The sequence below is a fragment of the Nocardiopsis chromatogenes YIM 90109 genome, assembly GCF_000341185.1.
Classification (GTDB): Bacteria; Actinomycetota; Actinomycetes; order Streptosporangiales; family Streptosporangiaceae; genus Nocardiopsis_A; species Nocardiopsis_A chromatogenes.
Genome location: NZ_ANBH01000067.1, coordinates 1 through 51012 on the forward strand (window position 1 = coordinate 1; position 51012 = coordinate 51012).

Sequence of the window (51012 nt, forward strand, 5' to 3'; positions counted from 1 at the left end):
CGCGGGCGGCCCTGCCCCACCAGCCCCGCACCCAGGCCGGGACCGCGAGCACGGCGGCCGCGGCGGTCAGCGGGAGCGCCGCCGTCATCGGGGCGAGCAGCAGGGGCGGGTACGGCGGGAAGAGCGCGGTGCCCGGTCCGATGCCTTGCAGGGCCAGAGCGGCGCCGGAGCCCGCGGCCAGGGCGACGGCCAGCGCCGAGGCCAGCCCGGCTGCGAGGCGGGCGCCGACGGCCATGGGCGGGGCGTCGGCGGCGCTGCGCCCCCGCAGCGCGCGCACCCCGGCGGCGACCGGCCACGCCAGCGCCGACAGGGCCAGGACCAGGGCGATCGCGGCCGCCGTCCCCTGGATCAGCGCGTCGCGGTACCAGGGGACCCGCTCGAAGGCGTTCGACGGGATGTGGTCCATGCCCAAGGCCGCGACCCGGCCGTCCTCCTCGATGAAGGCCAGTTCGGCGCCCCTCTCGGCCGCCTCGCCCCCGACCGCGCGGAAGACGCCGTCCCCGGCGGGGCGCCACTCCGCCGCCCCGGCGAGCGGGTCGACCGTGCGCAGGAGGCCTCCGTCCGCACTCACCCGGGTCTGCAGGGCGGCGTAGAGCACCTCGGCGGGTTCGCGGTGCGGGATGCGCGTCATCGAGTAGGTGCCCGTGTACCGCTCCAGGCCTCCGCCGTCCGAGGCCCGCTCGCCGCCCCCGGCCTGCGGCGGTGCGGCCCCGTGGAACCGCTCCAGGTATTCGCGGACGAGATCGTCCCGGAGCGTGAACATCCCTTCGGAGGTCCCGTCGCCGTTGGCGGCCACGAAGATCCCGGCACCGTCCTCGGGGACGACCGCGTACTGGGTGTGCACCCCGGGGCCGTCGCCGCCGTGGCCGACCGCGCGCGGGTCGTCCGTGCGCAGCTCCCAGGCCCCGTAGCCGCTCCCGGTCAGGCGCGGGTCGTTGGCGGCTTGGCGGCCGAGCATCGCCTCCACCGCGCCGTCGGTGAGCACGTCCCCGCCGGAGGGGCGCCCGCGCAGCAGCTCCAGCATGAAGACCGCCATGTCGGCGGGGGTGGAGAAGGCGCCTCCGGCGGGCCCGCCGTTGATGTACTCGTGCTCCAGGCGCTCGCGCCCGCCCTGCCCGGAGCCGTACACGGCCGGCAGGTCCAGGCGCGCCCCGACCGTGTCGGGTCCGCCGAACGCGGTGTGCTCCATGCCGAGCGGGTCGAAAACGGTCCGCTGGACGTGGGCTCCGAACGGCTCGCCGGTCACCTCCTCCACGATCCGTCCGGCCACCGCGTAGCCGTAGTTGGAGTAGGCGGTGTAGCGGCCCGGCCGGTGGATGCGCTCGGGGCGCAGGTCGGCGACGTAGCGGCCCAGCGGGAGGATCTCCTCCTCCGAGGGCGCCCGCAGGCCGTCGAGCTGCTCGGCGAACCCTGCCGTGTGGGTGAGCAGGTGGTGCAGGGTGACCGGTCCGCGGGGGTCCTCCGGGAGCCGCTCGCCCTCGGGCAGGTAGGTGTTGACGTCCGCGTGCAGGTCGACCTCTCCGCGCTCGGCCAGCTCCACGACCGCCGCCGCGGTGAAGGACTTGGCGATCGATGCGGTGGGGAAGGCGGTGCGGCCGGGGTCGACGGGCTCGCCGGTCTCCAGGTCGGCGGCGCCGTAGCCCTCGGCGGCGAGCATGCGCCCGTCGCCGACGACGGAGACGCCGACGCCGGGGACGCCGTACTCGTCCATGAGCGCGGGAACGCGCTCGTCGAGGAAGGCGCGGACCTCCTCGGCGTCGGGGGCGTCCCCGGCGCTCGCGGCGGGTGGGGGCGCTGATGGGGCCGTGGACGCGGCGGCCGGGGCCGCGGTCGTCGGAGTCAGGGTGATCGCCGCGGGAATCGCCAGGGCCAGCGCGGCGGCCGCCGGTGCGGTGCTCGGGAAGGGCATCTGGGCCTCCGGAAGGGGCGAAGCGGAGTCCCGTCGAACGTAAGCGCGCACCTCGGGGCCGGGCAGTGTGCCAGGGGCCCGTTCCGGGGTGGGGCAGGTCCTACCCCGGTCTCCGGGGCCGACGCCGCCGAGCGGATACCGTGGAGGCATGTTCGGGCAGAAGACCACCATGATCGACCCGGAGCGGGCGCTGCCCGGCCGGGACACCCCGATGCCGGTCCCGGAGCGCCACGAGGTGCTGGGGACCCCGCTGGCACCGCCGTACCCCGAGGGCAGCGCGATCGCCGACTTCGGCATGGGCTGCTTCTGGGGCGTGGAGCGCACCTTCTGGAGGCTGGGCGCCGAGCGCGGCATCATCACCACGGCGGTGGGCTACCAGGGCGGGTACACGCCCAACCCCACCTATGAAGAGGTCTGCACGGGGCGCACCGGCCACACCGAGGCGGTGCGCGTGGTCTTCGACCCCCGGAAGATCTCGTACGAGGACCTGCTGAAGGTGTTCTGGGAGGGCCACGACCCGACGCAGGGCATGCGCCAGGGCAATGACGTGGGCACCCAGTACCGGTCGATGATCCTGTACCACGGCGAGTCCCAGCGCGCGGCGGCCGAGTCGAGTCGCGAGGCGTTCCAGCCGGTCCTGACACGCGCCGGGTACGGCCCCATCACGACGGAGATCGTGGAGGCCGGGCCCTTTTTCTTCGCCGAGCCCTTCCACCAGCAGTACCTGAGCGACGCGAAGAACCCCAACGGCTACTGCGGAGTGGGCGGCACGGGTCAACAGGTAGGTGACCCTTCCGGGTGGGGCTCGTGCCCCACTGGGGTCGCGCGCACCGATGGCCAGTAGCTGTGGAGACTGGGCTCATGCGTGCTTATTTCTTGAGTCATCTTCGGGTTTGCTCGTCTTCGGGGGACCGGTGGAAGGCCAGTTTGAAGGTGCGGGGATGATCGAGAGTAGACGAGGAGAGGCAGCGGCAGCTGCTTGAAGGCGAAGATTCAACTCCTCCTGCTGTTCGATGTACTCATCGACATCCTCAGAGATCTCCGGGGAGGAATCGGCGAATTTTAGTCGATATTCGAAGGTGTGCATTCTACGAGGAGGGCGGCTCGGAGACCAGAACTGGATTCCGGTGTCCGAGCCGTGAAGGGCTATTCGCAGACTAGTGTAGCCTTCATCTTCGAGTTGGTCAGTTTTTTTCGTCTTTCTGTTCGGAAATTTGACGTCTTTTTCGTTGTAGTGAGTCGGTTGAAAGTATCCGATCAATGCGGCTTCGCATAGGTCGGTTTGTTCTTGGATTCGCTCTTCGTTTGTCCTTGTTGCGCGAAGCGCGTACCCGGTAGGCCCCATCCGGTCGAAGGCCTCGAAGCTTCCTGGTCCAGAGAGTGTTACGACTGTTGCCGCGTCAGTCACTCTGAGTAGATTTATGAAGATGTCGTAGTCCTGGTGTTCATGGTCGGACATTATGCGTTGGTATGTCTCGTGGCGCATGAGGCGATGCAAGGCGTTCCTGGACCCGTCCTCACCTCGTGATTGTCCGATGTAGAGAACTTCGTGGTGGGTTAGGTCTTCTCTGAATCCGGATGCGAGTAGAGACAGACCCCAGGTGTCCCCGTGGAGTACAGGCTCTCCGGTGACTGGATCTGAAATTGTGTAATATATCCACGGCCTCTCTGAATTCCATGCGAGTTGCACGGGAAAGTGTAGGCGCAGTCGAAATCGGGTGCTACTCTCAGCTTCCTCCAAGGTGACTATTTTTCCTTTTAGGGTGCCGCGACGCGTGAGGCGGGCGTCTTTTATGTATGTCCGAGGGCGGCGCGAAATGATATACAAGTGACAGTCATTTGCCAGTTCCTTCATTTGTTGCATTAGGGGAAACTGGCTTGGGCGGAATGTTGCTGCGAGTTCGCATCCTAGAACTTTTCCGACTGCCATTGGTCCTCGATGTCTGCGGGGTGTGTAGGACTGCAGTGACGCAGTATGCCCGGACCCGACGACAAGATCCGAAGGCAGGAGGTGCGTTGGTGAGGCAGCGGCATGGAAACGTGAACCTTGCCGGAAATGCTCGAATCTTGCGTTGTTGTCGGTTTTTGTCGTGCGGCGATTGCCTATCGCTAGACCGCTGCTCGGGCCTGCTCAAGTGCCTCCCGGTACTCACGCGCCCACTCGGCTCCCCGCTGGTCGGCGGGGAGCCCGTCGAGGCCCGTCCGGAGGTTCTCCGCGGCGTCGGCGTACTCGGCGAGCGCGAGCAGGGCGAGCCCGATCCCCATACGGGAGAACGTCGGCGACAGCCAGTAGGCCGTACCGGGCGGCTCGCTCCCCTCGGCTTGGGTGGTGAGGTCGGCCGCTTCGTCGAGGAGACGGCGCGCGGCGTCCCGCTCGTCGAGCAGCGCGTAGCCGTGCGCGGCTTGAACAGCGTCGCCTACCCGCTGGAGTAGGGCCGCGCCGGGCGTGTTGTACGCGTTGAGGAACCAGCGGACCACGGCGCGCGGACGCCCCTGCTGGCGTGCGAGGTAGCCCTTGAAGTTCGCGGCCTGTGCGGCAAGGGCGCCGTCCCCGACGTCGTCGGCGCGGTCTTCGGCCTCCGTGAGCCACCGGACGGCCTGCGCATCGTTACGCGCCTCCGCGTGCAACCACCCGATGAACTGAACCCACTCCGCAGCGACCGTGTGCAGCGCGTCGGCATGTGGGCCGCGTGCTTCCCTCGCGAGCCGCTTCACCTGTCTCCACTGGGCAGTGACGCCCGGAAGCATTGCGGTCGCTGGCATGACGTCGTCGAGCCGCCGTTGTGCTGCGAGCACGTCGGCCAGAGCGACCACGGTCGCACCGTCGAGCCGGGAGGGACTGTCCAGCGCCCCACTCACCCGCTCGCGGTCGTCGGGGGTGAGCGTCTCGGCGAGCGCTTTGAGCGCCCCCTCTGCCCCTAGCTCCGCGTCGAGCCGCTCGGCGAGCAGTGGGGAGGGGCGCTGCTTACCCGAGAGCACACGCGAGAGGTAGCCAGCGTCATAGTTCACAGCGCGGGACAGGGCACGCAGCGACAAGCCCTGTTCCTTCATCGCGCGGTGGACGAAGTCTCCGAAGTCGGTCATAGGGCAGCGCTCCCGGGGGTGTTGACCGTTGCCGTCTCCAGAGTAGGCAACACGGTCACACTCCCGCCGAGTCGTTGAGCGCACGAGCATAGGCGGACACGAAGACCCCCGCGACGCGGGCAAGGCGTCCGGGGGCGTGGCCACCAGCTACAGGGAGCTGACGACATGGCAGACACTAGCCGGAACGAAGACCGCACCGCGACACTGTGGGGGCGCTCGCCGGAGCACACCGCCGACCACGCCGCAGCGGCTCGGCTGCAAGCCCAGTACCCGCACATGGTGATCTGGTTCGGGGAGACCTCCGGCCACTTCTACGCGATGGACGCATCCGGTCTGCACGAGCGCCCCACGCTCGACGCGCTCGCGATGCTCGCATGGCAGCGCACCAACCGTCCCCGCCCGCGCGGCGCTGTGGTGAGCGCCCGATGAACGCGGTGGAGGAAGCGCACGAGGCCATGCGGGAGCGGCTCAACACCGCCTACAACGGGCGCTGGCGCGTATGGCGGTCGCGCGACGACAAGGGGCGTCCGGCCGCGTGGGTGGCGACCAACATCGGCGTGCCCGGTGCGGCGCCGACGCTGCACGAGACGACCCCCGAGCGGCTTGAAGCCCAGATGAAGAACCCGCCGCGCGGGTTCGCCGGACCGCTGACGGAGGTGCCGCCGGAGCCATAAGGGAGGTGGGAGCCGCGCGGGCGGCCGAGTCGCCGACGGCGGCCGTCCGCGCGGAGAGAGACGGCCCCGGCGCCTGTTGAGGGGCGGCGCCGGGGCCGTTGCCATGGGGTGGGATCGGTCGATTCTGACCAGCGATAAGCCCACAGGCCGGGGTCGCACGGTTCGCCGCGCGGCCCCGGCCCGCTCCGTTTTCCGGGGTCCGGCCCACACGGGGCCGCGTCAGGCGATGGCCTCGCCGTACACGCGCTCGACGTGCATCGTCATCAGGACCCTGCGCTCGGAGACCATAACGGACCGGTACTCCGCCCAGTCCGGGTGCTCGCCCGCCGCCTTGCGGTAGTAGTCGACCAGCGCCTCCACCTCCGGCCCGTGTGGGTCGTCCCCCGGCCCGACCAGGGTCACGGGGCCCTCAGCGGTCGCCCACGCCCACCCGTCGGGCCGTGTCACCTCCAGCGCCGCCCGCGGGTCCCGGCGCAGGTTCACCGTCTTCGCGCGTCCCTCGGTCATCGACACGTACAGGGTCTCGGTCCCCCGGTCGTAGTACGGCATGACGGGCGAGAGCTGCGGAAGCCCGTCGGCCTTGATCGTGCCGAGCACTCCGAGCCTGCTCTCGGAGAGCAGCGCCCGCGGGTCGAATCCGGCCTTCTCCTGGTCCTGGGTGGTCATCGTCGTCGCTCCCTGAGAACGGTCCGTCCGGTCCGGCCGTTGGAGGCCGTACAGGTCACAAGCCGCTGGGCCGCCCCGCAATTCCCCGCGCCGGTAAGGGGAGCGCGGGCATACGAAAGGCCCACGCACACCGGGTGCGTGGGCCCCTCGCCGTTCGTCGGGGCTTCTACTGACCGTAACCCGGGTACTGCTGGCCGTACCCCTGCTGGGGCTGCTGCCCGTAGCCCGGGTACTGCTGGGGCTGCTGCCCGTAGCCCTTAGCCGTACCCCTGCTGCTGCGGCTGCTGCCCGTAACCGGGGTACTGCTGGGGCTGCTGCCCGTAGCCGTAGCCCTGCTGGGGCTGCTGCTGGCCGTAGCCCTGCTGCTGCCCCGTCTGGTACTGGTAGGCGGCGTACGGGTCCTGCGGCTGGCCGCCGGTGTGCTGCTGGTAGGCCTGCTGCTGGCCGGTGTTGTGCTGCTGGGCCGCGTCGGTCGCGGGGGCCTGCTCCTCGGCCGCGGACGCGGCCTCCCCGGCGCCTCCGGCCGACGGGCGGAACACGCACAGGTGCAGCGCCTCGCCCTCCGGCCCGGTGACCGGGGTCATCTGGTCGAGGCGCCAGCCGGCCTCCTCGATCCCTTCAAGGATGCGGGTCAGCCCCGGACGGACCTTGCTGGAGCCCTCGTCGAACCCGGCGACGTCCAGCTGGACGATGAACATCCGGCGGTTCTGCTGCGCCGCAACCTTGGCGTGCTCGACGACGGTGCTGTCTCTGACGACCTGCGTGACGCTCATGGAATGAACCGTACCTATCTGCTCTGCCTGCTCTGCCCTCGCGGCACTGCGGAGCGGTAGGTCCGCGGGGCCGTCCGCGTCCGCCCATGATGCCGCCTATGGGCCCGGTCTGACCAGAAGGCCCAGGCAGGAGCGGTTCGCGGCCAAAGGAGGTGCTAGGTGACCGCCGCGTCCACGGCCTCGTCAACGGGCACGTCGCCGCCGACCAGCTCCAGCACGCGGCCGATGGCGGCCGTCGAGGCGGGCTCGGCCAGCAGCGCCGCCAGCACCTCGGCGACGTCGTCGCGCGGCACCTCGGCCTTGTCCACCGAGGCCGCCAGGTGCACCCGGCCGGTCCCCGGGCCGTCGGTCAGCCGCCCCGGCCGCAGGACCGTCCAGTCCAGCGTCTCCGAGCGCCCGCGCAGGTCGGCGTCGGCCGCGCGCTTGGCCTCCACGTAGGCGGCCCACACCGGGTCCGACCCCGGGGCGGGGCCGTCGTCCACGCCGATCGCCGACACCATCACATAGCGCCGCACCCCGGCCAGCGACGCCGCGTCGGCCAGCAGCACCGCGCCCGCCCGGTCGACGGTGTCCTTGCGCTCCGCGCCGCTGCCCGGCCCGGCGCCGGCCGCGAACACCACCGCGTCGGCGTCCATGACCTTCTCCGACAGCTCGGTCACGGTCGCCTTCTCCAGGTCGATCACGACGGGCTCGGCCCCGGCCGCCCGCACGTCGTCGGCCTGCCCGGGGTCGCGGATCAGGGCCACGGGGGTGTCGCCGCGCGCGGACAGCAGCCGCTCCAGGCGCAGCGCGATCTTGCCGTGGCCACCGGCAATCACAATTCGCATAGGGGCAGGCTACGCCGCCCGGCGGGGGCGGGTGCGGCGGAACGGCCGCCCCGCCGCAGTGCCCTGCGTCACGGGGGGCGGGGCCGCGGCCTGCGCTCCGCCCCCGTGCTCACTGCGCCTGCGCGCCCTTGGGGTCCCCCTCCTCGGCCAGCTCGTCTCTGAGCACCCGTTTGAGCAGCTTCCCGCTGGCGTTGCGCGGCAGGTCCTCCACCAGGTGCACCTGCTTGGGCACCTTGAACCCGGCCAGGTGGCGCCGGGTGAAGGCGATCAGCTCGTCCCCGGCGACCCGCGCCCGCGGCACCACCACCGCGGTCACCGCCTCGCCCCACCGGTCGTCCGGGAGCGCGATCACCGCCGCCTCGGCCACCGACGGGTGCCGGTACAGCACCTCCTCCACCTCGCGGGAGGCCACCAGCACGCCGCCGGTGTTGATCACGTCCTTGAGCCGGTCCACCACGGTGAAGTACCCCTCGGCGTCGCGCCGGGCCAGGTCCCCGGAGTGGAACCAGCCGCCGCGGAACGCCTCGGCGGTCTCCTCCGGCTTCTCCCAGTACCCCGAGCACAGCTGCGGCGAGCGGTACACCACCTCGCCGGTCTCCCCGGGCGCCGCCGGGGCGCCGTCCTCGCGCACCACCCGCGCCTCCACGAACAGCACCGGCCGCCCGCACGAGCCCATCCGCTCCGGGGTGTGCTCCTCCGGCCGCAGCACCGTGGCCAGCGGCCCGATCTCGCTCTGCCCGAAGCAGTTGTAGAACCCGATGCCCGGCCGCCGCGCGCGGATGTCCTCCAGCGCCGAGACCGGCATCGCCGCCGCCCCGTAGTACCCCTTGGCCAGCGACCCCAGGTCGCGCGTGTCGAAGTCGGGGTGGTCGCGCAGCGCCAGCCACACCGTCGGCGGCGCGAAGAAGGAGGTCGCCTGATCCTCCTCGATCCTGCGCAGCACATCGGCGGGGTCGGGCGCCTCGGACACCGTGTTGCACGCCCCCGCCGCCAGCCCCGGCATCAGGAACACGTGCATCTGCGCCGAGTGGTACAGCGGCAGCGCGTGCAGGATCCGGTCGTCCTCGGCGATGTCCAGGGCGTGCAGGCAGCTCGCGTACTCGTGCACCAGCGCCCGGTGCGTCAGCATCGCCCCCTTGGGCGCCGACGTGGTGCCCGAGGTGTACAGCAGCTGCGCCAGGTCGGTGTCGGAGACGTCGGTCACCGGCCCGGTCGGGGCGTGCGGGTCGCGCGCCACCTCCAGCACCGACTCCAGGGCCCCGCGCAGCGCCAGCACGTCCCGCGCCGGCACCGACGGGCGCACCTCCTCCACCCGCCCGGCCAGCCGCGGGTCGGCCAGCACCACGATCGACCCCGACTGCGCCAGCAGGTAGGCCAGCTCCTCCCGGCGCAGCGCCGGGTTGACCGGGACGTGCGCCAGCCCCGCCCGCGCGCACCCCAGGAACGCCAGCACGTAGGCGTCGGAGTTGCCGCCGAACGCCGCCACCCGGTCGCCGCGGGTCAGCCCCAGTCCCAGCAGCCAGGCGGCCACCCGGCTCGCCCCCCGGTCCAGTTCGGCATAGCTCCACTCCCGGCCGCCGAACCTGAGCGCGGTGCGGTCCGGCACGCGCGCCGCCGCGCGCCTGAGGACCCCGTCCACCGTGCTCGCCGTGACCGCGGCTTCCCGCTCCATCGCGCCTCCCGCTGCCCTCGCCCGCGTGACGTATCTCACTACGGTAGGGGTGGCCGGGCGGCGGCGCCAGCTAGGGGGCGCCGGAGCGCGGCCCCCGCCGGGCACCGCGTGCCCGGCGGGGGCCGTTCAGGCCGGGAGGACCTCCCCGGCCCTCACTCCACCGTCCAGGTGTCGCCGCTGGCCAGCAGCGCCCCCAGGTCCCCCTCGCCCTGCGCCGAGCGGGCCTCGGCCACCTGCTCGTTCATCAGGGCGTCGTAGGTGGGCCTGCGGACGTCCCGGAACACCCCGATCGGGACGTGCTCGAACGCCGGCTGGTCCAGCCGGGACAGTGCGAAGGCGTACCCCGGGTCCTCCCGGTGGGCGTCGTGCCGCAGCACCGCGTCCTCGCCCGCCTCCTCGGGGCCGGCCAGGCGCAGGCCGCCGAACCCGTCGGCGACCACCCCGCGCCCGCCCGCGGTGAGCGGCTCGCCGTGCTCCATCCGCAGCAGCCGCAGGTCCCGCTCGGCCGGGTCCTTCAGCGGCTCGAACGCGTCGTCGTTGAAGATCGGGCAGTTCTGGTAGATCTCCACGAACGACGCCCCCTCGTGGGCGGCGGCCGCACGCAGCACCGACGTCAGGTGCTTGCGGTCGGAGTCGACCGTGCGCGCCACGAACGTCGCCTCGGCCCCCAGCGCCAGCGACACCGGGTTGAACGGCGAGTCCAGCGACCCCATCGGCGAGGACTTGGTCACCTTGCCCGCCTCGGAGGTGGGCGAGTACTGGCCCTTGGTCAACCCGTAGATGCGGTTGTTGAACAGCAGCACGTTGACGTTGACGTTGCGCCGCAGCGCGTGGATCAGGTGGTTGCCCCCGATCGACAGCCCGTCCCCGTCCCCGGTGATCACCCACACCGACAGGTCCGGGCGGGACGCGGCCAGGCCGGTCGCGATCGCCGGGGCCCGCCCGTGGATCGAGTGCATCCCGTAGGTGCTCAGGTAGTAGGGGAACCGGGAGGAGCAGCCGATGCCCGAGACGATGACCACGTTCTCCCGCGGCACCCCCAGCTCGGGAAGGAACCCCTGGAAGGCGGCGAGGATCGCGTAGTCGCCGCACCCGGGGCACCAGCGCACCTCCTGGTCGGACTTGAAGTCCTTGGCCTTGGAGGGCTCCTGCGCCGCCGGGACCAGCTTGAGCCCGGGGAAGGCGGGGGCAGCGGCCCCGTCGGCGCCGTTCACTGCGGATCCGTTCTCACTCGGCACGATCGATGACCTCCTGGATGACACCCGCCAGCTCCTCGGCCTTGAACGGCAGGCCCCGCACCTTGTTGTAGCCCGTGACGTCGGCGCCGAAGCGGCCCCGCAGCAGCAGCGAGAGCTGCCCCAGGTTGATCTCGGGGACGAGCACCCGGTCGTAGCGGGCCAGGGCCTCCTCCAGGCCGGGCGGGAAGGGGTTGAGGTGGCGCAGGTGCGCCTGGGCGACGCTGCCGCCCGCGCGCCGCACCCGGCGCACCGCGGCGGCGATCGACCCGTAGGTGCCGCCCCAGCCGAGTACCAGCACCCGGGCCTCGCCCGAGGGGTCGTCCACCTCCAGCGGGTCCAGTCCGCGCGCGATCCCGTCCACCTTGGCCTGGCGCGAGCGCACCATCAGGTCGTGGTTGGCGGGGCTGTAGGAGATGTCGCCGCGGCCGTCGCTCTTCTCGATGCCGCCGATGCGGTGCTCCAGGCCCGGGGTGCCCGGCACCGCCCAGGGGCGCGCCAGCGTCTCCGGGTCGCGCCGGTAGGCCAGGAACTCGCCGCCGTCCCCGTTGGGCTCCTCGGCGAAGTCCACCGACAGGTCAGGCAGCGCGGACACGTCCGGGATCCGCCACGGCTCCGAGCCGTTGGCCAGGTAGCCGTCGGACAGCACGATCACCGGGGTGCGGTAGGCGGTGGCGATGCGCCCCGCCTCCACCGCGATGTCGAAGCAGTCCGCGGGCGAGCGCGGCGCCAGCACCGGAACCGGAGACTCCCCGTTCCGTCCGAACAGCGCCAGCAGCAGGTCGGCCTGCTCGGTCTTGGTGGGCATGCCGGTGCTGGGCCCGGCCCGCTGCACGTCGACCACGATCAGCGGCAGCTCGGTCATCACCGCCAGGCCCAGGGTCTCGCCCTTGAGCACCATGCCCGGCCCCGAGGTGGTGGTCACCCCCAGCGACCCGCCGAAGGCGGCCCCCAGGGCGGCGCCCACCCCGGCGATCTCGTCCTCGGCCTGGAACGTGCGCACGCCGAACCGCTTGTGCCGGGACAGCTCGTGCAGGATGTCGGAGGCGGGGGTGATCGGGTAGGAGCCCAGGAACAGCGGCAGCCCGGTCAGCCGGGAGGCCGCCACCAGGCCGTAGGAGATCGCCAGGTTCCCGGTGATGTTGCGGTAGGTGCCCGGCGGCAGCGAGGCCGGCTTGACCTCGTAGGAGACCGCGAAGTCCTCGGTGGTCTCACCGAAGTTCCACCCGGCCTGGAACGCCGCCAGGTTCGCGGCGAGGATCTCCGGCTTGGCGGCGAACTTGGACTTCAGGAACCCCTGGGTGCCCTCCGTGGGCCGGTTGTACATCCACGACAGCAGGCCCAGGGCGAACATGTTCTTCGCCCGCTGCGCGTCCTTCTTGGTGACGTCGAACTCCTCGACGGCCTTCATGGTCATCGAGGTCAGGGGGACCCGGCTCACCTTGAACTCCGACAGCGACCCGTCCTCCAGGGGGTCGGAGGCGTAGCCGACCTTGGCCAGGCTGCGCTTGGTGAACTCGTCGGTGTTGGCGATGACGGTGGCGCCCCGGGGCAGGTCGTCCACGTTTGCCTTGAGCGCCGCGGGGTTCATCGCCACCAGCACGTCGGGGGCGTCCCCGGGGGTCATGATGTCGTGGTCGGCGAAGTGGAGCTGGAAGCTCGACACCCCGGGAAGGGTGCCGGCGGGGGCCCGGATCTCCGCCGGGAAATTCGGAAGGGTGGAGAGGTCGTTTCCGAACGACGCCGTCTCCTGGGTGAACCGATCGCCGGTCAGCTGCATCCCGTCGCCGGAGTCTCCCGCGAACCGGATGATGACGCGATCGAGACGTTGGACCTTCTTGGTCACTGAGATCGCCGACCTCCTCGACGAGCCCCCGCGGGCCGCGGAGGCTCAGGTTGCCTCGGCCCTCGCCGCCAGACTACTCACCGAGCCGCCCGGCGGGCGGTCGCGTGGTTCCGGCGCAGGGCCCCAACGGTTGCCAATGGGATCAGTGGGGACCTGATGGGCGGTGCCTGGCGTGCACCGCAGGGTGAGGGCCGGGCCCGCACCCCCCTTCCGGGAACGGCCGCGCCGCGCGGCGGCGGCGCCCCCGTGCCGGGGTCAGGGGCGACACAGGGCGCTCTCCACCCGTGCCAGGTCGACGTGGCGCCGACCGGTGAGCAGGGCGCCGGGGAGGCGGTGCGGAGTGATAACGGCCACGTCCGCCACTATAGGCGCCCGCTCCCGGGCGCGCGGTCGGCGGGGTCGGGGCGGATCAGGTCGGCCGGTCCCGGCCGGGAACGGACCGGCGGGGCCCACACGTTCCTATCGGTGGACGGGCCGGGAAGGGCCGCCCGGACCAGCAGGACCCCACCGGACCATCCGACGGACGAAGGAGGGCGGGACCCGCCGTGCACCCCAACCCGATCCGAGCGGCCGCCCTGCTCGCGGCCTTGGCGGCGGTGATCGTGCTGGCCGGGTGGGCGTGCGCCGGTGTCCAGGGCGTGCGGGCCGCCGCGGTGGTGGTGCTCGGGGTGACCGGGCTGGTCTGCTTCTTCGGGGACTCGCTGGCGCTGCGCGCGATGCGGGCGCGGCCGGTGGGCGAGTTCGAGCGGCCCGAGCTGCACCGGGTGGTGCGCGACCTGGCCACCCAGGCGCGCCAGCCGATGCCCCGGCTCTACCTGTCCCCGACGGTGGCGCCGAACGCCTTCGCCGTGGGGCGGGGGCCGCGCTCGGCCGGGATCTGCTGCACCACCGGGCTGCTGAAGCTGCTGGACGAGCGGGAGCTGCGCGCCGTCATCGCGCACGAGCTGGCCCACGTGCGCAACCGGGACACCCTCGTGTCGGCGGTCGCGGTGGGGCTGGCCACCATCATCACCTCGCTGACCGCGCTGGCGCTGCTGCTGCCGCTGGACGACGGCGACGACGAGGGGCCCGGCCTCCTGGAGGGGCTGCTCTTCCTGGTGCTGGGGCCGCTGGCGGCGCTGGTGATCCACGCCGGGGTGGGGCGCAGGCGCGAGTTCCGCGCCGACGATGCGGCGGCCCGGCTCACCGGGGACCCGCTGGCGCTGGCGTCGGCGCTGCGCAGGATCGAGGCGGGGGCCCGCACCCACCCGCTGCCGACCGAACGGCGGCTGCTGGCGGCGGGCCACCAGATGATCGCCAATCCGTTCCCCAAGCGGGGGATGTGCCGCCTGTTCGACGCCCACCCGCCGACGGCCGAACGCATCCGGCGCCTGCGCGCGCTCGACGAGAAGTGGCGCCTGGAGTGAGCGCCGGAGGGGACGGGCCGCCGACCGCCGTACATGTGCGCCGCGGCGGTCGGCGGCCGCGCCCTACCGGTAGTTGACGAACTGGAGCGCCAGGTCGAAGTCCTTCTCCTTGACCAGGGTCATCACGGCCTGCAGGTCGTCCTTCTTCTTGCCGCTGACCCGCAGCTCGTCGCCCTGGATCTGCGCCTTGACGCCCTTGGGGCCCTCGTCGCGGATGAGCTTGGAGATCTTCTTGGCGTCCTCGGAGGTGATGCCCTCCTTGAGGGCGACGGGCAGGCGGTACTCCTTGCCGGAGGCCTTGGGCTTGTCCGGGACGTCCAGGACCTTCAGGGACACCTTGCGCTTGACGAGCTTCTCCTTGAAGACGTCCAGGGCGGCGTTGACGCGCTCCTCGGAGTTGGCCCGGACCTCCACGCCCTGCTCGCCCGACCAGGCCAGGGAGGCGTTGGTGCCCCGGAAGTCGAAGCGCTGGGACAGCTCCTTGACGGCCTGCGTCAGCGCGTTGTCGACCTCCTGCCGGTCGAGCTTGGAGACGATGTCGAAACTGGATTCAGAGGCCACGTGCGCTCACACTCTCGGGGTACGGGTCGTTTCCGGCGGGCGGCCCCGGACCCTGGCGGGCCCGGCCGCCGCGGCACAGAGCCTATCGATTCGCGAGCGCGGCGCTCGTCCGCTATCCTCGATCACGTCGCCGCGCCCCACAGAGGGCGCAGCACTCCCAGGCAGGTTGCCCGAGTGGCCAAAGGGAGCGGTCTGTAAAACCGCCGGCTCAGCCTACGTAGGTTCGAACCCTACACCTGCCACCCACGGAAAACGCCCCTTGACCAGCGTGAGCGCGGTCAGGGGGCGTTTTCGTTCTGTCCGGCCGTGTCCGGCTGAGGATGGCTGCCGACGGCCGTCTGTGGCGAATACGCGGCGAAGTTCCTCGCCCCGCGGCCGCCTACTCCCCGGGGAGTGCTGTGGAGCCGGGCCGGGTGGCTCCTTCTGCCGTTTCCGCCTTGCTCCGGTCGAGTGGCCTCTTCGCGTGCAGCCCGTCAGGGCCTTGGGCTCCTGTAGGTCCGCCGCCTCCATGGGATCACCCGGCCCTCACCCGGGGCGCCGTCGACTGTCGGAGCGGGGGCGGTGCCGTCCGGGGGCCTGTCGGCCGAGCCCCCCGGGGGCGATCGCGGCGGCCACAGGGGTTGACATTCCATTGTGGACGGTGCATTCTGGAGGTGACCGTCCACAATGGACAATCGGGGGACGCCATGGACTCCACCTCACCCGCCGCGCCGCGATCGGACCGTCCGTCCCTGCGGGTCGGCGACAGGGAGCGTGAGCGGACGGCCGCTCTCGTCAGTGATGCGGCGGCCGCCGGGTACGTCGGCATCGAGGAGCTGGACGGGCGCCTCGAAGACGTATGGGCGGCCCGCACGGCGGGCGAGCTCGACGCGGTGGTCGCCGACATCCCGGTGGACCGGCTGGAGGCCGGGCCCGCCGCCCGACCCGCGGAACGGGCGGAGCGCGGCCGACCGAGCGCGACCGGGTTCCGCGTCCACCTGAGCTCCTATATCGGGGTGATGACCCTGCTCGTCGGGGTCTGGCTCGCGGTCGGCGTGACGTCCGGCGCCTGGTACCCCTGGTTCGTCTGGCCCGCGCTGGGGTGGGGGATCGGCGTCGTGGCCGATGGAATCGGTACGCACGCCCGAGTCCGGAGAGGCGGCGCCCGGGGCCTGCGCTGCGGCGCGCGTCCCGATGCCTGGCAGTACGCCCGCCACGTCCACTCCCTGCACCACGCCCGCGGGGGCGCGGCCTCCGGTACCACCGGTGCGGTCGGCGGCGCCCCCTGGCCCCCGGGCACGCAACGGCCCTGACACGACGAACGAAGCCCCCGCGCCCTCCGGTGGGATCCGGCGGGCGCGGGGGCTTCGTGTGCGGGCTCGGTCAGCGGCGGCGGCCGCGGCCTCCTCGGCGGGGCGGGGCGTCGTTTCGGACACCGCTCCCGCGCCGGTTCGGGGCTCCGCGCCGCTCCGGCGGGGCGGAGGTGCGCACCGTGACGGGCACGCCCGACGGCTCGCGGGCGCCGGTCACCTCGGCGAGGGCCGGGTCCGAGGCGCCGCCCGCCAGGGTGCGCGGCGTGATGCGGGCCCGGTCCATCAGGCGGCCCACCTCGCGGCGCTGGCCCGGCAGCACCAGCGTGACCACGCTGCCGGACTCCCCGGCCCGGGCGGTGCGCCCGCCGCGGTGCAGGTAGTCCTTGTGGTCGGTGGGCGGGTCGAGGTTGACCACCAGGTCAAGGCCGTCCACGTGGATGCCGCGGGCCGCCACGTCGGTCGCGATCAGCGCCGTCACGTCGCCCCGCTTGAACTGCGCGAGGGTGCGGGTGCGCTGCGGCTGGCTGCGGCCGCCGTGCAGGGGCGCGGCGAGCACCCCGTTGGCCAGCAGGTGCTCGGCCATCCGGTCCACCGCGCGCTTGGTGTCGAGGAACATGATCACCCGGCCCTCGCGCGCTGCGATCCGGGTGGCGACGTGCTTCTTGTCCTCGGCGGACACGTGCACGACGTGGTGCTCCATGGTGGAGACCGCGCCCTCGGACAGGTCGACCGAATGGACCACCGGGTCGTTGAGGAAGCGGCGGACCAGGGTGTCGACGTTGCGGTCCAGCGTGGCCGAGAACAGCATCCGCCGCCCGTCGGCCGGGACCTCCTGCAGGATCGCGGTGACCTGCGGCATGAAGCCCATGTCGGTCATCTGGTCGGCCTCGTCCAGGACCGCGGACTCCACCCGGTCGAGCACGCAGTCGCCGCGCTCCATCAGGTCGCGCAGCCGTCCCGGGGTGGCCACGACCAGGTGGGCGCCCTGCTGAAGGGTGCGGGCCTGGCGGCCGATGGGCATGCCGCCCACGACGGTGGCCGTGCGCACCCCCACCGAGCGCGCGTAGGGGTTCAGGGAGTCGGCGACCTGCTGGGCCAGCTCCCGGGTGGGGGCCAGGACGACCGCCAGCGGGCGCCGCGGCTCGACGGAGCGCCCGTCCAGGGCGGCGAGCAGCGCCAGCCCGAAGGCCAGGGTCTTGCCCGACCCGGTCCGGCTGCGGCCCAGCACGTCGCGCCCGGCCAGGGCGTTGGGCAGGGTGGCCGCCTGGATCTCGGAGGGCGTGGTCAGGCCCTGCCGTGCCAGCGTGCGCTTCAGCGGCAGGGGCATCTCCAGCGCGTCGAAGGACTCGACGGGAGGGAGCGCCGGGGTGACGGTCGCGGGGAGCGCGAACTCCCCGGAGGGACCGCCGCCGCGGGGGCGCCCGCCGCCCTGGGGGCGCCCGCCCGACTGGGGGCGTCCACCGGTCTGGGGGCGCCTGCGGCCGCCTCTGCGAGAGGGGCGGTCGCGGGTCGTACCGGGACGGTACGGCTGAGTCATATATGGCCTTTCGCCTACGGCGTTCGCCGGGCGGGGAGGCCCTGCAGGCCTCGCAGGAGAGAACCGGGGACGCCGGATGAATGAGGAACCTGTGCGCGCTCGCCCGGCGGAGGCCGCCGGGGCGCGTGGAGCCGGTGCGGTCGGAGAACGACGGCTGAGAAGAACCGGCTGTCACACAAAGAAGAGCGGTGGGGCCTAGCGCCCGTAGGGCGGGCCCCAGCCGCTCGAAGGAGCCGCGGCTCCTTTAGATCAGGCTGATGTTCTCGGCCTGGGGGCCCTTGGGGCCCTGGGTGGTCTCGAACTGCACGCTCTGGCCTTCGGCCAGCTCACGGTAGCCCGTGGCCTGGATGTTGGAGTAGTGGGCGAAGACGTCGGGGCCGCCGCCGTCCTGCTCGATGAAGCCGAAGCCCTTGGTGCTGTTGAACCACTTGACCGTACCGGTCGCCATATGGGCGCCTCTCTCTAGGAACATGAAGAAAACCGCAGCCGGCGATTTTCCCGTCACTGCGGTGATCTCCTGATCGAGACGGCGTCCCATCAGGGGTTCACAACTGCAACTCCCTACGAAGCTAACACACCGGGACCGATCTGTCCCGACGACCGGGTGTGTCACATGGCACCGCGGATCGGGGAATCGGCCCTCGGGGGCGGCGGCCGGGCCTTGCGCGTGCCGACCCGCCGAAAGCGGCTGCGCCTCCGGAGCCGGTCTCGGTAGGCTCGACGCGCCTTCGGGCGCGCCCTGCACGTTGCGGCTCGGCCGCGGCCTCCTGGCGGGCGCCGCGCGCGGGAGGCTCCCGCCCCTGTCTTCTCTTCCGAAAGCGCTGTCTTTCCAGGGGCCCTGTTCTCCCTTCCGGGGGCTCGGTCCGCCTTTCCGGCGCCACGCCCGAGCCGAGGACCGACCCGCTTCCCTCCGCATATGGGCATGACCGAAACCCGTCACACGCCCATGGGCAGGCCCAAGTGCCGTGTGCCCCTGCGGGCGCCGGTCCGCATCCTTCCGCGCGCCGCCCGGAGCCCTGGGCGCCGGACGTTCCGACCGCGCGGCCCGGCGCGCCGCCCCCGCCGCCGTGGGCCGTGGACGCGAGGTGCGGCCACCCGGAATGCCGGAAATGGCGCCGCATTCCCTCAGGGCATTTCCCGTACATGGGGGATGCATTGCCGAATAAGGGTGAACTGGACATTTTGAAGCCGCCGTTTCGGCGTTGACAAAATACGCTGCGTAGTCCCATGATTACTGACGTCCACCGCGGGGGAGCGTCCGCACGGCGCGCCCTTATCTATCCGCCTCCTTAGGGAACCTTCCGGGGGAATCGCAATGAAGAAGCTGACCGCCGCCGGCGTGCTCGCCGGTGCCGCCATGGGCGCCGTCCTGATGGCCGCTCCGGCTCAGGCCACCGACCAGGACTACAACTCCAACCTGCAGGGTGTCCCGATCCAGGTGTGCAACGCCAACGTCGGGGTCCTGGGCGCGGCCGTCCCGGTCCTGTCCCCGCAGACCGTCGTGGGCGACTGCACCAACGGCCCGATCCTGACCAACGTCGGCTAGAGCGGCGCTGCCCGTCGAACGGGTGACGATTCCAGACTTTCTTTCCAGAGGGGAATTCCGAATGATCCGCAAGATCTCCGCCGCCGGCCTGGTCGCCGGTGCCGCGATGGGCGCTTTCCTGGTGGCCGCTCCGGCTCAGGCCACGGACCAGGAGTACAACTCCAACCTGCAGGGTGTCCCCGTGCAGGTGTGCAACGCCAACGTGGGCGTCCTCGGTGCCGCGGTGCCGATCGTCTCGCCGCAGACCACCGGCGCCTGCACCAACGGCGCCATCTCCACGCTCGCCTAGGAAGGACCGACACCATGATCCGCAAGATCTCCGCCGCCGGCCTGGTCGCCGGTGCCGCGATGGGCGCCTTCCTGATGGCCGCTCCGGCCCAGGCGACCGACCAGACGTTCAACCAGAACCTGCAGGTCGTTCCCGTGCAGGTGTGCAACGCCAATGTGGGCGTCCTCGGTGCCGCGGTGCCGATCGTCTCGCCGCAGACCACCGGCGCCTGCACCAACGGCCCCGTTTCGACGATCGTCGACTAGTTCCAGAGAGGACGCATACCAATGCTGCGCAAGATCACTGTCGCCGGCGCGCTCGTCGGCGCCGCCGCCGGAGCCGTCCTCATGGCGGCCCCCGCCCAGGCCACGGACCAGGACTTCAACTCCAACCTGCAGGGCATCCCCGCGCAGGTCTGCAACGCCAACGTCGGCGCGGCGATCGGTTTCGCCATCCCGGTGGTGTCGCCGCAGAGCACGGGCGCCTGCACCAACGGCGCCATCTCGACGCTGGTCAAGTAGGGAGAAGCAGATGCTCCGCAAGGCCACTGTCGCCGGTGCGCTGATCGGTGCCGCCGCCGGAGCCGTCCTCATGGCGGCCCCCGCCCAGGCCACGGACCAGGACTTCAACTCCAACCTGCAGGGCATCCCCGCGCAGGTCTGCAACGCCAACGTCGGCGCGGCGATCGGTTTCGCCATCCCGGTGGTGTCGCCGCAGAGCACGGGCGCCTGCACCAACGGCGCCATCTCGACGCTGGTCAAGTAGGGAGAAGCAGATGCTCCGCAAGGCCACTGTCGCCGGTGCGCTGATCGGTGCCGCCGCCGGAGCCGTCCTCATGGCCGCTCCGGCCCAGGCGACCGACCAGACGTTCAACCAGAACCTGCAGGTCGTTCCCGTGCAGGTGTGCAACGCCAATGTGGGCGTCCTCGGTGCCGCGGTGCCGATCCTGTCCCCGCAGACCACCGAGGACTGCACCAACGGGCCGGTCGGCACCGTCGTCGACGAGGACGACGGCTACCGCCACTGACGCGGGTCCCGGGCGCGGCGGCGACCGCCGGAGCCGTCCCGCCCGGATGACCGGCCGTGGGCCCCCGCCCCTCGAACGCACCGAGGGGCGGGGGCCCACATCCGTGTGCGGGGGCGCCGTTCCCGCGCCCGCGTGCCCCGGTCACCGGGTCAGCACGGCCGCCGACCCGTGGCCGAACAGGCCCTGGTTGACCGCGATCCCGACCCGGGCGCCCTCCACCCTGCGCTCCGGCTCGGCGCGCCCGCGGAGCTGCGCGGCGACCTCGCACACCTGGGCGATGCCCTGGGCCGGGACCGCCTCGCCGAAGCTCGCCAGACCCCCGCTGGGGTTGACCGGGATGCGCCCGCCCACCCGGGTCGCCCCGTCGCGGAGGAGCCCCTCGGCCCCGCCGCGCGGGCACAGCCCGATCTCCTCGTACCAGTCCAGCTCCATCGCGGTGGACAGGTCGTACACCTCGGCCAGGTCCAGGTCCTCGGGCCCGACCCCGGCCTCCTCGAACGCGGCGCGCGCGTTGGCCTCCCGGAAGCGCGGGGCCCGCCCGCCCGTGTCCCCGTCCTCGGCGCGGGGCGGGTCGCCCGCCAGGTAGGGCATCTCCGGCTCGGCCACCGGGTACTCCGGAACGGCCGCCGACAGTCCGGCCAGGCGCACCGGGTCGGCGCCCCGGCGGCGCGCGTCCTCCTCGCGCACCAGCACCAGCGCGGCGCCTCCGTCGCTGGTCGCGCAGACGTCCAGCAGGTGCAGCGGGTCGGCCACGACGGGGGAGGCCAGCACCTCTCCGGCGGTCGTCCGCTTCCGGTAGCGGGCCATGGGGTTGGCCGCGCCGTGCGCCGCGTTCTTGGCCTTGACCGCGGCGAAGTCCTCGGGGCGCGCCCCGTGGAGCTCCATCCGGCGGCGGGCGGCGAGCGCGAAGTAGAGCGGGTTGGCGGCGCCGAGCAGGCGGAAGCGCAGCCAGTCGGGGTCGTCGGGGCGGTCGCCGCCCAGCGGGGCGAAGAACCCCTTCGGGGCGGACTCGGCGCCGACCACCAGGGCCATGTCGCTGAGCCCGGCGAGCAGCCGCGCGCGGGCGGCCGCGATCGCCTGGGCGCCCGACGCGCAGGCCGCGTAGGAGCTGGCGACCTGCTGGCCCCGCCAGCCGAGGGCGCGGGCGAAGGCGGCCCCGGCGACGAAGCCGGGGTAGCCGCCGCGGACCGTGGCGGCTCCGGAGACGAAGTCGACCTCGGAGGCGTCGGCCCCCGCGTCGGCGAGCGCCGCCCGCGCGGCGGCGGTGCCGTACTCGGTGAAGGGGCGGCCCCATTTGCCCCAGGGGTGCATTCCGGTGCCGATGAGGCACACGTCGCTCATCGCACGCCTCCGGCGGTCTGCGCGTCCCCGCCGCCGTCGGGGAGGGGGCGCCACTGCCACACGGGGAAGCGTCGGCCCTCGGGGCCCGCGGCGGTGCCTTCGACGAGCTCGGCGGGGGCGCCGATGCGCAGCGAGGACAGGGCGGTGCCGGGCGGGGCCTGGCCGAGGACGATGGGCCCGGGGCCGTCCAGCTCGACGGCGACCAGCACGAACGGCTCGAAGGGGTCGGTGGGCGGGACGTAGGGGGGCGGCGGGGGGTAGCGGCAGTCGGTGAAGGACCAGATGCGGCCGCGGCGGGGGAGCGCGGCCACCACCGGGTCCCCGCCGGGGCAGTGCGGGTCGCGGCAGTGCGCCCGGTCGGGCGGGAAGGACACGGCGCCGCAGGCGGTGCACCGGCTGCCGAGCAGGTGGGGGCCGTCGGCGCCGCGGGCGATCCAGGGGGCGGTCTCCATGCGCCAGATATATCACCTAACGCTTGCTTGGTACAGGGTCGGCGGCGGCCCGCCGGGGCGGGAGCGGGCCNGCCGAGAGGGGTTCTGCTCCGACCGGATCTCAACGGACACCGGGCCGTTCCGGCACCTCCCCCGAAACCGCACGTATGATCACAGTGAGTGACGATGTTCGGCGTCCGAGGGAGGACCCCATGAAGCCGACGCGCACCATCGCCGCCGCCGCGGCCGTCCTCGCCGCGGCGGCGGGCTGCACCGCGGGCGGGGGAGCCGTCCGGCCGTCCGGCTCCGGGCCGGGCGGAGACGCGTCCCCGACCCCGTCCCCGACGGGGGCCGCGCCCTCCTCGCCGGGGCCCGGCGGCGCCCCGAGCGCCGGCGCGGCCGAGGAGGTCTACGTCTACAACACCCACGGCGACGAGGACGGCTACGCCGACCAGGAGCCGGAGGGCCTGACCGCTTCGGAGTTCACCGCCTTCAACGACCTGGAGTGGACCGAGTGGGGCACCGACAGGGCGAGCGGCGAGGGCGACCTCACCGGAACCTGGTGCCTGCCGGAATGCCAGGACGACCCCTACCGCGTCCCGGTCGAGCTGACCGACCCCGAGCCGGTCGGGGGACGGATGTACTTCACCGGCTACGAGGTGGGCGCCTCCGGTGAACTCCCGGACGACCGGCGCAAGGCCATGGAGGAGGCGGACGGCGGACGGCTGATGCGTCCGGGGGACTGACGGCCGGCGCCACCCGCGGCGGCGCCGCGCGGTGCCCCGTCCACGGGTTCGGCATATTTCCCACGCCGCGCAGAACACCCAGCTCACCGGCGTGATTTCGGCCGCCTGTCCGGAGCCGGGACGGGCAATCGGGGCACGGCGGTCGCCGGGGGTCTTTAGTCTGCTGAAGTGATGGGTGACTCAGCAGTGGACGAGGCGGCCGGGAGCGGGCAGGCGACCGGCCGGCACGGGCGCGCCGCCCTTCTGCGGCTCGCCCGGTGGTTCGACTCCGCCGACGCCGCGCGCGCCGACGCGCTCTACGCCGCCGCCTTCGCGGCCTGGCCCGCCCGGCACCTCGGCGGCTCCGGGGACGACACCGCCCCCGCCACCGAGAGCTGGTGGAACTCCCCGCGCGCCCACGCCGCGCCGCCGCGCCCCGCGGGCCCGCTGCCCACCGAGCCCGCCGCCGACCACTCCGCCCAGCGCGCCGCCCTGCGCGACGACGCCGAATCGCGCGCCCACTGGCGCCGCGCCGCCGCGGCCCAGGTCCACCGCGCCCTCGCCGAGCGCACCGGCGGCGACGCCCGCATCGACCTCACCCCCGCCGCCATGGGGGTGCTCATGGAGCTGCTCACCGCGGCCCTCGGGTCGGGGCATCCCGAGCGCGCCCCCGTCAGCGCCGGGGACCTCGAACTGGAGATCCGGCTGCACGCCGGACCCGCCCCGGACGCCGTGCTGGCCCTGGTCTCGCCCGAGGGCGAACTCCTCCTCGAAGGGCTGTGGCTCCAGGTCACCGACTACCGGGTGACCCGCGCCCCGGCCGCCCCCGGCGATCCCTCCGCTCCCTCCTCTTCCTCCGCAGACGACGGCCCGCAGCAGGAGCCCCCGGAATGATCGACGACATCGCGCTCACCGGGGAGCGGCAGGCCGCCGCCCGGCGGCTGCTGCGCACCCCGGTCCTGTCCTGGCGCACCCACCCCCGTGAGCTCGCGCTCGTCCGCGCCCACTCCGACTGGCTGGTGCAGCGCTTCCGCCGGGTCCTGGGGTACGAGCTGGTCGTGGAGGCCGCCCACGCCCGGCTGGTCAAGGCCGGGCCGCCCGAGGACGCCCCGCCGCCGCGCCGGGCCAGCGGCGCCCCGCTCACCCCCCGCGCCTACGCCTACCTGGCGCTCACCCTGGCCGCCCTGCCCGAGTGCGGCGCGCCCACCGACACCGGCGAGCTGGCCGACCGGGTGCGCGCGGCCGCCGCCGAGGCGGGCCTGGCCCACGACCCCCGGGCCCGCGCCGCCGAGCGCCGCGCCTTCGCCGCCGCCCTGCGCCACCTGGCCTCCTGGGGGGTGGTCGCCGAGCGCGGCGAGGGCACCCTGGACGACTACGCGGCCGGGACCGCCCCCGGCGCCGGGCTGGACGCCGACGCCGAGGCGGCCCGCCGGGCGCTCGCCCACCCGCCGCACTCGGCGTCCGGTCCCGCGGAGTTCCTGCGCTCGGCCCACGACCCCGACCCGGACACCGACGCCGAGGGCGAGGTCGCCCTCCGCCGCCTCCTCGCCGAGCAGGCCGTCGTCTACCGGGAGGACCTGCCCGAGCGCCAGCGCGGCCGCCTCGCCCGCCACCAGTGGCGCGCCGCCGCCGAGCTCGGCGCGCTGCTCGGGTGCGAGACCGAGGTGCGCGCCGAAGGGGTGGCGCTGGTCATGCCCGACGGCGACGAGGAGGCCCTGCTGCCCGGCACCGGCCCCGAGGGGCGCGCCGCCCTGCTGCTGGTGCGCGGCCTGGCCGGGCGGGTGCGGCCCCCGGCCACCCCGGCCCGCGGCGCCGAGGTGCCCGACGGCGTGCTGGCCGAGGAGCTGGACGCGGCCCTGCCCGCCGGTCCGGGCCGCGGCGACCTGAGGGAACGGGTGCTCCGGCGGCTGTGCGGGGCCGGGCTGCTGCGGGCGCCGGACCCCGGCGGGCAGGGCCGCTGGGAGCTGCTGGCGGCGGCCGCCCGGTACGGCCNTCGAATCCGGGACAATGGGCCGGATCGCCCGGTTCCGGCCGCGGCGGGCACGGGCGGATCCAGCGGCACCGACGGAAGCGGAGGGCGGTAGATGAGCGACACCGGCACGGCCCCGGACCCGGCCGGCCCCGCCGGCGCGGAGGTGTCCACCGACGACCAGGTGACCGCGCCGCTGCCGGTCGTCGGCCCCGCCCCGCGCCCCCGCCACCGGCTCCACCGGGCCGGGATCCACAACGTGTGGCACTACGACGACCAGGTCTTCTCCTTCGCCGACGGGCGGCTGCTGCTGCGCGGCCGCAACGGCGCGGGCAAGTCCAAGGCCCTGGAGATGCTGCTGCCGTTCCTGCTGGACGGCGACGCCCGGCGGCTCGACACCACCGGCACCGGGCGCACCAGCCTGCGCTGGCTGATGCAGGACGGGCGCTCGGCCCCCGTCCTGGACGACGACGCGGACCCGGACCCGGCCCCGGACACCGCTGAGGGCGCAGACGGCGCCGAAGGGCCGGAGTCCCCGGCGGACACGGACGGCCCCGGCACGGACGGCCCCGGCCCGGATGCGGACGAGGCCGCCGAGGGCACGGCGGCGGCCGGGGACACCGCGTCCCCCGCCGCCCGCGTCGGCTACCTGTGGATCGAGTTCGTCCGGGAAAGCGCCGCTGCCGCCTCCGGTGCCGCCTCCGGAACCTCGGACGCCGACGCCCCCGGCCGCCTCACCCTGGGCGCCGCGGTCACCGCCGTCCCCGGAGAGGAACCCCGCACCCTCTTCTTCGTCACCGGCCGCTCCGTCGGCGACGACCTGGAACTCGTCCGCGGCGGCCGCCCCGTCCCCGTGGAGCGGCTCCGCTCCGAACTCGGCGGCGACGCCTGCTACGACTCCGCCCCGGCCTACCGCGGCCGCGTCATGCGCGACCTGTTCGGCCTGGACGACCCGGTCCGCTACCGCAACCTGGTCCACCTGCTCTACCGGCTGCGCCGCCCCACCATCGGCGAGCGGCTGGAGGCCGGGGAGCTGGTCTCGGTGCTCTCCGAGGCCCTCCCCCCGATGGACGAGGCCGTCCTCGACCAGGTCGCCCGCAACGTCGCCGACCTGGAGGAGGCCCGCGCCCGCCGCACCGCGCTGACCTCCGCCGCCGAGAACGTCCGCGCCTTCCTCGGCGGCTACCGCGGCTACCTGCACGGTGTCCTGGGCCGCCGCACCGCCCGCGTGCGCGGCCTGCTGGACGGCTTCGGCCGCCGCGACGCCGAGGCCGCCCGCCTCGAAGAGGACCTGGACCGGCTGGTCACCGAAGAGGCCGCCGCCCAGGAGGAGCGCGACCGCAGCCGCCGCACCCGCGACACCGCCGCCTCCGACGCCGCCACCCTCACCGCGGCCGGGCGGGCCGAGCCCGCCCCCGCCGAAGGCGAGCTGCAGGCCCGGGACGCCGCCGTCGCCGCCTACATCCGGGCCGCCGAGTCCGCCTGGACCGCTGCCGGGTACGCCCTCACCCGCGAGGAGCGCGCCGTCGCCGCCCTCGGCACCGGCACCGCCGCCGTCGAGCGCACCCTGGACGGGCTGGAGGAGCTGCACACCGAGGCCGCCGAGGCGTCCCGCGCCGCCGGGATGGACCCCGCCCAGCTCGGCCGCGTGCCCCGGCCCGTGCACACCGTGCTCGCCCCCCGCGAGTCCACCACCCACGTCGACTTCGAGGGACTGGAGCGCTCCGTCGAGCGCGACCCGGTCCCCGGCATCGACCTGGAGGCGCTCCGCACCGGCCTCGCCGACCTGCACGACCGCCTCTCCCGCGCCGAGGCCGAGGCCGCCGAGCGGGCCGCCGCCGTCGCCTCCCTGACGGCGGCCGCCGGACGCCTCGACGCCGCCGAGCGCCGCGCCGAGGCCCTGGAGGGCGAGGCCGAGGCCGCCGACGCGGCCCTGGAGCGCGCCCGCGCCCGCGAGGAGGGCGCCGCCCGCGCCCTGAGGGACGCGGGAGCGCACTACGCCGAACGGGTCCGGGAGTGGGCCCAAGGGGTGGCCGAAGCGTTCCCCGAGGCCGCCGAGGCCGCCACCGCCCTGGAAGAGCTGGTCCACCTGCCCCCCGGCGGGGGAGAGGCGGTCGACGCCGGCCTGTGCGCCCGCGTCGAGCGGGCCGCCCACGCCCTCGTCGACGACCTGCTCAAGGAGCTGCGCGTGCGCCGCGACACCTCCCTGGGCGAGGAGCGCGAACTCGTCACCGAGCTGGACGAGCTCTCCGACCGCAAGCGCGGCACCGCGGGCGGCGGCCCCGACGGAACACCCCTGTACCTGCTGGTCGACTTCGCCGACGGGCTCAGCGACGCCGAGAAGGTCGGCCTGGAGGCCGCCCTCGCCGCCTCCGGACTGCTCGACGCCCGGCTGGCCCCCGACGGCAGCGCCCAGGGGTCCGGCGACGGCGCCCTGGACGGGGCCGTGCTCGCCCCCGGCCGTCCGACCGACGGCGCCAGCCTGCTCGACGTGCTGCGGGTCGCCGACAGCGCCGCCGATGAGCACGGTGTGCCGCGCGACCGGGTCGAGGCGCTGCTGTCCTCGGTCGCCCTGCTGCCCGCCGAAGGCCCCGCCGCCGACTCCGCGCCCCGCCACCGGCGCCGCCGCGACGGCGAGCGGCCCCCGGCCGCCTGCGCCGTGGCCGTCGACGGCCGCTGGCGCCTGGGCGTGGCCTCCGGCGCCGCCGGGCAGCTCCCGGTCGCCCCCGAGCGCATCGGCGCCGGGGCGCGCGCCGCCGCCCGCGACCGCCGCCTGGCCAACGTCGACCGGCGCATCGACATCGCCGAGGCGCTCCTCGCCGAGGCGGGCGAGCGCCGGGCGGAGGCCGAGCGCGCCCAGGAGCGCCTGGTCGCCGCCGCGCGCGCCCTCCCCGGCGGCGAGGGGCCCACCCGCGCCCGCGCCGCCCTGGACGAGGCCCGCGCCTGGCTGGACACCGCCGCCGAGGAGCGCGAGCGCGCCCAGGAGGCCGCCGACGCCGCCCGCGGCACCGCGCTCGGACTGCGCACCGAGGTGCAGGAGGAGGCGGCCGCCTCCGGCCTGCCCGCCGGGGCCGGGGAGGCCGCCGCCACCGGCGCCGCGGTGGAGGGGCTGCGGGTGCGCACCGCCGCCGCCCTGCGCACCCTGCGCGACCTGGCCGCGCTGCTGGAGGACCACCGCGCCGCCGTGGAGGACTGGCGCCAGGCGCGCGCCGACCGGGTGGTGGCCGAGGACGCCCGCACCGCCGCCATCGGCGACATGATCACCGTGCGCCGCGACATCGAGCTGACCGACCGGGCCCGCACCGCCGACCCCGGGCAGCTGGGCTCCGCCGTCGGTGAGGTGCGCGGCCGGATGGAGGAGGCCGCCGCCCGCGTGCCCGACCTGGAGCGCGCCGCGCAGCGCGCCCGGGACGAGCGCATCGCCGCCGAGACCCGGCTGGCCGCCGCGGTGGCCGAGCGCGCCGAGCAGGCCGACCGGGCGCTGTCGGCCGGGGACCGGTTGCGCGCCGCGCTGTGCGGCGCCGACGGGGAGCCCGACACCGACCTGCTCGCCGCCGCCGGCCTGGAGGAGGCCGCCCCCGCCCTGGCCGCCGCGGGGACCGGGCCGGAGGCCGGGGCGCCGGACGGCGAGGCCGAGCGCCTCGCGGCGCTGGAGGGGCTGGTCGAGGCGCTGGAGAAGGGCCTGGAGGGCGGTGCCTCCGAAGGGGTGGACGACAGCGGGCTGCTGCGCCGCCGCGAGGAGCTGCACGAGGCGCTGGGACGGCACGCCGCCGCCCGCACCGAGGTCGCCGAGGTGCACGGGGTCAAGCGGATCACCGTGCACGACGACTCCGGGGCCCGCGGGGTCAGCGGGTACGCGGCCCGGCTGGAGGAGGTGCGCGCCGAGGCCGAGGAGGCGGCGCTGCTGCGCGAGGAGGAGGCCTACGAGCGCCACCTGCTCGGCGAGCTGGCCGAGCACCTGGCCCGCAGGATCGACGAGGCCCGCGAGCTGGTGGCGGCGATGAACGGGGTGCTGGAGGGCGTCACCACGTCCCAGGGGATCGGGGTGCGCATCGGCTGGGACCTGGCCCCCGACGCCGACGAGGACGTGCGCGCGGTGGTGCCGCTGCTGGCCAGGCCCGCCCACCTGCGCAGCCGGGTGGAGACCACCCGGCTGCGGGACGCGCTGCGCCGCTGCATCGAGTCCATCCGCCGCCTGGACCCGACGGCGACGGGGGGAGCGCAGCTCCGCCAGGCGCTGGACTACCGGTCCTGGTTCTCGTTCGAGGTGCGGGTGACCGACGCCGCCCGCCCCGACCGGGAGCGCAGGCTCAGCCACCGGACCGGGCTCAGCCAGGGCGAGCAGCGGGTGGTGGCCTACCTGGTGCTGTTCGCCGCCGCCGCGGCCCAGTTCGACTCCCTGGCCAGGAGCGCGCCGAACGCGCCCAGGCTGATCCTGCTCGACGACGCCTTCGCCAAGGTCGACGAGCCGACGCACGGGCGCCTGCTGGGGCTGCTGGTGGAGCTGGACCTGGACTTCGTGCTCACGTCGGAGCGGGTGTGGGGCTGCTTCGAGAGCGTGCCGAGCCTGCACATCTACGAGTGCCTGCGGGACCCGTCGGAGCCCGGCATCGCCACCCTGCACTTCAGCTGGGACGGAACGAGGAGACGCATGGTCGGTGTGTGATGCCGCACATCGGCCGAGGGGCGGAGGCCCAGCCCGGGCGGGACGGTGCCCGAAGCGGTGTTGGGCGGTGCGGTACCCCACCCGGGCCGATCTCCCGCCGAGGCCCTACGGCGGCCGGGGTTGGCGCGGGAGCGGGACGACCGAGGCGGAGACTCCTACCGGCGGCATCGACGGTGACAAAGAGTGCTGCCGGTCACCGTGACGCGACGGGAACCCCGCTCACGGCCGCGCGCCGGAAGACCGGCCGTGGCCGGCGAGTGGGCTACCTGCTGTCCCGCCGTCCGCCCCGACCGTGAGCTGCCCACCGGACGGCAGGCGAGATCAGGGGACCGCCTGGCTCCGGCCGTCATCATCCGTCACGGTGACCATCCACGCGCCGGGTAGCCGACCAGTGGCGGGTCCCCGGATCGCCTTGGCGCCGTCTTGCCTTCTCCGCCGCCCCGTTCACGCGCCCTCCGCCCCCGTCCGGGCCCCTCTCGGTCCGCTGGATTCGGTGTTTCGGCCCCAGAGGGCGTTCTCTCGCGGAGAATTCATGTCCGATGGCCTCGGTCCGCTGCGGGAACGGGCTTTCAGGCCGGACCCGGGCTGACCCGATACGCCTCGAACGCGCATACTGTCCCTTCGTACCGGAACCGACGACGGAGGCGGGTGTGGTGACGACGCTGACCACCGGCGGTGAGACGTTCGCCGAGGAGCCCCCGCCGCCGGACGGGGCCGCGACCGCGGCGGCGGTGCTGGCACTGCTCGCCCGCTCCCCGCTCGACGCCGGGGCCCGCGGCTGGGTGCTGGCCGCCTTCGGCGGCGACGAGGCCCTCGACGCCCTCGCCCGGGGCGGGCCCGCCCCCGAGCCCTCCGACATCCTGCACGGCGCCCCCGAGCCGCGCCGGACGCCGACGGGCGCCCCGCGCCCGGTCTTCCTCTCCCGCATCGAGGTCCAGGGCTTCCGCGGCATCGGCAGCCCCGCCGCCCTGGAGCTGGCCCCCGGCCCCGGGCTCACCGTCGTCGTCGGCCGCAACGGCTCCGGCAAGTCCAGCATCGCCGAGGCCGTCGAGGCCGCCCTCACCGGGCGCAACCTGCGCTGGGACGCCATGCCCACCGCCTGGCGGGACGGGTGGCGCAACCTCCACCACCCCGAGCGCACCGAGGTCGCCGTCGAACTCGCCGCCCCCGGCGCCGACGGCGCCCTGCGCGCCACCCGGATGTGGGACGGTGACAGCGTCCGCTCCGCCCGCGGCCGCGTCGAGTTCCCCGACGGCACCACCGGCCCCCTCCGCTCCCTGGGCTGGGGCCCCGACCTCGACCGCTACCGCCCCTTCCTCTCCTACGACGAGCTGGGCCGGGCGGTGAACGGCCGCGCCGCCGAGCTCTACGACACCCTCACCGCCGTGCTCGGCCTCACCGGCCTGGCCGACGCCGAGCGCGCGCTGGCCAAGGCCTGCTCCAAGCTGTCGCGGCTGCGCGACCGCCCCCGCCGCGACCTGGAGCACCTGCTGTCGCGGCTGCGCGAGTCCGCCGACCCGCGTGCCGCCCGGGCCGTCGAGATCCTCTCCGAACAGGGCCCCGGCGCCCCCGACCTGGACCGGCTCGCCACCCTGGCCGCCGACGACGGCCCCGGCGACCCCGAGGCCGAGCGGGTGCTGCGCCGCCTGCGCCGCCTGTCGGTCCCCGAGCGCTCCCTCATCACCGACGTCGTCAACGAGCTGCGCGGCGCCGCCATGGAGCTGGCCATGGCCGCCGGGACCAAGGGGGACCGCGCCCGCGGCGTCGCCGACCTGCTCACCCGCGCCCTGGAGCACCACGAGCGCCACCCCGCCGACGACTCCTGCCCCACCTGCGGCGCCGACGGCGCCCTCGGCGAGGACTGGGCGCGCCGCGCCCGCGCGGAGGTCGACCGGCTGCGCCCCGTCGCCGAGAGCGCCTCCGCGGCCTACGGTCGCGCCGAGGCCGCCCGGGACCAGGCCCGCTTCCTGATGGCCCCCAAGCCCTCCTGGCTGCCCGCCGACACCGATCTGGGGCGCGTATGGACCGAGTGGGAGGAGGGCGCCGGGATCACCGACCTGGTGGAGCTGGCCGAGCACATCGAGACCACCGGGCGCCGCCTGCGCTCGGCCGCCCTGGCCGCCCGCAAGGACGCCGGGCGGCGCCTGGACGACCCGGTCGGCGACTGGGGCGCCTGCGCGGAGATGCTCTCCGCCTGGGTGGAGGACGCCCGCGCCGCGGTGAAGGCGGACGGGCTGCTGGTCTCCGCCCACGAGGCCCTCGACTGGTTCTCCGCCGCCGCCAAGGAGATCCGCGACGAGCGGCTGCGCCCCCTCGCCGCGCAGACCGAGCACGTGTGGCAGCGGCTGCGCCAGGAGCGCCACATCGACCTGGAGTCGCTGCGCCTGGTCGGGCGGGGCGCCCGCAGGCGCGTGGCCGTGGACGTGGCGGTCGACGGGGCCGAGGGGGAGGGCAACGCCCCCGGGCTGCTCAGCCAGGGCGAGTTCCAGGCGCTCGCGCTGTCCATCTGCCTGCCGCGCACCCTCGCCGCGGGGAACCCGTTCGGGTTCCTGCTGCTGGACGACCCCGTGCAGGCCATGGACACCGAGACGGTGGAGGGCCTGGCGGGCGTGCTGGCCGAGGTGGGGGCGCACCGGCAGGTCGTCGTCTTCACGCACGACACCCGCCTCCCCGACGCGCTCAGGAGGCTCGGCCTCCCCGCCGACCTGCGCGCCATCGAGCGCGACGCCATGTCCAACGTCAGGGTCGCGCCTCCCGATTTGGCAGAGCACCCCCACGGGCCTGTATAGTCATGACCAACGCAAGGGCGGAACCCCGGAAGGGGGGAAGCCGCAGGAGCGTGCCCCTTTAGCTCAGTCGGCAGAGCGTCTCCATGGTAAGGAGAAGGTCTACGGTTCGATTCCGTAAAGGGGCTCTACCACCTCGATGAGGTTCCTTCCCCACTCGGGTGGACGACCGGCCGGGATCGCCGATCCCTCCCGGTCGGGTCGAGAGACGGGTATCCTCACACTGTGGGGTCCGTTTCCCGGGCCGTCGCGGCGGAGTAGCTCAGTCGGTAGAGCAAGCGGCTCATAATCGCTGTGTCGTCGGTTCAAGTCCGGCCTCCGCTACTACCCGCACGACCCCTGCACATGGCCAGGGGTCAGCGCGGGTCTTTTTCAGTGTTCACCGTCACCAGCAGAAAGGCACTCCGACGTGGCTGCCACTGACGTGAGGCCGAAGATCACCCTGGCCTGCCAGGAGTGCAAGCACCGCAACTACATCACGCGGAAGAACCGTCGGAACAACCCCGACCGTCTCTCGCTGAAGAAGTTCTGCCCCAACTGCCGGCGGCACAACGAGCACCGCGAGACCCGTTAACCGCGGAAGAGCAGCGCACATGGCCCAGTGAGCCCCGGCTCACTGGGCTATTCGTGTGAGAGAAGGAGCCAAGGAGCCCATGGCGATCAACCGCGCCTTCCTCGGCCGCGCCTACCCCGCGCCCGAGCCCTACGAGGTCACCCGCGGGAAGATCCGCGAGTTCGCCGAGGCCGTCGGCGATGCCAACCCGCTCTACAGCGACCCGGCCACCGCACGGGACGAGGGCCACCCCGACGTGGTGGCGCCGCCCACGTTCCCCATCGTGCTGGGCATGGCCGGTGCCGGGCGCGCCGTCACCGACCCCGAGCTGGGGCTGGACTTCTCCATGGTGGTCCACGGCGAGCAGCGCTTCCGCTACACCCGCCCGGTGCGCGCCGGGGACCTGCTCGACGCGGTGACCCGCATCACCGACATCCGCAGCGTCGCCGGGAACGAGCTGGTCACCCTGGAGAGCGAGATCACCGACCCGGACGGCGCCCATGTGGTGACCGCCGTCAACATGCTGGTGGTGCGCGGCGCCGCGCAGGACGGCGGACCCGGCCCCCAGGACGCAGCGAAGGCGAAGGAGGGGGCCGCGTGACCGCCGCGATCCGCTACGACGAGGTGGAGGCCGGCACCGAGCTCGGCGAGCGCACCTTCCCCGTGCGCCGCGTCGACCTGGTGCGCTACGCCGGGGCCTCCGGCGACTTCAACCCCATCCACTGGAACGACCGCACCGCCAAGGCGGTCGGGCTGCCCGGCGTCATCGCGCACGGCATGTTCACCATGGCCGAGGCCGCGCGCCTGGTCACCGACTGGGTCGGCGACCCGGGCGCGATCGTGGAGTACGGCACCCGCTTCTCCAACCCGGTCGTCGTCCCCGACGACGACGAGGGCACCGAGATCACCGTCTCGGGCACCGTGAAGGAGAAGCGCGACGGCAACCAGGTCGTCGTCGCCCTCACCGTCCGCTCCGGCGGGACCCGGGTGCTGGCCCGCCCCACCGTCGTCGTCCGACTCGCCTGACGCCCGGCCCCTGACGCCCGGTGTCCCTGAGAGAGGTTCCCGTGTCCGCTGCACCCGCCGCCGGTGTCCTGCTGGCCGACCACACCACCCTGCGCCTGGGCGGACCGGCCGCCCGGTTCGTCTCCGCCGCCGCCACCGAGGAGCTCATCGCCGCCGTCGCCGAGGCCGACGCCGCCGGGGAGCGCCTCCTCGTGCTCGGCGGCGGCAGCAACCTCGTCGTCTCCGACGACGGCTTCGACGGCACCGTGGTGCGGGTCGACACCGGCGGGGTGCGGACCGAGGCCGGGGGGGCCGAGGGCACGGTGCGGCTGCGGGCCGACGCGGGCCTGGAGTGGGACCGCTTCGTGGAGCGGTGCGTGGCCGAGGGCTACAGCGGGGTGGAGTGCCTGTCCGGCATCCCCGGGCGGGTGGGCGCCACCCCCATCCAGAACGTCGGCGCCTACGGGCAGTCCGTCTCCGAGACCGTCGCCGAGGTCGTCGTCTACGACCGCGAGCGCGGCGAGCGGCGCGCCATGGCCCCGGCCGAGTGCGGGTTCGCCTACCGGGACAGCGTCTTCAAGGGCTCCGACCGGTACGTGGTGTGCGAGGTCGTCTTCGAGCTGGAGAGATCGGGCCTGAGCGCCCCGGTCGCCTACGCCGAGCTGGCCCGCCGCCTCGGCGTCGGCCGGGGCGAGCGCGTGCCCGCCGCCGACGCCCGCGCCACCGTGCTGGAGCTGCGCCGCGGCAAGGGCATGGTCGTCGACCCCGACGACCCCGACACCCGCAGCGCCGGATCCTTCTTCACCAACCCCGTCCTCACCGAGGCCGAGTTCGAGGACCTGCGCAAGCGCGCGGCCGAGCACCTGGGCCCGGACGTGGAGCCCCCGGCGTTCCCGGAGAGCGGCGGGCGCGTCAAGACCTCCGCCGCCTGGCTCATCGACAGGGCGGGCTTCACCAAGGGGTACGGCGCGGGCCCGGCGCGCATCTCGGGCAAGCACACCCTGGCCCTGACCAACCCGGGCGGCGCCACCACCCGGGACCTGCTCGCGCTGGCCCGCGAGGTCCGCGCGGGGGTCGCCGACCGCTTCGGGGTGGTGCTGGTCAACGAGCCGGTGATGGTCGGCGTGCAGCTCTAGGGGGTGTTGCGTGGGTCACGGCCTACTGCGCGGCGCCCGGGCACGCCCCTCGCCGCGTTCTCATCGGTCGACAGCCTGCTGACCGACTCTCCCAGCGTCCTTGCGATGCACATGACACCGCCAGTGCCGTCTACGGCCATGACCCACGCAACACCCCCTGGGGCCGACGGCGTTCCCTCATCGCCCCGTCCGCACCTTCCCGGAGGGAGCGGGCGGGGCGGCTTTCCTTAAAAGGGAGTTAGGGCCTCCCAACTCCTATCTTCGGGGAATTTCCCTTTTCCCTTCAGGGGGATCCATGAATTGTGTTCGGAATTTTGCCTGTCCTAGAGTCGGGGCAGCCGAAGGGGAGTAGTCCCCAATTCCCGCGGTCGACACACTGGCCCGCCCCGTGCGCGGCCCGGCCGCGGGAGCCCGCTGCACAGGCGGGCGGACGAGACCTTCGGCCCGGTAATGGCATCTCACCGGGCCGGAAGGGGCGTCCCCGCACCACCGGCCCGCCGGGCTGAAAGGCGGACCGGATGGAATTCCTCCCCGCGCTCGCGGCGGGCACCCTCGTCGTCTTCCTCGCCGAGATGGGCGACAAGACCCAGCTGGTGGCCCTCTCCCTGGCCACCCGCTACCGCTGGTGGACCGTGCTGGCGGGGATCACCGCCGCCACCGTCGCCGTCCACGGCCTCAGCGTGCTGCTCGCCGAGGTCCTGGGCCTGGCCCTGCCCACCGACTGGGTCACCCTCGCCGCCGGGGCCGCCTTCCTCGGCTTCGGCCTGTGGACCCTGCGCGGGGACGAGATGACCGAGGCCGACGAGCGGCGGGCCGCCTCCCGGCGCATCCGCTCGGCCTTCCTCACCGTGGCCGCCGTCTTCTTCATCGCCGAACTCGGCGACAAGACCATGCTGGCCACCATCACCGTCGGCACCCGGTACCACTGGCTGCCGGTCTGGATCGGCTCCACCGTCGGGATGGNNCCTCGGCGCGCTCCTCGGCAAGAGGCTCCCCGAGCGCGCCGTGCAGATCGCCGCCGCGGTCCTGTTCTTCGCCGCCGGGGCGGTGATGACCCTTCAGGGCGTGCTGATGGTGTCCGGGGTCTGAGCCGGTCCCCCGGCGCCCTGGAGCTCCTCGGGGGAGCGGGACTCCCACTCGTCCACCCCCGAAAGCATCTCCTTCTTCAGCCACTCCGGCGCCCCCGACCCCCGGACCGACATCCGCGCCAGCTCGGCCAGCTCCGCGTCGCCGAACCCGAAGACCGACCGCGCGATCTCGTACTGCTCCGCCAGCCGGGGCCCGAACAGCAGCGGGTCGTCGGCGCCGAGCGCGATCGGGACGCCCCCGTCGAACAGCCGCCGCAGCGGCACGTGCCCCACCTCGGCGACCACGCCCAGGCTCGCGTTGGAGGACGGGCACACCTCCAGCGTCACCCCCTGCGTGGCGATGCGCTCCACCAGGTAGGGGTCGTCGACCGCGCGCACCCCGTGCCCCACCCGGTCGGCGCCGAGCTCGTCCAGGCACTCGCGCACGCTGCGCGGCCCCTGCAGCTCGCCCCCGTGCGGCGCGGACAGCAGCCCCGCGCGCTTGGCGATGCGGAACGCGCCCTCGAACTCCAGCGCACGCCCCCGGCGCTCGTCGTTGTTGAGGCCGAACGACACCACGCCCTTGTCCGCGTACTGCCTGGCCAGCCGGGCCAGCGCCTTGGCGTCCATGGGGTGCCTGGTGCGGTTGGCCGCCACCATCAGCCCGATGTGCACGCCGGTCGCCCGCTCCGCGGTGCGGGCCGCATCCAGGACCAGCTCCAGGGTGGCGGTGAGCCCGTCGAACCGGGAGGCGTACCCGCTCGGGTCGACCTGGATCTCCAGCCACCGCGACCCGGCGGCCGCCTCGTCCTCGGCGGCCTCCCGCAGCAGCCGGTACATGTCCTCGGGCTCGCGCAGCACCGAGCGGGCGATGTCGTACAGCCTCTGGAACCGGAACCAGCCGCGCTCGTCGGCGGCGCTCAGCTCCGGCGGCCATTCCTCGGCCAGGGCGTGGGGCAGGTGCACCCCGCGCCTCTCGGCGAGCTCCACCAGCGTGGTGTGCCGCATCGAACCGGTGAAGTGGAGGTGCAGGTGGGCCTTGGGCAGCAGCGCGATGGGGCGTTCCATGGACCAATGGTGCCGTATGGGCGCCGGTCGCGCCGGGCGTCGTATGCGAAATGAGACGCGCCGCACGCCCCGGCCGGGGCGTGCGGCGCGCGGTCCTCGGCCCGGACGGGCCTCAGGAGGCCTCGCCCAGCAGCTTCTGCATCCGGCCGACGCCTTCGGCCAGGTCGGCGTCGCCCAGCGCGTAGGACAGCCGCAGGTACCCGGGGGTCCCGAAGGCCTCGCCGGGGACGACCGCGACCTCGGCCTGCTCCAGGATGAGCTGCGCCAGCTCGGAGGAGTCCTGCGGCCGCTTGCCGCGGATCTCCTTGCCCAGCAGGCCCTTCACCGAGGGGTAGGCGTAGAAGGCGCCCTGCGGCTCGGGGCAGACGACACCGGGGATGTCGTTGAGCATCCGCACGATGGTGCGCCGCCGCCGGTCGAAGGCCTCGCGCATCTCGGCCACCGCGGACAGGTCGCCGGAGACCGCCGCGAGCGCCGCCGCCTGGGAGACGTTGGCCACGTTGGAGGTCGCGTGCGACTGCAGGTTGGACGCGGCCTTGACGACGTCCTTGGGGCCGACGACCCACCCCACGCGCCATCCGGTCATGGCGTAGGTCTTGGCGACGCCGTTGACGACCACCGTGCGGTCGGCCAGCTCGGGGACCTCCACGGGGATGGAGGAGAACCGCGCGTCGCCGTAGACCAGGTGCTCGTAGATCTCGTCGGTGAGCACCCACAGGCCCTTCCCGGCCGCCCAGCGGCCGATCTCGCGCACCTGCTCGGGGGTGTACACCGCGCCCGTCGGGTTGGACGGCGACACGAACAGCAGCACCTTGGTGCGCTCGGTCCGGGCCTGCTCCAGCTGCTCGACGGTGGCCAGGTAGCCGGTGGACTCGTCGGTCACCACGTAGCGCGGCACCCCGCCCGCGAGCTTGATCGACTCGGGGTAGGTGGTCCAGTACGGGGCGATGACGATGACCTCGTCGCCCGGGTCCAGCAGGGTGGCGAAGGCCTCGTAGATGGCCTGCTTGCCGCCGTTGGTGACGAGCACCTGGGCCGGGTCCACCTCGTAGCCGGAGTCGCGCAGCGTCTTGGCGGCCAGCGCCTCCTTCAGCTCCGGCAGCCCGCCGGCGGGGGTGTAGCGGTGGAAGCGCGGGTTGCGGGCGGCCTCGGCCGCCGCCTCCACGATGTAGTCGGGGGTCGGGAAGTCCGGCTCCCCGGCGCCGAAGCCGATCACCGGGCGGCCCTCGGCCTTCATGGCCTTGGCCTTGGCGTCCACGGCGAGCGTCGCCGACTCGGAGATGCCGCCGATACGTTGCGAGATACGAGGTCGGTCACTCATGGGCCCATGCTTTCACGCGGTGACCGGCGCCGGGGCCCGCGGGTTGGCCCGCGGAGCCGATAGGCAATAGACTCAGGCGACCCGGCGGTCCCGGGGGCGCTCCTGCGGGGCACCGGCTCCGAGTGCGCATCCGGGCGCGGAACCGGCTATGGTGGGAACCGCGCGGTCGCCGCGAAGGGCAGTGGCTCAATTGGTAGAGCACCGGTCTCCAAAACCGGCGGTTGGGGGTTCGAGTCCCTCCTGCCCTGCAAGGACAGATGTGTATGAGGTGCGCATCGGACCCGACCCTAAGGACCTCAGGTGACTCAGACCAACGCCGACGCTAAGCCCGGCAAGGAGCCCCAGCGTCGTGCGGGTCCGGTGACCTTCACCAAGCAGGTCGTCGGTGAGCTGCGCAAGGTCCGCTGGCCCACCCGCCGCGAACTCATCACGTACACGATCGTCGTGATCGTCTTCGTGGTCATCATGGTCGGCTACGTCTCACTCCTCGATTTCGGCTTCGGCGAGGCCATCACCTGGCTCTATGGAACCTTCGGGGGCAACGGCGGCGAGCAGGCCGTCTTCTAGAAGCGCTCCCGCCCCGGGCCGCGCCTGGTCACGGTGCGCCCTGCGACGCCGTAAGCTGGCAGGAACCGGCACCGGCGCGGCGTACGCGCGGTGCTCGGCGGGCGTAACCGACGAGAGAAAGAGCAGCCGTGTCCGAGTCCCCACTGACCTCTGGCGACCTCCCGGAAGAGGATCTGGATCAGGCGTCAGAGGAAGAGGCCGGCCAGCGCGCCGAGGAGGAGCAGCCCGAGCAGGAGGCGGCCGCCGAGGACGGCGGTGCCGAGGGCTCCGGCGGCCCCGAGGCCGAGTCCGGGAGCGATGAGGCCGAGGCCGACGAGGCCCCCCGGCTCGACCCGGTCGAGGAGTTCAAGATCGAGCTCCGGCTGCTTCCCGGCGACTGGTACGTCGTGCACACCTACGCGGGCTACGAGAACCGCGTGAAGGCCAATGTCGAGAGCCGCACCCAGTCGCTCAACATGGAGGACTACATCTTCCAGGTCGAGGTGCCCACCCAGGAGGTCACCGAGGTCAAGGGCGGCAAGCGGCAGCAGGTCACCGAGAAGGTGCTGCCCAGCTACGTGCTGGTGCGCATGGAGCTGACCGACGAGTCGTGGTCGGCCATCCGCAACACCCCGGGCGTCACCGGATTCGTGGGCCTGTCCAACCGGCCCGCGCCGCTGAGCATCCAGGAGGTCGCCGACCTGCTGGCGCCTGAGGCGGAGGAGGAGCCGGAGCAGGCCAAGCCCGGCGAGCGCCCCGAGCCGCGCGGCGACGTCGCCTACGAGGTGGGCGAGTCGGTCACCGTCATGGAGGGCCCGTTCGCCACGCTCCCGGCGACCGTCAGCGAGATCAACCCCGACACCCAGAAGCTCAAGGTCCTGGTCTCCATCTTCGGCCGCGAGACCCCGGTGGAGCTGGGCTTCAACCAGGTCTCCAAGATCTGAGCACCCCGCTCGGACCGCGGGCGGCCGGACACGGCCGCCCGCACGAGCACGTAGACTTGGTGGGTCCGCCTTCCGGGCGGCCCCACCGCGCCCTGCCGAGCGCAGGGCCCCTGTCGGCCCCGCTCCGCGCGACATGCGTGCCCCGTGCACGCCCTCCGGCGCGCCCGAGGGGCCGCGAAGCAACGCAGATCAGGCAAAGGACCCGAAATGCCTCCGAAGAAGAAGATCGCGGCGCTCGTCAAGGTTCAGCTCCCCGCGGGCCAGGCCACCCCGGCCCCGCCCGTCGGTACCGCGCTGGGCCCGCACGGCGTCAACATCATGGACTTCTGCAAGCAGTACAACGCTGCCACGGAAGCCCAGCGCGGGAACGTCATCCCCGTAGAGATCACCATCTACGAGGACCGCTCCTTCACGTTCGTCACCAAGACGCCGCCGGCGCCGAAGCTGATCCTCAAGGCGGCCGGGGTCGACAAGGGCTCGGCCGACCCGGGCCGCAGCACGGCCGGCACCATCACCGCCGACCAGGTCCGGGAGATCGCCCAGACCAAGCTGCCGGACCTGAACACCGACGACGTCGAGGCCGCGACCCAGATCGTCGCCGGCACCGCCCGCTCCATGGGCTTCGTCGTCAAGTAGTCCCGGCCTCGACCCGTGGCAGGGCCCTGCGCGGCCCGCACACCACACCTCTCGTCAGGAGAACCGCATGAAGCGCAGCAAGAACCACCGCAAGGCCAGCTCCCTGGTGGACCGCGACCGGCTCTACACGCCGGCCGACGCCGTGAAGCTCGCCAAGCAGACCGTCTCCGTGAAGTTCGACCCCACCGTCGAGGTGGCCCTGCGCCTGGGCGTCGACCCGCGCAAGGCCGACCAGATGGTCCGCGGCACCGTCAACCTTCCGCACGGCACCGGCAAGACCGCTCGGGTCCTGGTCTTCGCCACCGGCGACAAGGCCGAGGCCGCGCGTGCCGCGGGCGCCGACTTCGTCGGCGACGACGACCTGGTGGAGGAGATCCAGAAGGGCTTCCTGGACTTCGACGCCGTGGTGGCCACCCCGGACCTGATGGGCAAGGTCGGCCGCCTGGGCCGGGTTCTGGGCCCCCGCGGCCTGATGCCCAACCCCAAGACCGGCACGGTCACCCCGGACGTGGCCAAGGCCGTCGCCGACATCAAGGGCGGCAAGATCGAGTTCCGGGTCGACCGCCACGGCAACCTCCACTTCATCATCGGCAAGGCCTCGTTCGACGACCAGCAGCTGCTGGAGAACTACGCGGCCGCGCTGGAGGAGGTCCTGCGCCTGAAGCCGTCCGCGGCCAAGGGCCGCTACATCAAGAAGGCCAACCTCACCACCACGATGGGCCCCGGCATCCCGGTCGACCCGTCGGTGACCCGGGTCGGCGCCGCCGCCTGACCCGTACGGGCTGAGCCGTGAGGGCGCGAACGCCCTGGGCCCCGGACCGCATCCGCGGTCCGGGGCCTTCTTCGCGTCCTGAAGGGGGAGGCGGGGGGCGCCGCCCGGCGGCCCCCGCGGTGTGCCTCCGCGCACACCCGCCCGCTCACGTGCTCCACCGCCTACGGGATGCCCTAGGATGGTGAGTGCCGAAGACCGCCGGTCGCCGCCCTGAGGGCGGCCCAAGGTCCCGACGAGGTCGGGCGGCCTGCGCAGGTGTGATGAGAGCTCTTCCGAGACGTGTGCGCGATCGTATCGTCGCGTTCGCCCGTCCTCGGTCGTGCCCCGTGCCCTGCGCCGGGGCTTTTTTCATGCCGCGCCCGCCCGCCTCGCCCAGGTCCCTGGAATCCCCGGCGTTCACTGTTGGAAGGAGTCCCATGGCGAGGCCGGATAAGGCAGCCGCGGTCGCCGAGCTCAGCGAGGAGTTCAAGAGCTCGCAGGGCGCCGTGCTTGCCGAATACCGGGGGCTCAGCGTCGCCCAGATGCAGAATCTGCGGCGCAGCCTCGGCCAGAACGCGCGGTTCCGCGTCGTGAAGAACACCCTCGGCAAGATCGCGGCCAAGGAGGCCGAGCTTGACGAGGAGGCCCTCGAGCTCTTCGAGGGGCCGTCGGCCATCGCCTTCGTCCGCGGTGACGTGGTCGAGGCGGCCAAGGGCCTGCGTGACTTCGCGAAGGACAACCCGCCTCTGGTGATCAAGGGCGGCTACATCGACGGCAAGACGATGGGCCCCGAAGAGATCACCAAGCTGGCCGACCTTGAGTCCCGCGAGGTTCTCCTCGCGAAGCTGGCCGGCGTCCTCAAGTCCAAGCAGGGCCAGGCCGCCGCCACGTTCCAGGCTCTTCCGACCAAGCTCGCCCGCCTGGCACAGGCGCTGCACGAGAAGAAGTCGGACGAGGCCTAAGAAGACCATGGCACGGCGCCGAGGGGCGCCCGTGTTCGGGAAGAAAGAGAGATCGCAACCATGGCGAAGCTCAGCAACGAAGAGCTCCTCAGCGCCTTCGAGGAGATGACCCTCCTCGAGCTCTCCGAGTTCGTGAAGCTGTTCGAGGAGAAGTTCGACGTCGAGGCCGCCGCCCCGGCCGCCGTCGTGGCCGCCGCTCCCACCGCCGACGGTGCCGCCGCCGACGTGGAGGAGCAGAGCGAGTTCGACGTCATCCTCGAGTCGGCCGGCGACAAGAAGATCCAGGTCATCAAGGAGGTCCGCGGCCTCACGAGCCTGGGTCTGAAGGAGGCCAAGGACCTGGTCGACAACGCCCCCAAGCCGCTGATGGAGGGCGTCAGCAAGGAGAACGCCGACAAGGCCAAGGAGGCCCTGGAGGGCGCCGGCGCCACCGTCACCCTCAAGTAGGGCCGACGGGCGGACCCCGCACGCGGGGCCGCCGCGCCATGGGGGAGGCCGTCCCGGAATTCCGGGGCGGCCTTCCTCGTTGGGCGGGGGCGCCGCCGTGCCGCCCGCCCGTTCCACCCGCGTTCGACCGACCCTTGGAACAAGGTCTCCTTCCCCGATGTCTCATCGCTCACACCCGCCGTGTCCTGTGGGACCTCTCACGGGCGTCCGGCGAGGCCGGGAAGGCCCTCCGGGCTTGACGGATCCGCCTGAGGGAGCGATGCTGCGTGGTGTCGTGACTGACTCCGGGGGATGCGGTTGGACAGCGGTGTAGTATTCGGCTACACTGCCCTTTTGCGCTGCCCTTTGACGACCCCTGTGCCGGTGTCCGTGCGTTCCGCGCCCTGATCACCCGTGGTCTCGGCCCATCGACTGCACGTGCCACCTCGACGGCGGAGGCCACCGGGAGCCCCGGAGGCTTCCCCCATCGAACAACGACCCGGGTCGTCCGGCGTGCGCGCGCATCAACCGCCACAAGCCTTCGGAAGGACCCCTGTTGGCAGCCTCGCGCAACGCCTCCGCTAACGCCCTTGGTCCGAACCGCGTTTCGTTCGCCCGTATCAACGAACCGCTCGAGGTCCCCGACCTTCTCGCGCTGCAGACCGAGTCCTTCGACTGGCTGCTCGGAAACGAGAAGTGGCGCGCCCGAGTCGAGGCCGCCCTCGAGGCGGGTCGCAAGGACGTTCCGGAGCAGTCCGGTCTCGAAGAGATCTTCGAGGAGATCAGTCCGATCGAGGACTTCTCGGGCACGATGTCGCTGTCGTTCCGCGACCATCGGTTCGAGCCGCCCAAGTACTCCGAAGAGGAGTGCAAGGACAAGGACATGACGTACTCCGCGCCCATGTTCGTCACCGCGGAGTTCATCAACAACGACACCGGCGAGATCAAGAGCCAGACGGTCTTCATGGGCGACTTCCCGCTCATGACCGTCAAGGGCACCTTCATCATCAACGGCACCGAGCGGGTCGTCGTCTCGCAGCTGGTCCGGTCCCCGGGCGTGTACTTCGACCGCCAGGTCGACAAGACCTCGGACAAGGACCTGTTCGGCTGCAAGGTCATCCCGTCCCGCGGCGCGTGGCTGGAGTTCGAGGTCGACAAGCGCGACTTCGTCGGCGTCCGCATCGACCGCAAGCGCAAGCAGGCCGTCACCGTGCTGCTCAAGGCGCTGGGCTGGACCACCGACCAGATCCTGGAGCGCTTCGGCCACTACGAGTCCATCCGCAACACGCTGGAGAAGGACCCCACGGCCGGCACCGACGACGCGCTGCTGGACATCTACCGCAAGCTGCGCCCGGGCGAGCCCCCGACGAAGGAGTCGGCCCAGGCGCTGCTGGAGAACCTGTACTTCAACCCCAAGCGCTACGACCTGGCCAAGGTCGGCCGCTACAAGATCAACAAGAAGCTCGGGCTGGAGACGGACTTCACCCAGGGCACCCTGACCGAGGACGACATCGTCGCCACCGTCGACTACCTGGTCCGGCTGCACGCCGGCGAGGAGTCGATGGACACCGCGATCGGCGAGCGCCCGATCGAGACCGACGACATCGACCACTTCGGCAACCGGCGGCTGCGCACGGTCGGCGAGCTCATCCAGAACCAGGTCCGGCTGGGCCTGGCCCGCATGGAGCGCGTCGTCCGCGAGCGCATGACCACCCAGGACGTCGAGGCGATCACGCCGCAGACGCTGATCAACATCCGGCCGGTCGTCGCCTCCATCAAGGAGTTCTTCGGCACCAGCCAGCTGTCCCAGTTCATGGACCAGACCAACCCGCTGGCCGGGCTGACCCACAAGCGCCGCCTGTCGGCGCTGGGGCCGGGCGGTCTGTCCCGTGAGCGCGCGGGCTTCGAGGTCCGCGACGTGCACCCGTCGCACTACGGCCGCATGTGCCCCATCGAGACCCCGGAAGGCCCGAACATCGGCCTGATCGGCTCGCTGGCCGGGTACGGGCGGGTCAACTCCTTCGGGTTCGTCGAGACGCCCTACCGCAGGGTCGAGGGCGGGCGCGTCACCGAGGAGGTGGTCTACCTGACCGCCGACGAGGAGGACCGCTACGTCATCGCCCAGGCCAACACCCCGGTCGCGGCCGACGGCACCTTCACCGACGAGCGGGTGCTCGCCCGCACCAAGGGCGGCGAGTTCGAGGCGGTCGTGCCGGACGAGGTGTCCTTCATGGACGTCTCCCCGCGCCAGATGGTCTCCGTGGCCACCGCGATGATCCCGTTCCTGGAGCACGACGACGCCAACCGCGCGCTGATGGGGTCCAACATGCAGCGCCAGGCGGTGCCGCTGCTGCGCGCCGAGGCGCCCATGGTCGGCACCGGCATGGAGTACCGCGCCGCCACCGACGCCGGCGACGTGGTGCTGGCCGAGAAGGCCGGCGTGGTCGAGGACGTCACCGCCGACTACATCACCGTCATGGCCGACGACGGCGGCCGCAAGACCTACCGGCTGGGCAAGTTCCGCCGCTCCAACCAGGGCACCTGCTTCAACCAGCGGCCCGTGGTCGACGAGGGCGTCCGGGTCGAGGAGGGCCAGGTCCTGGCCGACGGCCCCTCCACCGACCAGGGCGAGATGTCGCTGGGCAAGAACCTGCTCGTGGCGTACATGTCCTGGGAGGGCCACAACTACGAGGACGCCATCGTGCTGTCCCAGCGGCTGGTCCAGGACGACGTCATGTCCTCGATCCACATCGAGGAGCACGAGGTCGACGCCCGCGACACCAAGCTCGGCCCGGAGGAGATCACCCGCGAGATCCCCAACGTCAGCGAGGAGGTCCTCGCCGACCTGGACGACCGCGGCATCATCCGGATCGGCGCCGAGGTCGTCGACGGCGACATCCTGGTCGGCAAGGTGACCCCCAAGGGCGAGACCGAGCTGACCCCGGAGGAGCGCCTGCTGCGCGCCATCTTCGGCGAGAAGGCCCGCGAGGTCCGCGACACCTCCCTGAAGGTGCCGCACGGCGAGTCCGGCAAGGTCATCGGCGTGCGCGTGTTCAGCCGCGAGGAGGGCGACGAGCTGCCGCCCGGCGTCAACGAGCTGGTCCGCGTCTACGTGGCGCAGAAGCGCAAGATCACCGACGGCGACAAGCTGGCCGGCCGCCACGGCAACAAGGGCGTCATCGCCAAGATCCTGCCGCAGGAGGACATGCCGTTCATGGAGGACGGCACCCCGGTCGACATCGTGCTCAACCCGCTGGGCGTGCCCGGCCGGATGAACGTCGGCCAGATCATGGAGATCCACCTGGGCTGGCTGGCGGCCAACGGCTGGCAGGTCGACGACGGGCCGGAGGAGTGGAAGCAGCGGCTGCGCGCCATCGGCACCGGAGAGGTGCCGCCCGGCAGCACCGTGGCCACCCCGGTCTTCGACGGCCTGCGCGAGGACGAGATCACCGGCCTGCTGCAGTCGGTGCTGCCCAACCCCGACGGCGACCGGCTGATCAACGCCGACGGCAAGGCGTGGCTGTTCGACGGCCGCACCGGCGAGCCGTTCGACGAGCCGATCGCGGTGGGCTACACCTACTTCCTGAAGCTGCACCACCTGGTGGACGACAAGATCCACGCCCGCTCCACGGGCCCGTACTCGATGATCACCCAGCAGCCGCTGGGTGGAAAGGCGCAGTTCGGCGGCCAGCGCTTCGGCGAGATGGAGGTCTGGGCCCTGGAGGCCTACGGCGCCGCCTACGCGCTGCAGGAGCTGCTCACCATCAAGTCCGACGACGTCCTGGGCCGTGTGAAGGTCTACGAGGCCATCGTCAAGGGCGAGAACATCCCGGAGCCCGGCATCCCCGAGTCCTTCAAGGTCCTCATCAAGGAGATGCAGTCGCTCTGCCTGAACGTGGAGGTTCTGTCCAGTGACGGTATGTCCATCGAGATGCGCGACACCGACGAGGACGTCTTCCGTGCTGCGGAAGAACTGGGAATCGACCTGGGTCGGCGGGAGCCGAGCAGCGTCGAAGAGGTCTGACTTCCGCAAGCTTCGAGAGCAGGGGACGAATTAAGTGCTCGACGTCAATTTCTTCGACGAGCTGCGCATCGGCCTGGCCACGGCCGACGACATCCGCCAGTGGTCGCACGGTGAGGTCAAGAAGCCGGAGACGATCAACTACCGCACCCTGAAGCCGGAGAAGGACGGGCTCTTCTGCGAGAAGATCTTCGGCCCGACCCGGGACTGGGAGTGCTACTGCGGCAAGTACAAGCGCGTCCGGTTCAAGGGCATCATCTGCGAGCGCTGCGGTGTCGAGGTCACCCGGGCCAAGGTGCGCCGTGAGCGCATGGGCCACATCGAGCTGGCCGCTCCCGTGACCCACATCTGGTACTTCAAGGGCGTTCCCAGCCGCCTGGGCTACCTGCTGGACCTGGCCCCCAAGGACCTCGAGAAGATCATCTACTTCGCCGCCTACATGGTGACGTGGGTGGACAACGAGGCCCGCGAGCGCGACCTGCCCTCGCTGGAGGCGCAGGTCTCGGTCGAGCGCCGGCACATGGAGCAGCGGCGCGACTCCCAGGTCGAGGAGCGCCACAAGAAGCTCGAGGCCGACCTGGCCGAGCTGGAGGACCAGGGCGCCAAGGGCGACGCGCGGCGCAAGGTCCGCGAGTCGGCCGAGCGCGAGATGCGCCAGATCCGCGACCGGGTGCAGCGCGAGATCGACCGCCTCGACGAGGTCTGGAACCGCTTCAAGGGCCTGAAGGTCCAGGACCTCGAGGGCGACGAGATGCTCTACCGCGAGATGCGGGACCGCTTCGGCAAGTACTTCCGCGGCGGCATGGGCGCCCAGGCCATCCAGGAGCGCCTGGCCAACTTCGACCTCGACGCCGAGGCCGAGAAGCTGCGCGAGACCATCCGCAGCGGCAAGGGCCAGAAGAAGGCCCGCGCCCTGAAGCGGCTCAAGGTCGTCTCGGCGTTCCTGAACACCCGCAACAGCCCCATGGGCATGGTGCTCGACTGCGTCCCGGTGATCCCGCCGGACCTGCGCCCCATGGTCCAGCTGGACGGCGGCCGGTTCGCCACCTCCGACCTGAACGACCTGTACCGCCGGGTCATCAACCGGAACAACCGGCTCAAGCGCCTGCTCGACCTGGGCGCGCCCGAGATCATCGTCAACAACGAGAAGCGGATGCTGCAGGAGGCCGTCGACGCGCTGTTCGACAACGGGCGCCGCGGCCGCCCGGTCACCGGGCCGGGCAACCGCCCGCTGAAGTCGCTGTCCGACATGCTCAAGGGCAAGCAGGGCCGGTTCCGCCAGAACCTGCTGGGCAAGCGCGTCGACTACTCCGGCCGTTCGGTCATCGTCGTCGGCCCCACGCTCAAACTGCACCAGTGCGGCCTGCCCAAGCAGATGGCGCTGGAGCTGTTCAAGCCGTTCGTGATGAAGCGCCTGGTCGACCTGAACCACGCGCAGAACATCAAGAGCGCCAAGCGCATGGTGGAGCGGTCCCGCCCGGTCGTGTGGGACGTGCTGGAAGAGGTCATCACCGAGCACCCGGTGCTGCTCAACCGCGCGCCCACGCTGCACCGCCTGGGCATCCAGGCCTTCGAGCCGCAGCTGGTCGAGGGCAAGGCCATCCAGATCCACCCGCTGGTGTGCACCGCCTTCAACGCCGACTTCGACGGCGACCAGATGGCGGTCCACCTGCCGCTGTCCGCCGAGGCCCAGGCCGAGGCGCGGCTGCTGATGCTGGCCACCAACAACATCCTCAAGCCGTCCGACGGCAAGCCGGTGACCATGCCCACCCAGGACATGATCATCGGGCTGTACTACCTGACCACCCTCAAGGAGGGCGGCCGGGGCGAGGGCCGGGCCTACAGCAGCCCGTCCGAGGCGATCATGGCCTACGACGGCGGCGAGCTGGACATCCAGGCGAAGATCCGGCTGCGGGTCCCGGGCGACGTGGTGCCGCCGAGCGAGTGGGAGGCCCCCGAGGGGCACGTGGCCGGCGAGCCCTACATGCTCGAGACCACCCTGGGCCGGTACCTGTTCAACGAGACCACCCCGACGGACTACCCGTTCGTCAACTACCAGGTGGGCAAGAAGCAGGTCTCGGCACTGGTCAACGAGCTGGCCGAGAACTACCCCAAGGTCCAGGTGGCCACCACGCTGGACGCGTTCAAGGACGCCGGGTACAAGTGGGCGACCCGCTCGGGCCTGACCATCGGCATCGGGGACGTCCTCACGCCGCCGCGCAAGGACGAGATCATGGAGTCCTACGAGCGCTACGCGGACAAGATCCAGCGCGAGTACGACCGCGGCCTGATCACCGACGACGAGCGGCGCCAGGAGCTCACCGAGAACTGGACCAAGGCGACCAACGACGTCGCCAAGGAGATGGAGGACAACTTCCCCTCCGACAACCCGGTGTGGATGATGGTCCAGTCGGGCGCCCGGGGCAACCCGATGCAGGTCCGCCAGATCGCCGGTATCCGCGGTCTGGTCTCCAACACCAAGGGTGAGACCATCCCGCGGCCGATCAAGGCCTCCTACCGCGAGGGCCTGTCGGTGCTGGAGTACTTCATCTCCACCCACGGCCAGCGCAAGGGCCTGGCGGACACGGCGCTGCGCACCGCCGACTCCGGGTACCTCACCCGGCGCCTGGTGGACGTGGCCCAGGACGTCATCGTCCGCGAGGTGGACTGCGGCACCGACCGCTCGCTCTGGCACGAGGTCGGCGAGAGGAACGCCGCCGGAACCGTGGTGCGCAAGCACAACGTGGAGAACACCGGCTTCGGCCGCACCATCGCCGAGGACGTGGTGGTCGACGGCGAGGTGCTGCTGCCCGCGGGCACCGACACCTCCGAGGGCGTGCTCGACACGCTGGTCGCGGCCGGGGTGGAGCGGGTGCGCGTGCGCTCGTCGCTCACCTGCGAGGCCAAGATCGGCGTGTGCAGCTCCTGCTACGGCCGCTCGATGGCCACCGGCAAGCCGGTGGACGTCGGCGAGGCCATCGGCATCATCGCCGCCCAGTCGATCGGTGAGCCCGGCACCCAGCTGACCATGCGGACCTTCCACATGGGCGGTTCGGCCGGCCAGGACATCACCCACGGTCTGCCGCGTGTGACCGAGCTCTTCGAGGCCCGCATCCCCAAGGGTGTGGCGCCCATCGCCGAGCTCGACGGCCGGATCCGCATCGAGGAGACGGAGAAGAGCCGCAAGATCGTCCTGATCCCCAATGACGGCTCGGACGAGATCTCCTACCCGGTGCCCATGCGCGCCCAGCTCCTGGTGGAGGAGGGCTCGCAGGTCAAGGTGGGCCAGCAGCTCATCCAGGGTGCGATCAACCCGCACGAGGTGCTCCGCATCCAGGGGCCGCGCGCGGTGCAGCAGCACCTGGTCAACGAGGTGCAGGAGGTCTACAAGTCGCAGGGTGTCTCGATCCACGACAAGCACATCGAGATCATCGTGCGGCAGATGCTCAAGCGGGTGAACATCCTGGAGTCGGGCGACACCGAGCTGCTGCCCGGCGAGATGGTGGACCGGCCCAAGTTCGAGTCGGTGAACCGCCAGGTCGTGGCCGAAGGCGGCCAGCCGGCCGCCGGGCGCCCGGTGCTGCTGGGCATCACCAAGGCCTCGCTGGCCACCGAGTCGTGGCTGTCGGCGGCCTCCTTCCAGGAGACCACCCGGGTGCTCACCGAGAACGCCATCCACGGCAAGAGCGACCCGCTGGTCGGCCTCAAGGAGAACGTCATCATCGGTAAGCTCATCCCGGCCGGTACCGGAATGCCGCAGTACCGCAACGTCCGGGTCGAGCCGACCGAGGAGGCCAAGGCCTCCATGTACTCGGTCTCGGGCTACGAGGAGCCCAGCGAGTACACGTTCGGCCAGGGCTCCGGTGAGGCGGTGCCGCTGGAGGAGTACGACTTCGGGCCCTACAACCGGTAGGGCCGTCTCCCGCCGAGGCGGGACGGAGTTCGGAGAGATCGGTTGACCGATCCGGTGACGGCGGTGGCCCATCCCGTGCGGGGTGGGCTGCCGCCGTTCGCTGTGTCCGGTGGGCCCACGCGGTCCGCGCGGACCTGTCAGGGGAGTCGAGCGCTCATGCGCGGTCGGGAGAACGAGGACCAGTGACGGACAACGGGGGAGAGCGGCACCGGCCGCCCGACGAGGACCCTCGGCCCGCGGACGACGCGGGTTCGTGGTTCCAGCCCAGCGGCGACCGGTACCGCACCCAGTCCCAGTACCAGGACCCCTATGAGGAGGAGGGCGGCGCGGGGGAGGCCCCGGCGCCGGAGGGGCCCGCCGGCCCCGCCTGGCCGACCGGGGGCCACCCGGGCGCCGGCGGATACCCGGGCACCGGCGGGGAC

The 51012-nt window shown here is 72.8% G+C and carries 45 protein-coding genes, 4 tRNA genes and 2 pseudogenes; 34 read left to right on the top strand and 17 right to left on the bottom strand.

Annotated elements, in window-relative coordinates; translation table 11 throughout:
• On the bottom strand, positions 1-1909 hold a 1909-nt coding region (locus D476_RS0106715), incomplete at its 3' end, for a serine hydrolase domain-containing protein (RefSeq protein WP_017623191.1).
• A 148-nt stretch (positions 1910-2057) separates the two neighbouring features.
• Here D476_RS0106715 and msrA point away from each other — a divergent pair.
• Positions 2058-2753, top strand: a complete 696-nt coding sequence (gene msrA / locus D476_RS0106720; protein WP_017623192.1) for a peptide-methionine (S)-S-oxide reductase MsrA — start codon at positions 2058-2060, stop codon at positions 2751-2753.
• Between the two features lie 15 nt (positions 2754-2768).
• Here msrA and D476_RS37295 read toward each other — a convergent pair whose 3' ends face one another.
• Together D476_RS37295 and D476_RS0106725 are read right to left on the bottom strand one after the other, a co-directional pair.
• Positions 2769-3368: a hypothetical protein gene (locus D476_RS37295; protein WP_152529249.1), complete on the bottom strand. Its 600-nt coding sequence runs from the start codon at positions 3366-3368 to the stop codon at positions 2769-2771.
• 650 nt (positions 3369-4018) lie between these two features.
• The gene (locus D476_RS0106725) at positions 4019-4993 is read right to left on the bottom strand and encodes a helix-turn-helix domain-containing protein (RefSeq protein ID WP_017623193.1); all 975 of its coding nucleotides are present in this window, start codon (positions 4991-4993) and stop codon (positions 4019-4021) included.
• A 165-nt stretch (positions 4994-5158) separates the two neighbouring features.
• Between D476_RS0106725 and D476_RS0106730 the strand changes: the two genes are divergently transcribed.
• Together D476_RS0106730 and D476_RS32355 are read left to right on the top strand one after the other, a co-directional pair.
• Positions 5159-5422 carry a hypothetical protein gene (locus tag D476_RS0106730; RefSeq protein ID WP_017623194.1) on the top strand — a complete coding sequence of 88 codons (264 nt, stop codon included), beginning with the start codon at positions 5159-5161 and terminating at the stop codon, positions 5420-5422.
• On the top strand, positions 5419-5667 hold the full coding sequence (locus D476_RS32355) for a hypothetical protein (RefSeq protein ID WP_017623195.1): 249 nt from the start codon (positions 5419-5421) through the stop codon (positions 5665-5667). Before D476_RS0106730 ends, D476_RS32355 begins: the two co-directional genes overlap by 4 nt.
• 219 nt (positions 5668-5886) lie before the next feature.
• On the opposite strand, the gene D476_RS0106740 is transcribed toward D476_RS32355, so the two are convergent.
• From D476_RS0106740 to D476_RS39900, 7 genes are all read right to left on the bottom strand, one after another.
• On the bottom strand, positions 5887-6333 hold the full coding sequence (locus tag D476_RS0106740) for a PPOX class F420-dependent oxidoreductase (RefSeq protein ID WP_017623196.1): 447 nt from the start codon (positions 6331-6333) through the stop codon (positions 5887-5889).
• A gap of 257 nt (positions 6334-6590) precedes the next feature.
• A complete protein-coding gene (locus D476_RS0106745) occupies positions 6591-7106 on the bottom strand; it encodes a hypothetical protein (RefSeq protein ID WP_017623197.1) in 516 nt (171 codons plus the stop codon).
• A 155-nt stretch (positions 7107-7261) separates the two neighbouring features.
• The gene (locus D476_RS0106750) at positions 7262-7933 is read right to left on the bottom strand and encodes an SDR family oxidoreductase (RefSeq protein ID WP_026123307.1); all 672 of its coding nucleotides are present in this window, start codon (positions 7931-7933) and stop codon (positions 7262-7264) included.
• Between the two features lie 109 nt (positions 7934-8042).
• On the bottom strand, positions 8043-9605 hold the full coding sequence (locus D476_RS0106755) for a fatty acyl-CoA synthetase (protein WP_017623199.1): 1563 nt from the start codon (positions 9603-9605) through the stop codon (positions 8043-8045).
• Positions 9606-9757: 152 nt separating this feature from the next.
• Positions 9758-10843, bottom strand: a complete 1086-nt coding sequence (locus D476_RS0106760; RefSeq protein WP_026123308.1) for a 2-oxoacid:ferredoxin oxidoreductase subunit beta — start codon at positions 10841-10843, stop codon at positions 9758-9760.
• Entirely contained in the window at positions 10833-12686 is a 1854-nt protein-coding gene (locus D476_RS0106765) for a 2-oxoacid:acceptor oxidoreductase subunit alpha (RefSeq protein ID WP_017623201.1), read from the bottom strand. The genes D476_RS0106760 and D476_RS0106765 overlap by 11 nt, the downstream gene beginning before the upstream one ends.
• Before the next feature lie 255 nt (positions 12687-12941).
• On the bottom strand, positions 12942-13040 hold the full coding sequence (locus tag D476_RS39900) for a putative leader peptide (RefSeq protein WP_333563638.1): 99 nt from the start codon (positions 13038-13040) through the stop codon (positions 12942-12944).
• Positions 13041-13231: 191 nt separating this feature from the next.
• Between D476_RS39900 and D476_RS0106770 the strand changes: the two genes are divergently transcribed.
• Positions 13232-14092 (top strand): M48 family metalloprotease, encoded by an 861-nt coding sequence (locus D476_RS0106770; protein ID WP_017623202.1) that lies wholly within the window; start codon positions 13232-13234, stop codon positions 14090-14092.
• A gap of 63 nt (positions 14093-14155) precedes the next feature.
• On the opposite strand, the gene D476_RS0106775 is transcribed toward D476_RS0106770, so the two are convergent.
• Positions 14156-14653 (bottom strand): YajQ family cyclic di-GMP-binding protein, encoded by a 498-nt coding sequence (locus D476_RS0106775; protein WP_017623203.1) that lies wholly within the window; start codon positions 14651-14653, stop codon positions 14156-14158.
• A 160-nt stretch (positions 14654-14813) separates the two neighbouring features.
• Here D476_RS0106775 and D476_RS0106780 point away from each other — a divergent pair.
• Both D476_RS0106780 and D476_RS35475 read left to right on the top strand, forming a co-directional pair.
• Positions 14814-14895: transfer RNA gene (locus D476_RS0106780), tRNA-Tyr, on the top strand.
• A 411-nt stretch (positions 14896-15306) separates the two neighbouring features.
• Complete coding sequence (locus D476_RS35475) at positions 15307-15945, top strand: DUF1707 domain-containing protein (protein WP_239648618.1); 639 nt, start codon at positions 15307-15309, stop codon at positions 15943-15945.
• 70 nt (positions 15946-16015) lie between these two features.
• On the opposite strand, the gene D476_RS0106790 is transcribed toward D476_RS35475, so the two are convergent.
• Entirely contained in the window at positions 16016-17482 is a 1467-nt protein-coding gene (locus D476_RS0106790) for a DEAD/DEAH box helicase (protein WP_040725493.1), read from the bottom strand.
• A gap of 244 nt (positions 17483-17726) precedes the next feature.
• Positions 17727-17930, bottom strand: a complete 204-nt coding sequence (locus D476_RS0106795) for a cold-shock protein (protein WP_017623206.1) — start codon at positions 17928-17930, stop codon at positions 17727-17729.
• An 867-nt stretch (positions 17931-18797) separates the two neighbouring features.
• Between D476_RS0106795 and D476_RS0106800 the strand changes: the two genes are divergently transcribed.
• The 6 genes from D476_RS0106800 to D476_RS0106825 all read left to right on the top strand — a co-directional run bounded on the left by D476_RS0106800 (position 18798) and on the right by D476_RS0106825 (position 20323).
• Positions 18798-19028 carry a hypothetical protein gene (locus D476_RS0106800; protein ID WP_017623207.1) on the top strand — a complete coding sequence of 77 codons (231 nt, stop codon included), beginning with the start codon at positions 18798-18800 and terminating at the stop codon, positions 19026-19028.
• A 61-nt stretch (positions 19029-19089) separates the two neighbouring features.
• A complete protein-coding gene (locus tag D476_RS0106805) occupies positions 19090-19317 on the top strand; it encodes a hypothetical protein (protein ID WP_017623208.1) in 228 nt (75 codons plus the stop codon).
• 14 nt (positions 19318-19331) lie between these two features.
• On the top strand, positions 19332-19562 hold the full coding sequence (locus tag D476_RS0106810) for a hypothetical protein (protein ID WP_017623209.1): 231 nt from the start codon (positions 19332-19334) through the stop codon (positions 19560-19562).
• A gap of 21 nt (positions 19563-19583) precedes the next feature.
• A complete protein-coding gene (locus D476_RS0106815) occupies positions 19584-19817 on the top strand; it encodes a hypothetical protein (RefSeq protein ID WP_017623210.1) in 234 nt (77 codons plus the stop codon).
• 10 nt (positions 19818-19827) lie between these two features.
• Positions 19828-20061, top strand: a complete 234-nt coding sequence (locus D476_RS0106820; protein ID WP_017623211.1) for a hypothetical protein — start codon at positions 19828-19830, stop codon at positions 20059-20061.
• Positions 20062-20071: 10 nt separating this feature from the next.
• Positions 20072-20323 carry a hypothetical protein gene (locus tag D476_RS0106825; RefSeq protein ID WP_017623212.1) on the top strand — a complete coding sequence of 84 codons (252 nt, stop codon included), beginning with the start codon at positions 20072-20074 and terminating at the stop codon, positions 20321-20323.
• Positions 20324-20464: 141 nt separating this feature from the next.
• Here the strand turns inward: D476_RS0106825 and D476_RS0106830 are convergent, their stop codons facing one another.
• Together D476_RS0106830 and D476_RS0106835 are read right to left on the bottom strand one after the other, a co-directional pair.
• Entirely contained in the window at positions 20465-21664 is a 1200-nt protein-coding gene (locus D476_RS0106830) for a lipid-transfer protein (protein WP_017623213.1), read from the bottom strand.
• Positions 21661-22116 (bottom strand): Zn-ribbon domain-containing OB-fold protein, encoded by a 456-nt coding sequence (locus D476_RS0106835; protein WP_017623214.1) that lies wholly within the window; start codon positions 22114-22116, stop codon positions 21661-21663. The genes D476_RS0106830 and D476_RS0106835 overlap by 4 nt, the downstream gene beginning before the upstream one ends.
• A 191-nt stretch (positions 22117-22307) precedes the next feature.
• On the opposite strand from D476_RS0106835, the gene D476_RS0106840 reads away from it, so the two are divergent.
• The 12 genes and pseudogenes from D476_RS0106840 (at position 22308) to D476_RS36095 (ending at position 36024) form a co-directional block, all read left to right on the top strand.
• Positions 22308-22841 (top strand): hypothetical protein, encoded by a 534-nt coding sequence (locus D476_RS0106840; RefSeq protein WP_017623215.1) that lies wholly within the window; start codon positions 22308-22310, stop codon positions 22839-22841.
• Between the two features lie 186 nt (positions 22842-23027).
• Positions 23028-23714 (top strand): DUF2397 family protein, encoded by a 687-nt coding sequence (locus D476_RS0106845; protein ID WP_017623216.1) that lies wholly within the window; start codon positions 23028-23030, stop codon positions 23712-23714.
• On the top strand, positions 23711-24904 hold the full coding sequence (locus tag D476_RS0106850) for a DUF2398 family protein (RefSeq protein WP_017623217.1): 1194 nt from the start codon (positions 23711-23713) through the stop codon (positions 24902-24904). Before D476_RS0106845 ends, D476_RS0106850 begins: the two co-directional genes overlap by 4 nt.
• Positions 24905-29455, top strand: coding sequence for a TIGR02680 family protein (locus D476_RS0106855; RefSeq protein WP_017623218.1), 4551 nt, complete (start codon positions 24905-24907; stop codon positions 29453-29455). It abuts the gene before it with no gap.
• A 650-nt stretch (positions 29456-30105) separates the two neighbouring features.
• Positions 30106-32244, top strand: coding sequence for an ATP-binding protein (locus D476_RS0106860; protein ID WP_017623219.1), 2139 nt, complete (start codon positions 30106-30108; stop codon positions 32242-32244).
• Between the two features lie 52 nt (positions 32245-32296).
• Positions 32297-32369: transfer RNA gene (locus tag D476_RS0106865), tRNA-Thr, on the top strand.
• 123 nt (positions 32370-32492) lie between these two features.
• Positions 32493-32565 (top strand) — tRNA-Met (locus D476_RS0106875).
• Positions 32566-32650: 85 nt separating this feature from the next.
• Positions 32651-32815 carry a 50S ribosomal protein L33 gene (gene rpmG / locus D476_RS0106880; RefSeq protein WP_026123309.1) on the top strand — a complete coding sequence of 55 codons (165 nt, stop codon included), beginning with the start codon at positions 32651-32653 and terminating at the stop codon, positions 32813-32815.
• A gap of 79 nt (positions 32816-32894) precedes the next feature.
• A complete protein-coding gene (locus D476_RS0106885; protein ID WP_017623221.1) occupies positions 32895-33395 on the top strand; it encodes a MaoC family dehydratase N-terminal domain-containing protein in 501 nt (166 codons plus the stop codon).
• The gene (locus tag D476_RS0106890; protein ID WP_017623222.1) at positions 33392-33820 is read left to right on the top strand and encodes a MaoC family dehydratase; all 429 of its coding nucleotides are present in this window, start codon (positions 33392-33394) and stop codon (positions 33818-33820) included. Before D476_RS0106885 ends, D476_RS0106890 begins: the two co-directional genes overlap by 4 nt.
• A 41-nt stretch (positions 33821-33861) precedes the next feature.
• The gene (locus D476_RS0106895; RefSeq protein WP_017623223.1) at positions 33862-34935 is read left to right on the top strand and encodes a UDP-N-acetylmuramate dehydrogenase; all 1074 of its coding nucleotides are present in this window, start codon (positions 33862-33864) and stop codon (positions 34933-34935) included.
• 518 nt (positions 34936-35453) lie between these two features.
• Positions 35454-36024: pseudogene (locus D476_RS36095) on the top strand (TMEM165/GDT1 family protein).
• Here D476_RS36095 and D476_RS0106910 read toward each other — a convergent pair.
• Together D476_RS0106910 and D476_RS0106915 are read right to left on the bottom strand one after the other, a co-directional pair.
• Positions 35994-37070: an adenosine deaminase gene (locus tag D476_RS0106910; protein WP_017623225.1), complete on the bottom strand. Its 1077-nt coding sequence runs from the start codon at positions 37068-37070 to the stop codon at positions 35994-35996. The pseudogene D476_RS36095 and the gene D476_RS0106910 overlap by 31 nt on opposite strands.
• A 112-nt stretch (positions 37071-37182) precedes the next feature.
• Positions 37183-38391, bottom strand: a complete 1209-nt coding sequence (locus tag D476_RS0106915; RefSeq protein WP_026123310.1) for a pyridoxal phosphate-dependent aminotransferase — start codon at positions 38389-38391, stop codon at positions 37183-37185.
• A 175-nt stretch (positions 38392-38566) separates the two neighbouring features.
• Between D476_RS0106915 and D476_RS0106920 the strand changes: the two genes are divergently transcribed.
• The 10 genes and pseudogenes from D476_RS0106920 to D476_RS0106965 all read left to right on the top strand — a co-directional run.
• Positions 38567-38639 (top strand) — tRNA-Trp (locus D476_RS0106920).
• Between the two features lie 52 nt (positions 38640-38691).
• On the top strand, positions 38692-38958 hold the full coding sequence (gene secE, locus D476_RS0106925; protein ID WP_026123311.1) for a preprotein translocase subunit SecE: 267 nt from the start codon (positions 38692-38694) through the stop codon (positions 38956-38958).
• A gap of 128 nt (positions 38959-39086) precedes the next feature.
• Positions 39087-39881: a transcription termination/antitermination protein NusG gene (gene nusG / locus D476_RS0106930; RefSeq protein WP_017623228.1), complete on the top strand. Its 795-nt coding sequence runs from the start codon at positions 39087-39089 to the stop codon at positions 39879-39881.
• 207 nt (positions 39882-40088) lie between these two features.
• Positions 40089-40517: a 50S ribosomal protein L11 gene (gene rplK / locus D476_RS0106935; RefSeq protein ID WP_017623229.1), complete on the top strand. Its 429-nt coding sequence runs from the start codon at positions 40089-40091 to the stop codon at positions 40515-40517.
• A 67-nt stretch (positions 40518-40584) separates the two neighbouring features.
• Positions 40585-41289: a 50S ribosomal protein L1 gene (rplA, locus tag D476_RS0106940; protein WP_017623230.1), complete on the top strand. Its 705-nt coding sequence runs from the start codon at positions 40585-40587 to the stop codon at positions 41287-41289.
• Positions 41290-41705: 416 nt separating this feature from the next.
• A complete protein-coding gene (gene rplJ / locus D476_RS0106945) occupies positions 41706-42230 on the top strand; it encodes a 50S ribosomal protein L10 (protein ID WP_017623231.1) in 525 nt (174 codons plus the stop codon).
• 60 nt (positions 42231-42290) lie between these two features.
• Positions 42291-42677 carry a 50S ribosomal protein L7/L12 gene (rplL, locus tag D476_RS0106950; protein WP_017623232.1) on the top strand — a complete coding sequence of 129 codons (387 nt, stop codon included), beginning with the start codon at positions 42291-42293 and terminating at the stop codon, positions 42675-42677.
• 535 nt (positions 42678-43212) lie between these two features.
• Entirely contained in the window at positions 43213-46680 is a 3468-nt protein-coding gene (gene rpoB, locus D476_RS0106955; protein WP_017623233.1) for a DNA-directed RNA polymerase subunit beta, read from the top strand.
• A 34-nt stretch (positions 46681-46714) separates the two neighbouring features.
• Entirely contained in the window at positions 46715-50590 is a 3876-nt protein-coding gene (locus D476_RS0106960) for a DNA-directed RNA polymerase subunit beta' (protein ID WP_017623234.1), read from the top strand.
• 182 nt (positions 50591-50772) lie between these two features.
• Positions 50773-51012 (top strand): annotated as a pseudogene (locus D476_RS0106965) (hypothetical protein); the annotation flags it as partial.

What these genes read in the sequence shown, in the direction of transcription:
- msrA (WP_017623192.1), top strand. Translation starts at nt 2,058, where the DNA reads ATGTTCGGGCAGAAGACCACCATGATCGACCCGGAGCGGGCGCTGCCC.
- D476_RS37295 (WP_152529249.1), bottom strand. Translation starts at nt 3,368, where the DNA reads ATGTCCGACCATGAACACCAGGACTACGACATCTTCATAAATCTACTC.
- D476_RS0106725 (WP_017623193.1), bottom strand. Translation starts at nt 4,993, where the DNA reads ATGACCGACTTCGGAGACTTCGTCCACCGCGCGATGAAGGAACAGGGC.
- D476_RS0106730 (WP_017623194.1), top strand. Translation starts at nt 5,159, where the DNA reads ATGGCAGACACTAGCCGGAACGAAGACCGCACCGCGACACTGTGGGGG.
- D476_RS32355 (WP_017623195.1), top strand. Translation starts at nt 5,419, where the DNA reads ATGAACGCGGTGGAGGAAGCGCACGAGGCCATGCGGGAGCGGCTCAAC.
- D476_RS0106740 (WP_017623196.1), bottom strand. Translation starts at nt 6,333, where the DNA reads ATGACCACCCAGGACCAGGAGAAGGCCGGATTCGACCCGCGGGCGCTG.
- D476_RS0106745 (WP_017623197.1), bottom strand. Translation starts at nt 7,106, where the DNA reads ATGAGCGTCACGCAGGTCGTCAGAGACAGCACCGTCGTCGAGCACGCC.
- D476_RS0106750 (WP_026123307.1), bottom strand. Translation starts at nt 7,933, where the DNA reads ATGCGAATTGTGATTGCCGGTGGCCACGGCAAGATCGCGCTGCGCCTG.
- D476_RS0106755 (WP_017623199.1), bottom strand. Translation starts at nt 9,605, where the DNA reads ATGGAGCGGGAAGCCGCGGTCACGGCGAGCACGGTGGACGGGGTCCTC.
- D476_RS0106790 (WP_040725493.1), bottom strand. Translation starts at nt 17,482, where the DNA reads ATGACTCAGCCGTACCGTCCCGGTACGACCCGCGACCGCCCCTCTCGC.
- D476_RS0106795 (WP_017623206.1), bottom strand. Translation starts at nt 17,930, where the DNA reads ATGGCGACCGGTACGGTCAAGTGGTTCAACAGCACCAAGGGCTTCGGC.
- D476_RS0106800 (WP_017623207.1), top strand. Translation starts at nt 18,798, where the DNA reads ATGAAGAAGCTGACCGCCGCCGGCGTGCTCGCCGGTGCCGCCATGGGC.
- D476_RS0106805 (WP_017623208.1), top strand. Translation starts at nt 19,090, where the DNA reads ATGATCCGCAAGATCTCCGCCGCCGGCCTGGTCGCCGGTGCCGCGATG.
- D476_RS0106810 (WP_017623209.1), top strand. Translation starts at nt 19,332, where the DNA reads ATGATCCGCAAGATCTCCGCCGCCGGCCTGGTCGCCGGTGCCGCGATG.
- D476_RS0106815 (WP_017623210.1), top strand. Translation starts at nt 19,584, where the DNA reads ATGCTGCGCAAGATCACTGTCGCCGGCGCGCTCGTCGGCGCCGCCGCC.
- D476_RS0106820 (WP_017623211.1), top strand. Translation starts at nt 19,828, where the DNA reads ATGCTCCGCAAGGCCACTGTCGCCGGTGCGCTGATCGGTGCCGCCGCC.
- D476_RS0106825 (WP_017623212.1), top strand. Translation starts at nt 20,072, where the DNA reads ATGCTCCGCAAGGCCACTGTCGCCGGTGCGCTGATCGGTGCCGCCGCC.
- D476_RS0106830 (WP_017623213.1), bottom strand. Translation starts at nt 21,664, where the DNA reads ATGAGCGACGTGTGCCTCATCGGCACCGGAATGCACCCCTGGGGCAAA.
- D476_RS0106835 (WP_017623214.1), bottom strand. Translation starts at nt 22,116, where the DNA reads ATGGAGACCGCCCCCTGGATCGCCCGCGGCGCCGACGGCCCCCACCTG.
- D476_RS0106840 (WP_017623215.1), top strand. Translation starts at nt 22,308, where the DNA reads ATGAAGCCGACGCGCACCATCGCCGCCGCCGCGGCCGTCCTCGCCGCG.
- D476_RS0106855 (WP_017623218.1), top strand. Translation starts at nt 24,905, where the DNA reads ATGAGCGACACCGGCACGGCCCCGGACCCGGCCGGCCCCGCCGGCGCG.
- D476_RS0106885 (WP_017623221.1), top strand. Translation starts at nt 32,895, where the DNA reads ATGGCGATCAACCGCGCCTTCCTCGGCCGCGCCTACCCCGCGCCCGAG.
- D476_RS0106910 (WP_017623225.1), bottom strand. Translation starts at nt 37,070, where the DNA reads ATGGAACGCCCCATCGCGCTGCTGCCCAAGGCCCACCTGCACCTCCAC.
- D476_RS0106915 (WP_026123310.1), bottom strand. Translation starts at nt 38,391, where the DNA reads ATGAGTGACCGACCTCGTATCTCGCAACGTATCGGCGGCATCTCCGAG.
- rplK (WP_017623229.1), top strand. Translation starts at nt 40,089, where the DNA reads ATGCCTCCGAAGAAGAAGATCGCGGCGCTCGTCAAGGTTCAGCTCCCC.
- rplA (WP_017623230.1), top strand. Translation starts at nt 40,585, where the DNA reads ATGAAGCGCAGCAAGAACCACCGCAAGGCCAGCTCCCTGGTGGACCGC.
- rplJ (WP_017623231.1), top strand. Translation starts at nt 41,706, where the DNA reads ATGGCGAGGCCGGATAAGGCAGCCGCGGTCGCCGAGCTCAGCGAGGAG.
- rplL (WP_017623232.1), top strand. Translation starts at nt 42,291, where the DNA reads ATGGCGAAGCTCAGCAACGAAGAGCTCCTCAGCGCCTTCGAGGAGATG.